Origin of the sequence: Terrimonas ginsenosidimutans (assembly GCF_022012415.1) — a bacterium.
In the GTDB taxonomy this organism is placed as follows: domain Bacteria; phylum Bacteroidota; class Bacteroidia; order Chitinophagales; family Chitinophagaceae; genus Terrimonas_A; species Terrimonas_A ginsenosidimutans.
This window is the reverse complement of record NZ_JAKLTR010000006.1, coordinates 1-57,671: the sequence shown is the minus strand read 5'-3', so window position 1 is coordinate 57,671 and position 57,671 is coordinate 1. Positions and strand designations below refer to the sequence as shown.

Below are 57,671 nucleotides of genomic sequence, written 5' to 3'. Positions count from 1 at the left end.
AGATTTCCTTTTTTCAATTCACTTACAGCAAAGTCGGCTGCTCTTGCCGTCAATGCCATATAAGTGAGCGAAGGGTTTACGCAGGACGCGGATGTCATGCATGCACCATCTGTAACGAAAACGTTCTTTGCGTCCCAAACCTGGTTATGGCCATTCAGCACGGATGTTTTTGGATCGCGGCCCATGCGTGCGGTGCCCATTTCATGAATACCCATGCCCACCTGGTAGCCTGAGTCGAATGTATATACATTCTTCACGCCAGCGGCTTCAAGCATTTCTTTGGCATCTTCCATCATATCTTTCCGCATCTTCTTTTCGTTCTCTTTGATCTCAACATCCATGTTCAGGACAGGCAAACCCCATTTGTCTTTGGTGTTCTTATCAAGAGAGATCTTGTTTTCATGATAAGGAAGCATTTCTCCAAAGCCGGTAATGCCCATGCTCCATTTACCTGGTTCAGATAAAGCGTCTTTGAAATCGCCGCCTATCGAAAGCTCGGCTACTTCATTGCCCCATCCTGAGCGGCTTCCCGCGCCCTGGTATCCAAAACCACGGACATAATCGCGTTTATCATCATAAATATTTCTGAACCTTGGCACATAGATCCCGGTTGGTCTGTAGCCGTAGAAATATTTGTCCTCGTACCCTTCCATGGTTCCGCCGGCACCGCAACGGAAGTGGTGATCCATCACATTATGTCCAAGCTCACCGCTGCTGCTGCCGAGGCCTTCGCTCCATACATCCGTGGCGGAGTTCATCAGCACCCAGGTTGAGTTAAAGGCAGAGGCGTTCAGGAATACGATCTTCGATTTGTATTCGTATGTTTTGTTTGTTTCAGCGTCCAGCACTTCCACGCCGGTTGCCTTTTTCGTGTCTTTATCGTACAATACTTTTGTTACAATAGAGAATGGGCGCAGCGTAAGGTTGCCCGTTGCCATCGCGGCAGGCAGCGTTGCAGACTGAGTGCTGAAATAGGCGCCGTAAGGGCAACCTCTCCAGCAACGGTTGCGATACTGGCAATTAGTGCGTTTCTGTTCCGGTTTTGGTTCCGTAATATTTGCAGAACGCCCGATGAACATATGGCGTGAGCCTTTGTAATGTTGCTTCAGTCGTGCCGCCACATCTTTCTCCACGATATTCATTTCCATGGCAGGAAGGAATTCTCCATCTGGTAATGCTTCAACACCTTCGCGGCTTCCCTGCACCCCTGCAAATTTCTCTGCATAGCTGTACCAGGGAGCGATATCATTATAACGGATCGGCCAGTCAACGCCAAACCCGTCCTTTGCATTTGCTTCAAAATCCCACTTATTAAAACGATAACTTTGACGCCCCCAGGTAAGTGAACGGCCTCCTACATGGTATCCGCGGAACCATGCAAATGGTTTGGTTTCGGTGTATGGACAGTCTTTATCTTTCGCCCAGTAATCAAGTACAATTTCATTCAGCGGATAGTCCCTTTGCAATACCGGATAATCCTTCAGCATCTGCTGTGTGGGTCTCAGTCCGCGGTGAGGAAACTCCCATGCCGCTTTATTCGCGTTCACATAGTCCTTCACGTGCTCGATATTACGGCCGCGTTCCAGCATCAAAACCTTCAGACCTTTTTCCGTCAGTTCTTTCGCTGCCCAGCCTCCGCTGATCCCGGAGCCCACGACGATCGCGTCATAAGTGTTGTCTGCCATAGAGTAATTTTGTTTGTATCATTAAAATGTGGAATCAATGTCAGGGATGGTAAGTTTAATAGTTTAAAGGTTTTAAAGTTTAATAGTTCAAAGCCTGAGCACCATTAATAGGGGTGAATGACTTTTTAACTATTGAACATTTAAACTTTTAAACTTCTCTCGCTCACACATCACAAATACTTATCGCCTTCTTCAGCGCCGCCACCTTCTCCTTGTCCGTTTTGCCGGTCGGAATGTATTCCTGCGCAACGTAACCCTTATAGCCTGTTTCGACGATCGCTCTCATAATAGCGGGGTAGAAGAGTTCCTGTGACTCGTCAATTTCATGACGACCCGGAACACCGGCTGTGTGATAATGTCCGAAATACTGGTGATTATCCTTTATCGTACGGATCACATCACCTTCATTGATCTGCATGTGATAGATATCGTAGAGCAGTTTGAAGTTAGGTGAGCCGAGTTGTTTGCAAAGCTCAACGCCCCATGCACTTTTATCAGCCATATAATCTTTGTGGTCGACTTTGCTGTTGAACAATTCCATCTGGATGATCACGCCATGTTTCTTCGCAAGCGGCATGATCTGCTTCAAACCAGTTACGCAATTCTTTAAACCTGTTGCATCATCCATGCCTTTTCGGTTTCCACTGAAGCAGATCAGGTTCTTATAACCAGCCTGTGCAACGAGCGGGATGGCTTCAGTGAATTCAGCTATGAGTTGGGGATGAAGATCCGGGCGGTTCCAGCCTTCCGTCAGGCTGATCCTTCCGGCGGTGTAACACATCGAACAGGTGATGCCATGTTTCTGCAGGACCGGCCAGTCTTTTGGGGCGATCAGGTCGATGGCATTCAGTCCGAGTTTTTTTACAAGAACGCAAAGCTCTTCCAGGGGAAGATAGCTGTACGTCCATTGACAGACAGAATGATTGATCTTACCTTTCAGTTTGGTATTTTCTTCCATATCTGAAGAAGCTAATGCGTTAATTGAAGGAAATGCTGTAGCGGCGAGTGAAGCAGCGGCCACTTGTTTCAGCATCTTTCTACGGGATGAACTGTTTTCCATAATTACAGGATGACAGAATTGATTAAACTGTTGCTTTTATTTCTTTCTCTTGCTTGAAAAGAACGGCGAATACAAGGAATACCACTGCGGCAATCGCAGAAGGGATCAGCCAGATCATTTTATAATCGTGCGATCCGTCAGCCAGTGTGTATTTGTCAGTGATCATACCAGCTACTTCAAAGCCGATCAGCATGCCGACACCATAGGTGGCAAGTGTGATCAACCCCTGTGCGGCGCTTTTGTACTTTTCGCCTGCTTTGGAATCTGTATAGATATAACCCGAAACAAAAAAGAAATCATAGCAGATCCCATGTAAAGCAATACCAATGATCAGCATAAAACTAAGCTCACCGGCATTTCCATAAGCAAACAGTGCATAACGGACTGCCCAGGCAAGCATACCCACCAGGATGGTTTTCTTGAAACCGTATTTCTTAAAGAACAATGGAAGCAACAACAGGAAGATCACTTCTGAAGCCTGACCGATGGTCATTTTCCCGGTAGGATTACTCACGCCGGAATTACTCAGGAATGAATTTGCATTCTGATAATAGAATGCAAGAGGGATACAGATCAGGATCGACGAAATAAAGAAGATAGCGAAGTTCTTGTCCTTTAATAATTTCAACGCATCCAGACCAATTATCTTTCCAAGCGATACTTTTTCTCCTTTTCCTTTCGGTGGTGTCTTAGGCAGTGTAAAGCTGAACAGGCCCAATGCAAGAGACGCAATGGATGACATCAGGAATGTATTTCTCAACAATCCTTCTGCACGGCTTTGCTCAGAATCCCAATGGAATACAAAACTGATGATCAGGCCTGCAACGATCCAGCCGATCGTCCCGAACACACGGATCAGGGAGAACTCTTTTTCCGGATCTTTCATCTGGTTGAATGATACCGAGTTGACCAACGCGATCGTTGGCATATACAATATCATATAAGATAATACATAAGGGTAAAAAACTTCTATTGAGGCCGCATTATACATCTGATACATCAACACCGCTCCTGCAAGGTGCAATACGCCCAGGATCTTTTCAGCATTCACAAAACGGTCAGCGATCAGACCAATGATAAATGGAGCAATGATCGCTCCCCATGATTGGGTAGAAAATACACTGGCACTCTGACCGCCCGATGCCTGAAGATTATCATTGAGAAAAGTACCGAGAGTTACAAACCATCCTCCCCAGATAAAGAATTCCAGAAACATCATCAGGGATAACTGAACACGAGTGGTTGATTTCATATAGAGCCTTTCGTTTTATCAATTTAATATGCCTACAAAAGCTAAATGTACTATTTTTAAACACACTTTACATTTGCATGACGAGAAATTTAATGTGGGGGGTACACGGTGATAATTGTGGAAGTGACACTTAATCTTCGTTGAGCGTTGTCCGTTGACCGTTAACCGTAATATCCGGTTAACGGTCAACGGACAACGGTCAACGATCCTGCTTTTCTAACTAAAAACTAATGACTCAAAATATGCTGAATCGAAAATTAAGAATGGGTATGATCGGTGGTGGACCAGGCGCTTTTATAGGCGCTGTGCATCGTATTGCCGCTTTTATGGATGGACAAATTGAATTGGTTTGCGGTGCTTTCAGCAGTGATCCGGAAAAGTCAAAGCAGGCAGGCGAACAGTTGAATCTTCCACTGACCCGGGTATATGGATCTTACAAGGAAATGATCCGTGCCGAAAAGGCTTTGCCGCCAGACCAGCAGATGGAGTTTGTAAGTATCGTCACTCCGAATCACGTTCACTTTGAACCCGCAAAGCTTGCATTGGAAAATGGGTTTCATGTGGTGCTGGATAAGCCAATGACATTTGACCTTAAGGAAGCACAATTACTGAAGGAAATAGCTGCAAAAAGCGGCCTGTATTTCTGTCTTACCCATACCTATACAGGTTTTCCTATGGTGAAAGAAGCGCGTCAGCAGGTGCTGAGTGGCAAATTCGGTAAGATCCGCAAAGTGTACGTAGAGTACCCTCAGGGGTGGCTTAGTTCCTTTATCGAAGCGGACAATAATAAACAGGCTTCCTGGAGAACAGATCCCAAGCAAAGTGGTATCGCAGGAGCCATGGGAGACATCGGCACCCACGCATTCAACCTGGCCGAATATGTAAGCGGCCTTCAGGTAACAAAACTTTGCGCGGATATCAATATCGTGGTTGATGGTCGCAAACTTGATGATGATGGCGCCGTATTATTAAAATTTGATAACGGAGCAAGCGGTGTGTTAATGGCAACACAGATCGCTACCGGCGAAGAGAATAACGTTAAGATCCGCGTTTATGGCGAAAAAGGAAGCCTCGAATGGAAGCAGGATGATTGCAACAGCCTGCTTGTAAAATGGCCTGACAAACCAATGGAGATCTTCAGGGCAGGAGCCGCTTATACATCCAGTTTCTCCAGGCATAACACCCGCATTCCTCCGGGTCATCCCGAAGGATATCTTGAAGCATTCGCCAACCACTATCGTAATTTCGCGCTGACAGTGAAAACAAGCCTGAATGGGGGAAAACCAACGCCTGAAATGCTCGATTTCCCCGGAACAGAAGACGGTGTTCGCGGAATGAACTTCGTGGAAAAAGTCATCGCAAGCGGAAAAAGTGATGCGAAATGGATAGAATTTGATAAGTAAAAAGTAAAAAACACTAGTTATTAACCTTCCTGTAAACAAAAGAATCTGCGCTCTATCAGCCGCATTTTTTAATTTTTACTTTTGAATTTTAATTAAAAAAAACACATGACAACAATACAAGGTCCCGGTATTTTTCTTGCGCAGTTCCTCGGTGATAAAGCACCATTCAATGATCTGCGCTCGATCTGTAACTGGGCAAACAGCCTGGGCTTTAAAGGCGCACAGATCCCTACCTGGGATCCAAGATGCATCGACCTTCAAAAGGCTGCGGAAAGTAAAACCTACGCAGAGGAAATCAAAGGTATTGTGAATGAGTGCGGAATGGAAGTGACAGAGCTTTCCACGCATTTGCAGGGCCAGCTCGTGGCAGTTCATCCCGCTTACGACGATCTCTTTGATGCATTCGCACCTGATGCTGTAAAAAAGAATCCGAAGGCCAGGCAGGAATGGGCCGTACAGCAGTTGAAATACGGAGCAAAAGCTTCTCAGAATATGGGGTTGACCGCGCATCCGACATTCAGCGGGGCGCTCTTATGGCATACCTTTCATCCATGGCCGCAACGTCCTGCCGGCCTGGTAGAAGAAGGGTTTAAAGAACTTGGTCGCCGCTGGCTCCCTATCCTTAACTATTTTGATGAGTGCGGTGTGGACGTATGTTATGAGATCCATCCGGGTGAAGACCTCTTCGATGGAGTAACCTACGAAATGTTCCTCGAGGAAGTGAACAATCACCCGCGTGCCTGTCTTTTATATGATCCTTCTCACTTTGTGCTGCAGCAACTGGACTATATCCAGTATATCGATTTCTACCATGAACGGATCAAAGCCTTTCACGTAAAAGACGCTGAGTTCCATTCCACTGGAAAGCAGGGCACGTTTGGCGGCTATCAGAGCTGGCTGAAAAGAGCCGGCCGCTACCGTTCCCCGGGCGATGGCCAGGTGGATTTCAAACAGGTGTTCAGTAAACTCACCGAATACGACTACAAGGGCTGGGCCGTGATGGAATGGGAGTGCTGCATCAAGCATCCGGAAGACGGGGCAAAAGAAGGTGCAAAATTTATCCAGGACCATATCATCCGTGTTACGGAAAAAGCATTTGATGATTTTGCCGGTGTGAAAACAGATGACGTATTTAACAGGAAAATACTCGGATTGAGTTAATTTTAGCGCCGTATCCACATAATGACGAATAAAACACAACAAAAAATGAGAAAATTTATCTTGGCCGCCACTGTATTAGCAACATTGGCAGCTTGTGGGGGAGGGGAGACGAAAACAGGCTCTGGCCCGGAAACTAAACCAACTGAAAGCTCAACTGACACACCTGCAGCAAGCGATGATCTCTCTTCAAATCCTGACTATAAAAAAGGACTGGAACTGATCGCGCAAAGCGACTGCTTCACCTGCCATAAAGTAGATGAGGCTTATACTGGTCCAACCTATCGCCAGGTGGCTGACAAATATGCTGCACAGGCCCCCGGCGTGATTCCTGAGCTTGCAAAGAAGATCATCGATGGCGGCACGGGTGTTTGGGGCTCAGCTCCGATGATCCCGCACCCTTCTATCTCGCAGGAAGATGCTGAGGCAATGGTTAAATACATTCTTTTACTCAAAAAATAATCGTTCATGATCAAAGCAACCCTGGTAGCTTCTTCAGTTGCCTTATTAGTAGCTTGCAATAATAACGCAGAAACAAAAGGAGAATTGACGAACAAAGACACTACACAAACAGCCGCCGGCTCATTCAATATTCTCACAGAAGAGGAGAAAAAGGATGGCTGGGAATTATTGTTTGACGGTACTACCGTAAAAGGCTGGCATACGTATGGCTTTCCTGGCACCATCGGTTCCGCCTGGAAAGTTGATGACAACTCACTTCACCTTGATGCTTCCGTTAAAAAAGGCTGGAAGATCGAAGGCGGCGGTGATGTGGTAACTGACCAGGAATTTACCAATTTCCACCTGCAGCTCGATTGGAAAATTGATACAGGTGGCAATAGCGGTATCATCTTCTATGTAAATGAAGACACTACAAAGTATGAAGATACCTACAACACAGGCCCTGAGATGCAGGTACTCGATAATGAGAAACATGCAGATGCAAAGATCCCCAAACACCGCGCTGGTGACCTGTATGACCTGATCTCTTCCTCTTCTGAGCCTGTAAAGCCAGCGCTGGAATGGAACCATGCTGAGATCAAAAGCATCAATGGTAAACTGGATCTTTACCTGAACGGCGTGAATGTTGTTTCCACCACAATGTGGGATGATAACTGGAAGAAACTCCTCGAAGGAAGCAAGTTCAAAACAATGCCTGGTTTCGGTACATTCAAAACAGGGAGAATTGCTTTGCAGGACCATGGCAATAATGTGTGGTACAGGAATATTAAGATCAGAAAGTATTAAGCATATTCGATAAGATTGATAAAGGTGTTGAGGTAGATCTCAACACCTTTTTTCATGGCTGCTATCAGGTTAACTGGTTTACCAGCTTGAAATAACTTTGATATCAGTGAGAAATATGTGTATTGGCGATTCTGCGTGTTTTTTCTTCGTCGGCACGCATTTGTTCGATATAGGGTTGTAAGATATGGTCTGGTAGTGGACATCTTCGTAGTGACTCTTTCGCACGCTCAGTCTTTTCTTCGAAATAAATATCGTCAGAGATTTTGCGCGCAAAACTGCCCTCGGGGTCATGAGCTATTATTATGGTGGTATTTCCCTGCCGTATAATTTTCGGGACGTTTTTCTTTTTCATGAATAAAAGTTTATTGATTAATATTTTTCTTTTTTATCAAAAAAGCGTCGAAAGATTTTCCTTTCTCAAATAGGTACCAATTATTTTTTATCCTGCCTTCAATTGAAATAAAACCCCGGTGCTGATCGAAAATTCTGGCGATCCATATCTGGAATAATCTTGTCCGCGCAGGGGTACTTCCTTCTAAAAAAACTAATGCTTCGCGTCTTTCGTTTAGAAACTCTATTATTGCTTCTGTCACGGACAATAGAATTTTGTTTGTGTCTTTATTATCCGTGACCGATGATGTATCTATTTTATTTCCACTTAATGCTTTTCCAAGTTCCAGATTAAATATTAACGGAATTCGTTGCACCAGATTAAATTGGATCAGTTTTCTAATCAGCCCCTTAGGACCATAACTGAAAAACTGATACAATGTATGATCCTCGATCTTCACATATTCATATACCTCTTTCTTCATCACGTAAAAAGACCCTAAATCCGCCACTAAACCTTCAGAAAAAAACGAGCAATTGCTGTTTTTTCCTGCACTAAATAAAAAAAGAGAATACCGTCTGGTATTCTCTTAAACTATTTTCTATTGATGTTAAATATTGCTTAGTCGATCTTCGTGATCTTCAACACGTTCGTCGGCAAGTGCAGATGCACCGGCGTACTACCCGTATTCACGATCGTATCCCCGGCTTTCACAAAGCCTCTTTCCTTCAGGATCTCGATCTGGTCAAAGATGATATCATCCAGGCTTTCTTCTTCGTCATAATAGAATGCCCTTACTCCCCAGCTCAGGCTCAGCTGGTTTACCAGCGACCTTTTCTTGGTGAAGATATACAATGGAGATTTCGGCCTGTAGCTGCTCAGCATAAAGCCGGTATAACCACTCTCCGTCATACCCACCAATGCATTCGCAGCAATATCGCTTGCGATCTTACAGGCATTATAACAGATCGCATCGCTCAGGAATGAAGGTGAATGCGCCAGCGCTTTCAGATCTTCTTCACGGTCATAACGGTACTCTGTATGCTCCACCTCCACGATGATCTTGCGCATTGTCTGCACTACAAGAGCCGGGTGATTGCCGGTTGCAGTCTCCCCACTCAGCATCACCGCATCAGCACCTTCCAGCACCGCATTCGCAACGTCAGTGATCTCGCTGCGGTTCGGTTTCACACGGTCGATCATGCTTTCCATCATCTGTGTGGCAACGATCACCGGCTTACCACGGTGGATACATTTGCGGATGATATCACGTTGTGCCATCGGTACTTTTTCAACCGGAAGCTCAACACCGAGATCACCACGGGCAACCATCACCGCGTCTGATTCAACAATGATATTACGGAGATCAACCAGTGCTGATGGCATTTCGATCTTTGCCATCACTTTGATTGAACTGTTTGCTTCTTTTACAAGTTTTTTCAGGTCAACGATATCTTCTGCTCTTCTTACAAAGGAAAGGGCAACCCAGTCAAGTTCATGTTTAATAATGAACGCAAAATCCTCAAAATCCTTTGGTGTCATCGCAGGGAGAGAGATGGCTGTATCAGGAAGGTTCACACCTTTCTTTGGTAACAGATTTCCACCATACGTCACCTGTACTTTTACATCGCCGCCAGCAGTGATATCAACAACCACTACTTCCAGTTTGCCGTCGTCGATCATGATCTTCTCACCAACTTTCACATCATTATGAAGGTTAGGATAGGAGATATAGATCTTTTCCTTTGTTCCAACTACTTTCTCTTTAGAAGTGAACGTCAGGATATCACCCGGTTCAATCTTCAACGAGCCATTCTCGATCTCACCTACACGGAGCTTAGGGCCCTGCAGGTCGCCAAGAATAGAGATATTGTAAGGCTCGGTCTTGTTGATCTTACGGATATGGGAAATGATCTCTGCTTTATTCTCATGAGTTCCATGAGAGAAGTTCAAACGGAATACATTCACGCCTGCCTTCACCAGTTCCAGTAATTTGTCGTAAGTGTCACATGCCGGGCCAACAGTTGCTACAATCTTTGTGCGGTGAAAGGTGTGTGCCAGTCCCGCATCCTTATCCATTTGTTTGTGAAAATACTTTTCTGCTTTTTTAGACATTGTATTGCTTCTTTGTGCTTAATTAAAGAGTAGTGACAGGAAATTGATCTAGGAAGCCAGGATCTTCTGGATCTTGATCCATTCAGTTCCGATCTTATGTTTCTCCTTTACAGCCTTTTCCAGTGGCGTATAATGGATCTTATTATTGATCACACCAACCATTACATTTCTTCTGCCAAGTAAAAGGCTTTCCACTGCATAATAACCCATGTGGCTCGCTACTACACGATCTTCACAGGTAGGAGCCCCGCCACGTTGAATATGACCAAGTACGGTAACCCTTACATCTGCATTGGGCATGCGCTGGCGGATCACTTTCGCCACTTCGTTTCCACCACCAAATTCTTCACCTTCGGCTACCACGATCAGGTTAACAAGTTTCTTTCTTTTTTCTTTTTCGGTAAGACCGTGGATGATCGCTTCTATATCCGTTTTTGTTTCAGGTATCAGGATATTCTCCGCACCAGTAGCAATCCCACTGTGCAAAGCAATATAACCGGCATCACGACCCATCACTTCCACGATGAATACGCGGTCATGCGCATCCATTGTATCGCGGATCTTGTCAATTGCCTGAACAGCGGTATTCACAGCCGTATCAAAACCGATGGTAACATCCGTGCCCGCCATATCTTTATCGATCGTTCCCGGAAGACCGACGCAGGGAATATCAAATTCGGCGCTGAATTTCTGTGCACCGCGGAAACTGCCATCACCACCAATGATCACCAACCCGTCAATGCCTCTTTTCTGCAGATTCGCGTAAGCTTTTTTACGCCCCTCGTGTTCAAAAAATTCTTTTGAGCGGGCTGTTTTCAGAATCGTTCCACCCCGCTGTATGATGTTAGCCACTGAGCGTGACTCCATTTTAATGATATCATCTTCCACCATGCCCTGGTATCCGCGCATGATGCCAAAAACTTCCAATCCGTGAAAAAGGCCGGTCCGTACAACCGCCCTGATCGCCGCGTTCATTCCTGGTGAATCTCCCCCCGATGTCAAAACCCCGATCTTAGTAACTTTGTGTGCCATTGAGTCTTAAATAACTTTTATTTATGTAATGCCTGGTTTCCGGGATCTATGAAAACGTTTTCCCAGCGCCTCAAAAATAAGGTTTTGTTCCCATTGTGTGTTGCTTCGACACATAATAGCTGGCACGAATAACTGTTAGTTAATATGGAGAGACAACAGCCGCCGGACTGCGGACCACAAACATGGCCGGTGATCGAGTATTATTTACCGCTCCATACAGTTTTTGTTACATGATCTATGCCGTTCCGTTCTTCGATCTTCAGTGAACTCCTGCAGTACGCGTTCCGTGGTCCGCGGTCATTTTTCAACTATCTTTAATCAGTTAATGAATCAGTATGAAAAGATTATTTCTAATGCTGCTTACAGCAAGCCCGTTGATTCTTATGGCACAAATAAAATATCCTCAGACAAAGAAACTCTCCGTTACCGATAATTATCATGGAACCAGTGTAGAAGACCCTTACCGCTGGCTGGAAGATGATAATGCAAATGCGACAAAAGAATGGGTAAAAGAAGAAAATAAAGTGACGTTCGATTATTTCAGCACCATTCCTATCCGCGACCGTGTTAGAAGCAGGTTAGAAAAGTTATGGGATTATCCAAAATATTCTTCTCCGTTTAAAAAAGCAGGTTATTTCTATTTTTTTAAGAATGACGGCCTGCAAAATCAACCCGTTCTTTATCGTCAGCGGGGAATAAGAGACGAGCCGGAAGAATTTCTGAACCCGAACACGCTCAGCAAAGATGGGATCGCCGCACTAGGCTCATTCAGCTTCAGCAAATCAGGAAAATATTTTGCCTATTCTATTTCTGTGGCAGGTAGTGACTGGCAGATCGTTTATGTTATGGAAACTGAAACGAAGAAGATCCTGAAAGAAACCATTCAATGGGTGAAATTCAGCTCATTCAGCTGGAACGGCGAAGAAGGTTTCTACTACAGCGGATACGATAAACCAAACGAAGAAACCAAACTCAGCAAGCAAAATCAGTTTCACAAAGTTTTTTATCACAGGCTTGGTACGGACCAGGCACAGGATAAACTCGTCTTTGAGGATAAGAAACACCCTCTCCGCTATCATAGCGCCGCACTTACAGAAGACCTCCGTTTTCTCCTTATATATGGTGCAGAGGGAACAAGTGGTACCGAGATCTGGTTCAAAGATCTTAAAGACCCCGCCCAGAAGTCCTTCAGGATCCTGATCGAAGGCTTCAAAACCGATGCAGAAGTGGTAGATAATAACGGTGATCGATTACTTGTCAGAACAAATGATGGTGCACCTAATTTCAGGCTGGTATCAATAGATCCTAAAAAGCCGGCAAAACAGAATTGGACAACTGTTATTCCGGAAAAGCCAGAAGCATTGCAAGGCGTAGGCACCGGCGGAGGCTTTTTGTTTACCGACTATCTTAAAGACGCCGCAACAAGCATTTGGCAATACAGTTATGATGGAACAATGGTCCGCCAGATAGCTCTGCCGGGGATCGGTACCGCAAGCGGATTTGGCAGCGAGAAGGCAGATAAGGACTTTTTCTATAGTTATAGCTCTTTTGCGACGCCACCTGCTGTTTACCGTTTTGATATTGCCACCGGTAAATCCACCCTGTTCCGCGAAACAAAAGTGAATATGCTCACCAGCGATTTCGTTACAGAACAGGTTTTCTTTAATGTGGATGAACAAACAAAGGTTCCCGTGTTTCTTACCTATAAAAAAGGCCTGAAGAAAGATGGTAATAATCCGGTGTTGCTATACGGGTACGGAGGCTTTAATGTTCCTGTAACCCCTGGCTTCAGTATCAGTAATGCATTCTTTATTGAACAGGGCGGTATATATGCTGTGGTGAATCTTCGGGGAGGAAGTGAATATGGTGAAGCATGGCACAAAGCAGGGATGCTTGATAAAAAACAAAACGTATTTAATGACTTTATCGGTGCAGCAGAGTACTTGATCAAAGAAGGATATACCCAACCGGCAAAGATCGCTATGCGCGGAGGGAGTAACGGTGGCTTGCTTGTGGGAGCTGTCATGACTCAACGTCCGGACCTGATGAAAGTGGCATTACCAGCAGTAGGCGTGATGGATATGCTCCGCTTTCACAAATTCACGGTAGGCTGGGGTTGGGTGGTTGAATACGGAAGCTCTGACAGCGCTGCACAGTTCCCTTTTCTGTATAAATATTCACCCTATCACAATTTAAAACAGGGGACAGACTATCCTGCGACACTGGTTACAACGGCTGATCATGACGATCGTGTGGTGCCTGCGCATTCATTTAAATTTGCTGCCCGTTTGCAGGAATATAATAAGGGAACCAATCCCGTGCTGATCCGTATCGATACAGATGCAGGACATGGGGCCGGAAAACCCACCAGCAAATCCATTGATGAAGCTTCCGATACCTGGAGCTTCGTGATGCATAATCTTGGAATGCCTTTCATAGAGCCACCAACCGGTGAAAAGAAAACAACTCCTTCTTCTACCGGATCAGGAAGTCCTGTAAAAGGAACAGAAAGTGACCAGAACGCTGGTAACGCAAAACCCAAACCAGGAGCCAGCCCCGCTACCAATTCACCCTCAGCTCCTGTTGGAACAAAGCAGAACCCTTCGGCTGATAAAGATTCAGAAATGAGAAAGAAAAAGATAGAGTTGATGAACAAGAAAAAAGGGGAGCAGTAAATAAATTTCGCGATCATAGAACGGATAATGTTTGACAGATAATTTTGCAGGATGAAGATTTTAATAACAGGCGCTAACGGGTTTGTAGGCTACTACCTCGTGAAGGAATTATTGACAACAGGGCATTTTATAATTGCTACAGGTAAGTCTGAAAGCCGCCTGGACTTCACCGCGAACAATTTTAGCTATGAACCGATGGATTTTACTGATCCGTTCAGTGTACATGATGTTTTTGAAAAACATCAGCCCGAAGTAGTGATCCATGCAGGAGCCATGGGAAAACCCGATGAAGTAGAATCAGAACAATGGCAGGCTTATCTGGTAAATGTGGAAGGATCGGTCACCTTATTAACGAATGCCGAAGAGTGCAACAGCTTCTTTATCTATATATCCACCGATTTTGTATTCAGTGGCAAAAAAGGTGAGTATACAGAAGAAGATACGGCAGAGCCTGTAAACTATTACGGCAAAACAAAACTAGAAGCGGAAGACTCCGTTAAAGAATATGAGGGCGACTGGGCTATTGTAAGAACCGTTCTTGTTTACGGTCAACCGGCTTCCGGCAGATCAAATATTCTTACGATCGTAAAAGATAAACTGGAGAAAGGCGAAACCTATAATGTGGTGGATGATCAGTGGAGAACGCCTACATACGTGGAAGATCTTGCGAAGGGGATAAGGCTGATCGCAGACAGACGTGCAAAAGGGATCTTTCATCTGGCCGGGAAAGATAAACTCACCCCTTTTCAGATGGCAAAAGAAACCGCCGCTTACCTGGGTTTGGATGCCGGGTTGATCAGGCGTGTTACTGCAGCTGACTTTACGCAGCCAGCCATACGTCCCGTAAATACCACTTTCGTGATAGATAAAGCAAAAGCAGAGCTTGGGTATGAGCCTGTGTCTTTCCGGGAAGGACTTCAAAAGATGTTTTCCCGCTGAACCTTCAGCAAAAAATATCAGTCATGCGGCTTTGCATAATTTTGCTCTCCCGCTGAGATCGTAACCTCCAACTGGTTTTCCTTTGGCGGAACCGGGCAATTGTATTTACCTGTCACATATGCGCAGTAAGGATTATAGGCTTTGTTGAAATCGACAGTTACCATATCATTTTTAACATCCGTAATACTCAGATCGATATAACGGCCCGCCGCATAAGTTGATTCTCCTGAAGTAAGATCTGTGAATGGCAGGAACAGGTGATTTTTGTACTCTTCGGAAGTCATTAAACCCTGCGACTGGTATACCGGTAGCTGTACCGTTGTATCATGGATTGAAAACTCAAGAATAGCGTACTGGCGGAATGTTTTCCTGACCGTCCCTGAAGTTTCCATGGTAAACCATTTGCTGTTGGGCGTTTTCTTAACTTTTGCCGCTACTCTGTAGGCTTCATCCGGCGGAAAAAAACGAAAGTATTTCTTGTCCTGCTCCACCACCACCTCATGCTTCTTTACATAATCGGCAACATACTGTCGGATGGAATCATCGTACGGCTTCTGAGCCCCGGCTACGGAGGCCAGGATCAGGCAAATGCCCGCTAATAGAGTTTTCATGCCGTGAAAGTACAGCTTCAGGCTTAATCAGCCCTCAGTGATTTTACAGTGATATGTTGCGGTGCGAAGCTGTAAGAAAGGCATGACGGTTGCGTGTCTACATACAGGAAACGGATCTTTTTTCCGGCAATGGCAAGGGCAGGTGGGAGGCGGATATAAACTGAGTTCGTGCAGTTCAGCAACGTCGCTAAAGGGACAGTTGTTTCGCATAAATACGGCTTCTTTTTACCGACTTCGCCCGGCAGCTCAACAAGGTAAGAATCCGGCAAACAACCGCTTTTTTCAATCACGATACCACTGATATACTCATCTTTGTCCCGGCCGCAGCCAGCCAGGAGCAGTGTAAAAGAAAGGAAAAGGATAAGGTAGCGCATGCTTTTTTCCGGTTGACAGTTCGCTCCCGGGAAACGTTGCGTCGGTTTCCTGATCACTTTGGAATACTGATGGACATATTTTTTCCTTTGCCCTGCGAAGGGGCAGCTGCGCCAATCAGCTAAAAGAGGTGTTCACATACAGCTTAATGCACGGCTCCGGCCCTGGTTTCCATTAGATCCGTCAATGACTAAAATTTACCCGGCGCACTGCTAAGCTTGCTGGAACCTTGAAGGCAATGACCTTGCCTTTGATACAGGCGGAAGTATTCCTGCTTTCCCTTACTGTCTTATTTTGCTTTTAGATAGATTTCCGCCATCATGCAACGGGCACTGCCACCGCCATTCGTTTCAATGGTATTGATCGCAGAATGCACGATCCGGTTAAAAGAGCGAAGCCTTTCAATTTGCTCTTCCGACAACGACTCATATGCCTGTGTGGACATTACCAGAAGTTTTTCACCATCACGACTCTCTACCTGCAGCATATTGCCGGCAAAATGGTTCATTTGCTTGAGAGATATCGGGATGATCTCTTTGCCCGATCTAAGGATAGTGTCACTGACATGCTGCTGCTCCGTTGGCGAGGCAATGCTCTCCAGGCATATGACCACATAGCCGTCAGCCACACACATCATTACATTGGTATGATAGATCTCCTGTCCGTTACCATCCGTTGAAGTGAACAGAACCGGCGTGTAGTTCATCTTTCTGCAAAACTCACCCAATACTTTTTCATTCGTCCGCGGGGAGATACAGGCATAAGCGATCTGCCGGTCACGATCGAGTACCATGCTTCCGGTGCCTTCAAGGAAAATATCTTCGTTTTCGAAACCGGTCAGGTCGATCGTTTGGCCGATCTGAAATTTTTCCGCAACAATATCCAGCACATGAGGCTTGCGCTCCGCCCTTCTGTTTGCCGCGAACATGGGATAAAGCATCACCGTCCCATTGCTGTGAAAGGATACCCAGTTATTGGGGAAAATAGAATCAGGCGTATGAGGTTCCGCAGTGTCTTGCACCACGGTAACATCTACTCCGTTGCTGCGCAGTACGGATACAAACGTATCAAACTCAGCAAGCGCTTTCTCCTGCACCTGGCTGGTTTCATCAGTAGCAGATTGAAAAGCATTATTGACCGCGGTTTGCTCATTATAAACAAAGCTCACAGGCCTGATCATTAGTATATGCGATGTGGTTTGCATGGTGAACGTGTTTAGATCACGCAGTAATTTGTTTGGATAGTCAAATCTGTTAAAGCTCTTCTCTCATCAATGGCATGCTCATACAATGGAACCCACCGCGGGCACGGGATAACTCTGCTGAAGGCATGGTGATCAGTGTATTTTGCATATCGGCTGGTTTGATCTCTCCCAGCTCCAGCTGAGCGACCAGGTCATGCGCATGAATAACATTAAAACCGGCTTCGCGGAATGCTTCCACTGTTTTGTCGTTCCTGTCATATCCAAGCACAACACCCTCTTTCAATGCCAGCAAATTGCAGGAATCTGTCCATTGTTCACGTGCATCATAAGGAAATTCATTGTTGCCGGAATAAATGAACCTGACCTTTTCTTCTGATTTAAGATCATGTTTGCTGATATCCGCCAGCAGTTCTTCAAGGTTATCGAAGTAGGCAGGTTGTGAAGGATCCTTCTTTCTGAATTGAGTGATCTTGATCTTATCTTCCTTTTTGCTTCCTTCCAGTACACGTTGCACATCATCTGCATCTTCCATCTTGATCGTCTTCTTGGAAAAAGTGCCCAGCAATACCCATACGTTTCTTTTCACCTGGGTAAAGATGGTATCAATATGCATGTAGTCTCTTTTCTTCGGGATTTTTATCACCGTGATCTTTTTGACCACGTTCTTTTCAAAAAGAAGATTGATGCATTGATGCGCCGCCTCCATCGTCGTTCTTTCACTGATGCCGATCAACAGGTGATCTTTTGTTACTACCATGATATCCCCGCCTTCAAGCGTTACTTTCTTATCATCGCCATCTTTAGGAAGAAGGAAATAATGTGACGTGTTGGGAAGCTCGATGATCTTGTCACGATAGGAAGCAAACATCGGGTGGTTATAGAATAAATATTTCACCAGCAGGGCTTCGCGTGTACGCGCTTTACGTGCCGGTTTATTCAGCAGGATATAGTCATTGATCACAATCCCGATATCACGCGTAAAGATGAAATTAGGGATAGGAGGGAATAACATCTCCTTATCATTTGATGTGCCGCTGATAAACACTTTTGCCAGTTGCGGTCCGTCAAGGGCCAGCAATTTATCCTGCAGTTCATAAGAGCAGTTCTCGATCGCGCAAACGGAGGCAACGAGTTTTAGTTTGATCTCATGTTGTTCGAGGATCTCACCCAGCAACCACTGCAGTTCCACTACCTTATCTGAGCGGTAAAAATCTTTATGATCAGGTTTATAAAAATTGAAATCATTAGCGGGCGCGTCCACTTCGCCAAGCCGGCCCTTGATCTTTTCCGGATCAAGGAAATAAAGAAGCAGTTTGATATAGAAATCATATTCTTTACGGCGGATGGTATCCAGGTGCACGATGTCTTCAAACAACCAATCCTGTGCTTTTGATGGAACTACTTTACCAAGACCGCTATCCGGGCTGTGCACCAGCAAGCGTTTTAAAGTACCTATTTCGGAGGTTACGTGAATCTGATCATTCATAAGTTAGAGAAAAGAGGAAGAGAACAGTGATTTACACCGATTCTCTACGTTAAACAATTGAATGTTGCCGGGTATTTATTGATCCTAACAACTGTTCGGTAAAGCTAAGCGGAAAAAAGCAAATAGAAAAAAGCAAGGATCAGAGCGGATAATCGACAACGTGGGGTATAAAAAAAACGGAAAGAAGATCATCTTCTTTCCGTTCCGTAAATTCATTTTACCAGGTTTATTGATGCGCCGCAAGTATCGGAACGGTGCTGTTGAACGCCAGTTTCTTTGTGTGGCTGACGTTAAAGCTGAATAAACTATTGATAAAAGTGTGATTTTTTGGAATAATGATGATGAGATCGATATTTCGGTCGCGCGAAAACTGCTCGATCGCCTCATAAAAATCGTTCATGCCGATAAAGTAGAATTCAGGGTTGAATTCGGCGAACATCTTAAGCATTTTACTCCTTTCCGCCAGGTATTCTTCGGTCAGAGAAACATAATGTTCATTATCTACGTTCACGATATGAAGACTGGCATTGAATATTTCCAGCACCGTCTTGATCGCCAGTACCGGGGTAGTTGCGTCAACATCTTTGAAATCAGAGGTCAAAGCAATATTTGAAATTCCTGTATATTTTGCATCCGGAGGAACGATCATCACTGGGCAAACATTGGCATCAGCCATTTTCAGGGTATTGCTTCCTATGAAGATCTGTCTCCATTCTTCTTTCTCGGAAATACCCATGATGATGAGTTCAGCCGTTTTCTGGTAAGCCAGCCTGCCCAGGTTATCAATCAGATCATCTCCCTGTTCTTTTTCCATTTCGATGTTTTGAACCCCTTTCTGTTCCATTTCCGCTTTCAGGCTTTCCAGGTATTGAGCAGCTGTTGCCGCTTCATCAGATTCTTTGAACATATGATACAGGATCACACGGGCATCGGCCTTACCCGACAGCATGTCCGCTGCATACCGGGCGGCATTAAGAGAGGTCTCAGAGAAGTCAACTGGAATAATTACATCTTTCATGTGCATAGTTAGTTTAGGCTGTCTCCAAAGAAACAGAAAAAAGAACTGATTACAAAGAAGAATCGGACACCTGTGAACAAAAACAACCTGACAGGTCATCACTATCAACTTACGCGTATACCGTTCATTCCGCAACAGAGCGCAGATCACCTGCTCCATTATGATCGGTCTGTACAGAGAGGAGGAAGACCCCGGGCTGATTTTGCTTAACCCTAAACTCCGTTACCGTCCGCCCCGCCTCCTGTAAAACTTTGAACCGGCAGGAACGTAAAGAATTAAAAAGCCTCCTGTGTCTCCCTTCGTTTCAAGGTGAGGAGATTGAACGGTGACCATTGGATCAAAATATGTATTTTGTCGGTCTAATCGAGTACTGCAATATTTTACTATATGAAAAAGCTGTTTGCAATTGCCATGTTCCTTATCAGCAGTAATATGATCTTTTCCCAGGAAGTGATCGCTCTTTATGATAAAGTTCCCGGTAGTAAACCTGCCGTCAAAGCTGAAAGTTCAGAGACGACAAATGGTATACTCCGGATCAAAAACGTGTCACAACCGACACTGGCAGTCTATAAACCTGAACAAGGCAAGGCCAACGGCACCGCAGTGGTGATCTGCCCCGGCGGCGGTTATTCCATTCTTGCCGCCAGCCATGAAGGAGCTGATATTGCAAAATTATTCACCAGCTGGGGCATTACAGCTTTTGTACTGAAGTATCGCCTGCCTGATGATGCGATCATGCAGAATAAAACCATCGGCCCCCTGCAGGACGCGCAAAGGGCCCTTCAACTGATCAGGCAACGGGCAGGAGAGTGGGGCGTCAACCCCTCCACCGTAGGCATCATGGGCTTTTCGGCAGGGGGACATTTGGCTGCAACAGCTTCCACCCAATTCGCCAAACCCGTGATCGAAGCAGGTGCAACAGAGGTACGCCCGGATTTCTCCATCCTTATCTATCCGGTTATCAGTTTTGCCGATACCCTTATGCACAAAGGCAGCCGGGATAACCTTCTCGGTGCTGATACCTCTGCCGCACGCATTATGCTGTATTCTGCAGACCGACAGGTCGGACCGCAAACACCACCTGCTTTTCTCGTACACGCAGGTGATGATAAAGCCGTGCCTGTCGGCAACAGCCTTGCATACTATACTGCATTGCAGAAAAACAAGGTCATTGCGGAAATGCATATCTATCAGCAGGGGGGGCATGGGTTCGGATTGAACAACAAGACCACAAAAGACCAATGGCAGGAAAGACTCCGCAACTGGCTGCAGGCGAATAACTGGTTGCCGGCTTCTGCTCAGTAACAACTTAACGCTCTGTTTGTGCCCTTTAAGACAGATCGCTTTATCTCCGGGCCTGATTCCATCTAACAAGCTTATCTGCCCTGCGTAAGGCACCCTCTAAATCTCCCCTGAAGGGCTACCGTGTACTCACATTTTTCCTTTTATATGACCGAATAATTTTTTGATAGCTTGATGGCGTAGGGGAACGCGGCGGGCACGGCGATACGCGACGTGCGCGGCGAATACAAAGTCTGCTATGGCTGTTTTCGCTGCGTACGTCGCGTATCGCCGTGTCCGCCGCGTTCCCCTACGCAGCAGACATGACAGTTAGCTACCTTGTTCTACCTTAAACAATGTCTTAAAATCTTCGTCATCTGTACTCCATCAGCGAATGAATATGCAGATCAATAGGTGAACACCAGATCTGAGAATCGGCGGGAATCTATGACCCTGTAAAAACCGGGCTTTTCAGGATAGTGAAACTACGATCCGTTTATAGGTTGAACACTATTGCGCGGGAACCGGCCGCGCTCTATTTTAGAGCCTGAATCCAAACCCAGAAAAATGAAACTCATACTTCTCAGCTCACTGCTGTCAGTTTTTGTTTTTTCAACTGAACCGTCAATCTATGACTTCAAGGTTGAAGCTCTCCAGAAAGAAAATGCCAGGATCAATTTTGAAGACTTTAAAGGAAAGAAGATCCTGATCGTTAACACAGCATCCAAATCTCCCTACACCTTCCAGATGGAAGAACTGGAAAAGCTTTACCGCGCATACAAAGACAAACTGGTAGTTGTCGGCTTTCCGGCAGGAAGCGATTTCGGAAACCAGGAACTGAAGACCAACCGTGAGATCCGCGACTTCTGCACCTTCACTTACGATATCACCTTTCCGATGGCGGAAAAAGTAACCACCATGGGAGAATTGCGCCACCCGATATTCTCCTATCTCATTTCAGAAGCACAGAAAATGTATGTTTCTGAACCGGTGATCAAATGGAATTTCACCAAATTCCTGATCGATGAAAATGGTAAACTGATCAAAGTCTTCCCGGCAGACGTTACGCCGCTAAGCACAGAAGTCACCAGCTACCTGAATAATACCAGGAACTGGCAATAAATACCGATCACTGTCCATCGAATAATAAAAACCAGGATTATTCAACAGAGCGGACTTCGCTCAGATTGTCGAAAAAATCGTAACTTACCTCCTCACCAAATAAAAAGGAGGTATTCATGCAATCAGATAAATCATGGACGCCTTCGGTTATTATCGCGTAACCGGGCTTCTCCTAAAATATTCTGCTGGCGAAGAGCCAGGAGCCATCAGGTTTTCCCTGGTGGCTTTTTTAATTACAAAAGGACTGATTCTTGCAGGGTACCCAAAGAATGGACTGGCTTTGGAGATCTCTGATCCAGCGCCTGAGATAATATGTGTGATCAGGGTTTTCAGGGAAATAAATTTTTGACAGGATTATTCAGTTGATTTACAGGAATTATGCAAAAGAAAGGTTTACGATTCAGATGGTTCAGACGTTTACTTAGGATCCTGATCGTTGTGATCGGACTATTTATCATTGCCTGCCTCATCTTTGATCATTTTGTCCAGTTCAGGAAATCGGATGATGAACTCCGGGAAATCTTTGCACAAAGGAAAATTGATGGACAGATCAATTACTATAATAGCCACGGCCGCCAGATCAGGTATGCCAGCGTTGGGAACGACAGTCTGCCCACCTTGCTCATGTTACACGGTTCTCCTGGCTCAATGAGCTACTACAGTGGCCGTTATGCCGATACTGTTATCCAGAATCACTTCAAGGTCTTTACAGTGGACAGGCCAGGATACGGCTATTCCGGCCTTGGTGACCCCGTTGCGGCGATCAGGGAACAGGCTGAAATGATCCGCCCCATCCTGGACAGCCTTCACAAAGCACGCCATCCGATCATCATCGCCGGCGGTTCTTACGGCTCTTCTGTCGCCTGCAGGCTCGCCATGGATCACCCGGAACTGGTCGATGGACTCGTACTCACCGGTCCATCTCTGGGGCCCGGCCTCGAAAAGATCTACTGGTTCAGCCCAATTGTCGAACACTGGTCCATCCGCTGGTTTATCCCGCGCATCTTCCGCTCTGCCAACACAGAAAAGATGCATCACAAGGAAGAACTGGAGAAAATGCTGCCCTACTGGAAAGACATCCGCATTCCCGTCATTTACATGCAGGGCGAAAAAGACGAACTCATTGATACATCAAATGCCGGTTTTGCAACGCAACACCTGATCAATGCACCTTATCTCGATATTCGGTTCATCAAAGGCCGCGAACACCGCCTTGCCCAATATGAGTGGCCGGCTATCAGGGGGAGTATCATGGAAGTTTATGAAATGATCACGCAGGATAGCTCCAGGATTCTCACCGGTAAATAAGTGACGGAACGGATCTGGTCCTGCTCTCATCTTCTTTCCGGACGGAGACCATTGACCTTATACAGAATAAGCCGCTTGATCCGCCAGAGCTTCACCTGTGGACTGCAATTACCCTGCACACGATTATTTTCTGTTATGGTTTCTTCCGGTCTGTGCTTTGAATATTTCATATGATGTATTATTTCAGTTGAATATTTTGCTCCACTAGCGCTGCATACAGACGATCACCATCCGGCTGCTCCTTTCTTCGCCCGGACAATAAAATGGAAACAGCAGGCCTGTCAGTGGTGGGATAAATAGGCGAAACCTTTCCCTGAAAAGCGGCTGTCAGGATCGACTGGCCCGTTCCGCCCATTGTCTCCCATAAAAGGAAAGATCAGCAATAGCGACGCGGGATACTCACTGATACGTCTCCTTCACTTGAACCAAAACTAAGCACCCGGGCCGGTGAGATCAGGTGAAAAACACGTCAGAAAATTGTTTTTTCCTCATGGTTATTTCATGGAGTTTTATCTCAAATGATCCATCAACAGAAATCATCTATTTTTATCACTCTGTAAAATCAAGTTTATGTTGTCATCTGAGGAAGTAAAAAAGAATGCTGGTGTATTTGCTGCGGATCTCGTGAAGAATGGAATGAATTTCGGACTGGGTACCGGCTCCACCGTTTACTGGCTGATCCGGGAGCTGGGTGTTCGTGTTTCGCAGGGTTTGGAGATCCGGGCTGTACCTACTTCCGCCCAAACCGTCAGCCTGGCGCTCGAAGCAGGTATTCCCCTTACTGATCTTGACCAGGTGGCGCAACTGCCAATAGCGATAGATGGTGCTGATGAGATCGATCCTCAGGGTCAGCTGATCAAAGGCGGCGGCGGAGCACTCTTGCAGGAAAAGATCGTCGCAGCTGCCGCTGAAAAAATGATAGTGATCGCTGATGGATCGAAATACGTTTCCCAACTGGGCAGATTCCCGCTTCCGGTAGAAGTGATCCGCTTCGGTTACAAACAGGTAATGCGACGCCTCCTGGACGCGGGTATCTGCCGCTCCGTAAAGCTGAGAGAGAAGAATGGAACTCCATTCATTACTGATCATCAGCATTATATTCTCGATTGCCAGTTTGATCATATCGATGATGCCCCGGCAATAAATACTTTCATCAGGAACATTACCGGCGTGGTGGAAACCGGGCTGTTTGTCCGGATGGCGTCCAGTGCGATCATCGGCCATAGTGATGGACGGGTAGAGACGATCAATTTCAGATAACCCTGGGACAACCTGGTCTGAAACCGCCGTTAAGGAGATCGTTTAATAGTTTAAAAGTTTAATAGTTTAATAGTTTTGAGGTTCGAACCCTTGAGTCTCTAGACAGTGACATTTAAACTCTTAAACTCTTAAACTTTTAAACTATTAAACTCTTAAACTTTTAAACCCTTAAACTTCTACACCTCTCTACCCCGGCCTACTTCACCTCCTTATCCAGCGTCATCTCGAAGAAACGAAACCATTCATTGTTCCGCTTCATTTCACCGATTTCCGCCCACTGCCCCTTTTCGTTGATCCAGATGACATACTGCATATTCTCGTTGGGATACCAGTATAGCTTGTTGTCTTTTATTTCCGCTTTGAATTTGCTGCCTTGTCCTGTAGATAACCACGACTGAAAATTATAATTTGAAGCTTCTTTGTTCCAGCTGATAATGGCTAATGCATTGTGAATGCTTCGTCCCTCCGCAGTGCCGTTCCCTTCAATCAGCATTAATGTCTGATCAAGCTTGAACTGTACTTTTTCCGTCTGATCAAACGAATGTTTGCCATCCGCTCTCGTGATCGAGCCTTTACCTTTCCAATTACCTTCCAGGAAGGCCAGCAACTTCATCTTCTCCTGGATTCCCTTATCCGTTTCTGTATTTTGTGCACGTATTGATACTGTCAATACCAAACAAAGCAATAAGCTGAAGATCTTTTTAAGGCGCATAGTAATGGTTTAATGTTTCAGGAAATTAAACCATTTATTAGAAAAGGGAAAAAGTTTGATGGGGGAAAGTTGCAAAGTTGCAAAGTTTAAAAGTTTAATAGTTTAAGAGTTTAAAAGTTGAACTGTTAAGCGTTTAGGCGTTTCCTGGGATTTATATAGTCAACTATTAAACTATTAAACTATTAAACTTTTAAACTCTTAATCCATTGGACTCTTAAACTTTAAAACCTTCAGCGCATTAAAAAAACCGGCCGAAGCCGGTTTGAATCAGGTTAACCTCAACTAAATATCAACCGTAAACTGCTGTAAATAATGTGATCAGGCCTGTGATGAGAAATACAGTAGTGATTACAAGTGTTGCCTGTACGTTCTCGTTCTTCAATAATGTGTTGATTTTTTTCATACACAAAAGTTTTTAGTTTCGATAAAAAGGGGTTCAGGTCATTCCAAAGGACACCGGTTCCGAAACAATAAAAGTCTTCTGTGATTTTACAAAGGAGTGGAGATATTGCAAACGTACATAATAAAGTGCCTGTTGTCAAGTGTTTGCAGAGATTTTATGAATGTATCAACATCGTATATTTACGATAGGTCTGTAATAAACTTACTTACAGTTATTTATTGATTAAAATAAATTGATTGGCCTTATAGGGGTAGGAAAAAGGTTGAAAGTTTAATAGTTCAAAAGCTTAAAAGGGGCAATCTCCCGATCCGGCCAACGACCGAACTTTTAAACTATGAACCATTAAACTTTCAGACGACTGAGCTTCTGCTTTCTACTCCTACCTGATCCGATAGGTCAGCCCCATTCGCACAAACTGCGCGCGCGCTTTCAGAAACTCGTTATCTCCGTAATAGTTTTTGTATCCCTGCACATAACCTGTTGTAAGCCCCCACCTGTTAAGAGATGCGGTCACCTGTATGCGGACGCGCTGGTCGCCCTGTTTGCTCAGATCATTTACTTTATTATAAGTATCACCGTTCATGGTAAGCCGCACATCAATCTTTTCTTTTCTGCTGACAGCGCTTGCTATCTCGAATCCAGTGGTGATATCGATCTTTAATTTTTTATCCAATGCCCTGAACCCGATAAAAGGAGTGATGCAGATGTACTGGCTGGTTGACTCAGCAGATCCTTCAGCTGGTATTAACGCACTCGCGAAAATAGAAGGGGAAAGATAAGTGACAGTCGACTTGCTCTGCAATGATTGAAAAGCAACTTCACCACCAACTATCAGTTTCGTTTTTGAAACATACTGAACATTCGAATTCACTTCATACGAAAATCCTGACCGGCTGTTCTCATCAGGAGAAAAATTTGTACGCAGAATAGCAGGCTGTGTATTCTCAATAGAAAAAGCCTGATCTCCACGATAACTGAACAATCCGGAATTTAGTCCGACTGAAAATGTCGTACGCTGTGCATTAGCTATACCAGCTAAACAAAGCAAAGGCAATGCAATTAGTAAGTGTTTTGATTTCATAAAGGCAGGTGACAAGCGCATCAGGTTGATCGTTGCATCGGAGTAAAGTTTGAAGAGCTGAGAGGAAGGATGAGGAGCGATGGTCGATGACAAAGCATTAACATATCGCGGCCTTATAACATCGCGCCCCGACAATCGCCCATCTATCAGCGATATGGGGAAATAAAACACCACCTCCACACCATTCCACATTTTCAATCTACTGATTTCTAATAATCTGGCAGGCTTGGTATGAAAATTGAAAAATTACTGTCAGATCAAAAACATCGATTATGAAAAAGGCAATTATCGTTATAACTACTGCAGTATTGTTTGTCTCCTGTCGTAGTAAAGAAGAAAAAACAGCAGCTGCATCCACAACACAACCTCAACCGGTGGTGGTAGAGAAAGTGAAGTATGTGCCTGTGCAGACCAACACGGCCGCACCTGCAAATAATAGTAATAATAAGCAGGGATGGAGTAAGGCTGCAAAAGGTACCGTACTTGGAGCAGGTGGTGGCGCCCTGGTTGGTGCAACAGTAAGTAACAATAAAGCTGCAGGCGCAGTAGTAGGTGGCGCGATCGGCGCAGGTACAGGTTACCTGATCGGACGTGGGGAAGATAAAAAAGATGGCCGCGTGACGCCTAAAAAGAAACAGTAATATTCTTGACACACATATATATCGGCTGACCGGGAACATTCCTGGTCAGCTTTTTTTATTTCCGCCGGCCATTCATGCTTTTGATCAATTCACCCGCTTTCAATACACCGCTGTTTGAAAATGTCTCAATTTGTTAGGGAAAAGAAAAAAAGGTAAAAAAATAATGCTACCTGTTTGTTCGTACGAAAAAATTCCTACCTTAGATATATGAAAGAAAAGCTGGAAGATGGTAAAAAGCCTGAACCGACAAAGTCTGAGCTTGAAATACTACAGGTATTGTGGGAGCATGGTCCCTCTACCGTAAGATTTGTGAACGATCAGCTGAATGATCAGCGGGAGGTGAACTATACATCCACGCTTAAGCTGATGCAGATAATGTTTGAAAAAAGAATTCTGGTGAGGGACGAGACCAGCATGAAACATATTTACAGCGTGGCGGAAGAAGAACAGAAGACCAAAGCCTTTCTGTTAGATAAGTTCGTTGATTCGATGTATAAAGGATCTGCCAGTAAGTTGATCATGCAGTTGCTCGGTAATAAGAAAGCCTCAAAAGAAGAGATGGATGCTGTACGCAACATTCTCCGGAAAATTGAAAATGAAGGAAAAAAATAGTTAGCCATTAATAAACTGCTTCATGGATCTCCTGTCAATCATATCTGATAATATTATCCGTGCATTGAGTAATACCTTTCTTTACTCATTATGGCAGGGACTGATACTGGCGGCTGTTGCGGGACTCGTCATCATGCTGACGAGAAGATCCACTCCCGGCAAACGTTATAATTTACTGGTGGGCCTGCTGATATCATTTACCGTAGTGATCATCACCACGTTCGTTATCCAGTACCAGCGCGTGGTTATTGCGAGACAACAGGTCGCTACAGTATGTCCTGAATTTCCTCCCGCCGGTGAAGCTATCAACCTAACCGGATCTGCCGGTCAGGACCCAGGCAAGTTCTCCTTCCTGGAATATATCAATACACACGCGGAAATGATCGTTCTTGTCTGGTTCCTGATCGTATGTGCCCGTTGTGTTCAACTGTTTACCGGATTACACGGATTACAAAGGCTTCGCCGCGAATCGGTAAAGCCATCGGAAGAGTGGGAGGAAATGCTTCGCAGGCTTACCCAAACATTAGGTATCACACAACAGGTTCGGCTCGCGGAATCCGCTATTGCAAAAGTACCAATGGTGATAGGTCATTTCAAACCGGTGATTCTTATTCCCGCGGCACTGCTGGCCGCTATGCAACCCGCAGAAATAGAAGCAGTGCTGGTGCACGAACTCGCTCATATCCGCCGGAGGGATTACCTCGTAAATATGCTGCAGCATCTCATGGAGATCGTATTCTTTTTTAACCCTGCAGTGTTATGGGTTTCTTCCCTGATCAAAACAGAAAGAGAGAACTGCTGCGATGATATCACTCTTGGAAAAACGAATGATAAAACGGCCTATATACGCGCACTCATCTGCTGCCAGGAATTTCAATCACAAACACCCTCGATGGCTGTTGGCCTGGCAGGAAGAAAAAATCTGCTCGGCCGTGTTAACCGGATGGTGTCGCACAGCAACCATTCTTTATCGATCATCGAAAAATCCATGCTGACCCTATGCCTCGTAACAGCAGGCATTATGCTGGCCGCTTTCGCAGAGCGTGAAGAACAGAAGGCGCCTCCGCATGTGAAAGTGGCTAAGGCACCCTCTGCCGATACATTACCTGTAAGAAAGAATGTGACGGCTGAAGACCTGAATACATTCAGGATCTACCAGCCTGCAGAGGTAGGCGAGGGAACATCAGTTTACATCGGAAATGTAGCTGAAAAAGTGGGTTTCAAAACATATATCCTCAAGAAAGAAGCTCAGCTTTATCAGCTCAATTATATCAGAGATACGCTCGTTTCACTACAGGTCAATGGAAAAGCGGTGACCCCTGCGGAATGGCCAATGTATGCGGATAGTGTGCATGAACTGGCCCGGCAGCAGGAAAGAAAACTGGATGATACCTTCGTGCATCAAACGGAATACGCAACAGAAGATGATAACGATATCTTCAGCAGGGCGGAAAAGACACTTTCCAACGGACTGAACAGAACAAAGAATGCAATTGATGCAGCCGGCATGGAGCTTGGCAGATCCCTGCGCATAATGCAGGCGACCGAAGATTCGCTGCGGGCAATGGAAAGATTAATAGAGCCCAATTCCTCACCTGGTGCATACCGGATCACTTCGGATGAACAGATCTCACGGCAGGATGAAGAGCGCGCCCGTAAAAGACAAAGCCAGCCCGGCTCGGGGGATGCAGGTCAATACTCAAAAACATCCGACACTTACACAGAATATAAATCCACCCACACAGAACGCAACAGTTATAAAACGCCCTACCAGCCGGAGAAAGCGCCAGTGTCCCGCCGGGAGAACTGGATCACTGTAGATGAACTGATCTCGCACCTGGTCAGAGAAGGATTGGTGAATGAGGCAGATGAGGTAAAATCCTTCATGCTGACCCCCCAGCAAATGATCATGAATGGTAAGCCGGTACCCACAGCAGTTCATCAGATGATACTCGATAAATACGTAAAAGCTGACAGGAAAAAAAAGTGGACAATGTATTACAACTTTGACACTTCAACGATCAAATCCATTAGCCCGGATGGCATAAATGCCAGTTGAGTTAGCATACACCCATTTATATAAAACCTTACCAATAACTTGTCGGTAAACTATAATTTACCGGGGAGACTTATCAACCTATAATTTGTTTTTCATGAAAAAGTTTTTCATGGCCTGTATGGCCATAGGGCTGAGCCTTGCCTGTACTTTCGCGTATGCTCAAAACAGTTATAAACTGGCGGGAAAAGTGCAGTCGGCAGAGGGAAAAGCGATTGAATCCGTTACCGCAGTGCTGAAACGTGGCACTGATTCAGCAATTGTCAAAACTGCGATCACTGACGCCGCAGGGGCATTCACCTTTGAAAACCTCGTGAAAGGTTCATATCTGATCCAGCTGACGGGCGTGGGCTACCAATCTGTTGATACGGTCATTTCCCTGTCGTCAGGCGATGTAGTGTTGAATGAAATGGTATTACAGAAACAGGAAAAAACAATGGAGGGTGTTGTTGTTACTGCACGGAAACCATTTGTAGAGCAAAAGATCGACCGGACCGTGGTGAATCCCGATGCATTGATCTCCAACGCCGGCACAACAGTGCTGGATGTACTGGAAAAATCACCAGGGATCATGGTTGATCAGAATGGAACGATCTCTCTGCGCGGTAAACAGGGCGTTACGGTTTTTATAGATGATAAGCCTACCTATCTTTCAGCGGCGGATCTGCAAAATTATCTTCGTGGATTACCATCTTCTGCCATTGAAACGATTGAGATCATGACGAACCCGCCCGCAAGATATGATGCCGCAGGCACCGGCGGCGTGATCAATATCCGCACAAAAAAGAGTAAGATGAAAGGCTTCAATGGAAATCTGTCTGCCAGCTATAACCAGGGAAAATATGCAAGAAGTAACAATAGCCTGAATCTGAACATGCGTCAGAATAAGTTCAACTTCTTTGCAAATCTTTCTTACAATAAAATGAACTCATTCAATGATCTTGATATTAACCGAAGATATAAGAACGCTGATGGCAGCACGCTTTCATTCTTTAACCAGAATACATACATCAGGAGGATGGGAGACAGTTACACCGGGAAGATCGGTATGGACTATTACCAGGATCCGAAAACAACCTGGGGTGTAGTTTTCACCGGCCAGTCGAACCGCGGCAAGGTGAACAACGAAAATGTAAGCCGCCTCCTGGATCCTTCGCAGCAACTGGATTCTTCCATCAGGGCACTGAACAGGGAAAGAACAAAGTTTGAAAATAAAGGCGTTAATCTTAACTACCGCCGTCAGATCGATAAGTCCGGCCATGAACTCACCGTTGATCTCGATTACCTCAACTACAAGACCGGCAACAACCAGCTTTTCGACAACGCCAGCTATCGTGCGGATGGCAGCCTGAAACTACAGGATTTTCTGACAGGGAATCTGCCGGCAAACATTGATATCTATTCAGCAAAAACGGATTACTCAAAGCCATTCAAAGGCGGTTATAGTTTCTCAGCGGGATTAAAAACAAGTTTCACAAAAACTGATAACCTCGCGGAGTATTTCTATACAGTCAATAATGTAACCTCGCCCGATTATGATAAAAGCAACCATTTCATCTATAAAGAAAACATCAACGCGGCTTATGTAAACCTCAGCAAGGATTTTAAGCGCCTTTCTGTTCAGCTGGGTCTGCGTTTTGAAAATACCAATGCCACCGGCAATCAGCTGGGTAATGCCGTAAAACCGGATTCTTCATTCAAACGTGATTACAACAGCCTGTTTCCTACAGCCTATCTCCAGTACAGGGTTGACAGCGCGGGCGATCATATCCTTGGCCTGAATTACGGCCGCCGGATCAACCGCCCGGTATACCGTGACCTCAATCCTTTCATTTCACCATTGGACAAGTTTACCTTCTATGTCGGTAATCCATTCCTGAAGCCAGCGTTCGTCGACAACTACGAACTATCCTACACCTTCAAACAGCGGATCACCGCCACGCTTTCGTATTCAAGAACGCATGACGAAATGGGGGAGACCATCGAGATCGTGAACGGGACCTATTTCAGTCGCCCGGGTAACCTTTCTACCGTAGAAATGATGGGCATATCAGTAAATGCAGGTCACGATTTTGGGAAATGGCTTACCGTCAATCTTTACAACGAAGTAACCCAGATCCATACCCGCAGTAATTTCTACACCGGTTTTCTTAATACAAAAGGAACTTTCTGGTATGTTGGTCCCAACTTCCAGTTCAAATTTGGTAAAGACTGGAGTGCGGAATTAAGCGGTATGTACCGGACCGATATCACCAATGGCCAGTTCATCTCCAAGGGATATGGTCGTGTCAACACAGGCGTGCAGAAGAAGATCTCACCGGCCGCCACGCTCCGCTTAAGCATTAATGATATTTTTTATACACAGGCCAATAATGGCATTATTAACAACCTCGCCAATACCGATGCGCATTGGTTCAACAGATTCGACACCCGCCAGTTCGTACTCACTTTCAGCTGGCGCTTCGGAAAAACCATCAATGACCAGCGCAAACACAACGCGAATGGGGCAGAGGCGGAGCAGGGTAGAGTAAGACAGTAATGAAATCAATCTTCTGGTAGTAAAGCTAAACGCTAATTCCGCGAATTGGTGCCTTTGAATTGATTTTACCGTTCCTCTTCGGGCTGACACCGCTAAGTAGTTCAATTACAAATCCGAAGACACCAATTCGCGAAATTCGCGTCTCCTGATTTGTGTTATTCACAAGTTGCTCACATCTTTTGCCCATTTCTGTGTATAATATCGCCTATTCGCGTCCCCGGCTTTCGCTATATTCGCCGCCTGACTTTAAACTGGAAATACAGTGAGATTAAAGAGCTTAGAAATCAAGGGGTTCAAGAGTTTTGCGGATAAGACGGTCGTAAACTTTGACGACAACATCACGGGGATCGTAGGGCCAAATGGCTGCGGTAAGTCCAATATCGTGGATAGCATCCGTTGGGTGATCGGTGAACAAAAGATCAGCCACCTGCGTTCCGAGAACCTGGATTCTCTGGTATTCAACGGGTCAAAGACCAGAAGCGCAAGCGGCCTCGCCGAGGTAAGCCTGACCTTCGAGAATACAAAAAACCTTCTTCCTACCGAATTCAGCACCGTCACCATCACCCGCAAATTTTATAAAAGCGGGGAAAGCGAATACCGTTTGAACGATGTACAGTGCCGTCTGAAAGATATCCAGAACCTCTTCATGGATACGGGTGTAAGCACAGACAGCTACGCGATCATCGAGCTCGGTATGGTGGATGACCTCATCAAAGACAAGGACAATAGCCGCCGCCGGATGCTTGAACAGGCCGCCGGTATCAGCATCTATAAAACACGGAAAAAAGAAGCCCGCCAGAAGCTTGACGCGACTGAGCAGGATCTGAACCGTATCGAAGACCTTTTATTCGAGATCAACAACCAGCTTAAAGCCCTCGAAAGCCAGGCCCGTAAAGCAGAGAAATACCACGAGATCAAAAAAGACTATCGTGAGATCAGCATCGAACTCGCTAAAGCGGCCCTTGAAGGATTCAACCTGACCTACAAAGACCTGAACGAAAAACACGAAATAGAGACCGACAAACGTGTGCGCATGGAAGCCGAGATCGCTACCGAAGAAGCAGCACTCGAGCAGGAGAAAGTTGGTTTCATCGAAAAAGAAAGAGCACTGCAAAGCATGCAGTATGCCTATAACGAACTCGTACAACAGGTAAGAACACGTGAGAACGAAAAGAACCTCGCCGCTCAACGCCTCGAATACCTTCGCGAACGTGAAACCAGCCTGAAACAATTCCTCCAGAAAGCAGAAGGGCAGCTGAAAGGCATCGATGAAAGCATCGGCTTTACCAAACTGCAACTGGAAGAAGAAGTAAAAGGTCTCGATGGCCTATCGGAGAACTTACAGCAGTTACAGAATGAAGCAGCTGTTAAACGTGACGTGCTGGATGAAACCCGCCGCACGCTCGACAGCCTCCGCCAGGAATACCAGCAGGTACAACGCAGCCAGTTCGACGCGGAAAAGAAAGTAGCGGTAGCAGATACTTCTGTTCAGAACCTGCAACGCGCCATCAACCAGATCGAGGAAGAACGCATTCAGCGTGAATCTCAGCGTCAGCAACTGGATGAAGAGCGCCTTCAAAAAGAAAAAGAACTCGAGATCAAAAAAGTTGACCTCGACCAATTGCAACAACACCAGGAGAACACCAAGGAACAGATTCTGCAAACGCAGGGGATCCTGGATGAACTCCGGAACGAACTCGCTGAAGAGACGCGTAAACTCGATGCAAAGAAGAACGAACACGACCTGCTGAAAAGCATGATCGATAGCATGGAAGGTTACCCCGATAGCGTGAAGTTCCTGCACAATAACAATAACTGGAACCACACATCGCCGATCCTTTCAGATATTCTCTATGTAAAAGAAGAATACCGCACAGCTTTGGAAAACGTGCTGGAACCTTACCTCAGCTATTATGTAGTGAATAACCTGCAGGAAGGTCTGCAGGCTGTTCGCCTGCTGGATGAGAACAAGAAGGGTAAAGCCAACTTCTTCCTGCTCGATAAGATCAATGAGAATACCAATGTTGCCGCTTCTCAAAAACTTGAGGGCGGGATCCATGCCCTGAGCGTGATCGAAGTAGAAGATAAATACCGCAAGCTGGCCGAACACCTGCTCGGTAATGTATTTGTTGCGGAGAACGAATCAGTGGTGGACAACAGCAACGGGTTTGTGATCATCGAAAAATCAGGTAAATACGTTAAAGGAAAATATTCTCTCACAGGTGGTAGCGTAGGTATGATCGAAGGAAAGAAGATCGGACGCGCAAAGAACCTCGAGAAACTGCAGGATGTGATCGCCTCACAGGAATCGATCGTCGAGAAACTGCGCAGCGATATCCAGACGCGTCACAATGAAGTGATCGCTTACAGCGAAGATCTTCGGGAAGCTGCCCTCCGCGAAACAGAACGCGAGATCCAGCAGCTGACCAACCAGGTTTTTGCATTGCAGAATAAACTGGAAAACCTCCAGTCAATGCAAGGCAACAGCCAGAACAGGCTTGAAGACCTCACCAGCCAGATGCAGCAGACCTATGATTCTGTAGAAAGCGTTCGCCGCCAGCTTGCAGAATTCAATGAGGAATTGCAGCAGAAAACAGCCCGTTTGGAAGAAGCGAATGAAAGCTTCAGAGCGGCTGAATCTGGTTACAACGAAGCTACACAGCAATTCAACGAATTCAACCTGAATGTAACCAAGCAGCAGAGCAAGATCAATGCACTGAAGCAGGAGCTGGAATTCAAAAGCAATCAATTGCAGGATCTCCATCAGCAGGTAGATAATAACACAACCAGCCTCGCAGATACAACCGCTAATATCGATCAGTCTGCCAGCACACTGAAAGATGTTGACGAAGGCTTGCTGGAACTGATCCGCAAACGTGAGGCTGATCAACAGGTATTGAACGAAGCTGACCAGGCTTATTACAATATCCGTAACACCCTCAGCGAAAAAGAAAGCGAACTGCGTCAAAAAGTGAAAGAGAAAGATCAGGTGGAGCATTTGCTTGCCGCGATCAAAGACAAACTGAATGAACTGAAACTGCAGTTGGCCGGTACTAAGGAAAGACTGAATGTTGAATTCCGTATTCAACTGGAAGATATCCTCGACCAGGCGCGTAACACAGAAACGCCGCTGGAAGATCTGCAGGAAAAAGCTGACCGGATGAAAAAACGCCTGGAAAACCTTGGCGAAGTGAACCCGACAGCCATCGAAGCGTTCACCGAGATGAAAAAGCGTTACGAGTTCATTGTTGAACAAAAGAATGACCTTGTAACCGCTAAAGACAGTCTCCTTAAAACGATCGAAGAAGTAGAAGCAACAGCGAACCAGAAATTCCTGGAGACGTTCAACTCCGTTAAGGAACACTTCATCCGCGTATTTAAAACGCTGTTCACCGAGGATGATCATTGTGATCTGATCCTGGAGAATCCGGATAATCTTGCTGAGACCGGCATTGAAGTGATCGCCCGCCCTAAAGGCAAGCGCCCGACTTCATTGACACAGCTCAGCGGTGGTGAGAGAACACTGACCGCAACAGCCCTGCTGTTCGCGATCTACCTGATCAAACCCGCTCCGTTCTGTATCCTCGATGAGGTGGACGCCCCGCTGGATGACGCTAACGTGGGCAAATTCACCAACATGATCCGCCAGTTCAGCGACAACTCACAGTTCATCATCGTTACACACAACAAAACAACGATGAGCACCGTGGACGTGATCTATGGTGTGACGATGCAGGAACCGGGAGTGAGCAAGCTGGTGAGTGTGGACTTCCGAAACCTGAATGCGAACGCGAATTAACCACTGACGCGAATGCGGCACGAATGGCCGCGAATGATCGCGAATAGAGTCTTATAAAAGCAGAGGCCTTACTGATGAAGTAAGGCCTCTGCTTTTTGAGTTTTTTTAGGGGGATGAATGTCGGTTTATTGGGAGCGTACGATTGAAATCCAATGTCGCTTAGTTAAGTAGCCCTGGCGTACCTCAATACATGTCAACTTAAGGTTTGCCTGTTGTATAAGTAACGCGGCGATACGCGGCGATACGCGGCGGACGCAGCGAAAACAGCCATAGAACATCTTGTATTTTCGCTGCGCTCTCCGCGTATCGCCGCGTCCGCCGCGTTCCTTCGGGGCTGCTAACTAAACGACATTGGATTGAAATCGTGCCCTGCAAATTGCACGCTTTTCTTCAACCCAATAAACCTCACTCCCAAAAAACGGCAGCAAGCTTTGCGATAAAAAAGATGTATCGAAGGGGCTACACCTAAAAAAAGAAACCTCCGCAAATCTGCGAAGGCTTCCTCTATAAGACTCTATTCGTGTTTATTCGCGGCCATTCGCGCTGAATTCGCGTAAGCTCTCCTCGATCACTTTGATCTTATCCTCCGCATCTGCTTTTTTCTTCCGCTCTACATCCACCACTTCAGGTTTTGCATTGGCCACAAACTTCTCATTGCTCAGTTTCTTTTCCACTGATAGCAGGAAACCTTTCAGGTAGTCCAGGTCTTTCTGCAATTGCTCACGCTGAGCGGTTATATCAAGCTCGGTTGTGGTCTCGATAAAGAATTTATCTTTCTGCACAACAACAGTGATCGTGTTATTGACCGGCGTAGACGTATAGCTGACTGCTTCCGCATTCACCTGTTTCGCCAGGATCGTTTCGATAGAAGCGTACAGATCAGCCTGCTCAGTCAGGATATGCAGCTTAACCGTTTCTTTTGGCTTGAGCTGAGCCTTGTTACGCGCATCGCGAAGCGAAGTGATGACTTCCTGAAGCAATACTGCCGTTTGAAGAATTTTATTATCAGGTGTTATTCCTGTCTCTAACAATTTTACAGTAAGATCATCTTTCTGCTCCCTCAAGGTATGATAAATCTCTTCTGTAACGAAGGGCATATAGGGGTGAAGGATCTGCATTAATTCTTCAAAGAAGGAAACGGTCTTTTCATATACGTCTGCATCAATTGGCTGCTCAAAACCAGGTTTAACCCATTCGAGATACCATGAACAGAAATCATCCCAGATCAACGAATAAATGGTTTTCAACGACTCACTCAACCGAAAATCTTTGAACTGTTGATCGAGTTGTTGCTTTACCTGACTTAATCGATTTTCCATCCAGCTTACAGCAAAGTTTGCTTTACCGTTGTCAAGATCTTTCTGCTGACGACCTTCCCACATTTTCACAAGCTTCAATGCATTCCAAAACTTTTTGATGAAGTTAATGCCTTGCTCATTGCTGCTTTCATCCCACATCAGATCATTACCTGCAGGTGAAGCGATCATGATACCGAAACGGACAGCATCTGCACCATATTGATCAATAAGTGCAAGAAGATCGGGTGAGTTTCCTAATTGTTTACTCATCTTCCTGCCCTGTTTATCCCTTACGATACCCGTAAAGTAAACCTCGCTGAACGGCTTCTCCTGCTTGTATTCAAATCCTGCCATGATCATACGCGCTACCCAGAAGAAAATGATCTCCGGTGCAGTTACCAGCGTATTGGTAGGGTAGTAGTATTTGATGTCTTCATTACCCGGATGGCTATACCCTTTGAATACTTCAAAAGGCCAGAGCCAGCTGCTGAACCAGGTATCCAAACAATCTTCATCCTGTTTGATATCTGTCATTTTCAGATCAGGCTGCGTCTTCTTCAGTTCTTCCCATGCTTTCTCCTGTGTAGCTGCCACAGCAAAACTTCCATCTGCTGTATACCATGCAGGAATTTGCTGGCCCCACCAAAGCTGGCGGCTGATACACCAGTCCTTGATGTTCTCCATCCAGTGACGGTAGAGATTCTTGAATTTCGGAGGGAAGAACTTGATCTCCTCTTCCATTACCGCTTTCAATGCAGGACTGTAGATCTTTTTCATTTCGATCCACCATTGCAGGGAAAGTTTGGGTTCCACGACAACATCGGGATTGCGTTCGCTATAACCAACCTCGCTGGTATAGTCTTCTGTTTTTACCAATGCACCGGCTTCTTCCAGCATCGGGATGATCTTTTTGCGGGCAGCAAAACGATCTTCACCAACGAGGATCTGTGCATCGGCGCTTAATGTGCCATCATCATTCAAAATATCAACCACCTCGAGATTATGTTTCTGGCCGAGTTGATTATCATTCATATCATGCGCAGGCGTAACTTTCAACGCGCCCGTTCCGAAATCCATCGTCACATACTCATCCGTAATGATCGGGATACGACGGTTTACCAATGGAACGATGGCGAACTTGCCATGTAATTCTTTGTAACGCTCATCATCCGGGTGAACGCAGATGGCGGTATCGCCCATGATCGTTTCGGGACGAACCGTTGCGATGGTTACAAATTTGTCCGTTCCTTCAATAGCATAACGGAGATGGTACAGTTTCTGAAGGGTTTCCTTACGGATCACTTCTTCATCACTCAGGGCTGTTTTTGCTTTCACATCCCAGTTGATCATCCGCTTGGCGCGATAGATGAATCCTTTATTGTAGAGATCGATGAATACATTGATCACGGACTGGTAATAATCCGGGTCCATGGTGAACGTAGTACGGTCCCAATCAAGGCTGCAGCCCATTTTTTTCAATTGCTGCAGGATGATGCCGCCGTATTTGTCTTTCCATTCCCAGGCATATTTCAGGAATTCATCGCGACTGAGGGATGACTTGGCAATGCCTCGTTCGCGCAGCATTTGCACCACTTTTGCTTCGGTGGCGATGGAGGCGTGGTCGGTACCCGGAACCCAGCAGGCATTCTTGCCCTGCATACGGGCGCGGCGGACCAGGATGTCCTGGATCGTATTATTGAGACAGTGCCCCATGTGGAGCACACCGGTAACGTTAGGAGGGGGGATGACCACGGTATACGGCTCGCGGGAGTCGGGTTTGCTGTTAAAATAGCGCTTGTCCAGCCAGTGCTGGTACCATTTACTTTCTGCGGCCTGGTGGTCGAAATTTTTGCTCAGTTCCATAAGGGGGCAAATTTACGGAAAGTCTGCGTAGGAGTATCGCAAAGTGCGCTAAGGAATCGCAAAGAGCGCCAAGAGCTTTTCTATGGCCAGGATGTCTCGCACGGGTACTTGAGCGGGTTTTCTTTGCGTTCCTGGCGATTCCTTAGCGCACTTTGCGATACTCCTACGCCGGTCTTCAAATCCATAATCAGGGGTAACATTTTTCGGAAGTCTACCACCGATTCAATATCTTCAAACTGTATCAAACATAACTTATGAAACGATCCCCCACCTCCTGGTACAGCCCCGCCCTGAACAAAGAAATGCCCATCGCCACCTACGGCGATTACGGCTTTGCCCTGCTCCTCGTTCCTACTGCCGCCGCCGACTACCTCGAATACGAGCGTTTCCAGATGCTCGACGCTCTTGCTCCCTTCATCAATGGCGGAAAAGTGAAAGTCTATTCCATCGACAGCATCAACCGCGAAAGCTGGATGAACGACCAGGTGGACCCCTGGTACAAATCAGTCCGCCACCAGCAATGGAATGATTATGTCTATAACGAAGTAGTGCCCTTCATCCGCAATACCAGCAGCTGGCAAACACCCATTATCACCTGTGGAGCTTCCTTCGGCGCCCTGCACAGCATGAACCTGTTCCTGAAACGTCCTGATATCATCAACGGCGTGATCGCCATGAGCGGCGTCTACAACCTGATGGAATATACTAAAGGTCACTACGATGATAACGTGTATTTCAACAGCCCCGCCCATTACATCACCAACATGAATGACCATCATCTCCTGGAGCAGATCCGCAGCAGCCGTCATATCCACCTCCTCAGCGGCCGTGGCGCCCACGAAGATCCCGATGCCGCAGGCCATTTCGCCAAACAACTCTACGATAAAAACATCTGGTACGAACTCGATATCTGGGGACATGAATGGCCGCACGACTGGCAAACATGGAGAGCGATGCTGCCGCATTACCTGGGGACAAGGTTTTAGAAAAGTAAAAAGTAAAAATTAAAAAGTAAAAAATCGACTCTGCGGTAAAGCAATGTGCATACGTGTCCGCGGACTCTATTTTTTACTTTTTAATTAGCTCCTCGAGCAGCCTGCTAAACCCTTTCCCCTCGATCATTTTCGCGCCCATGCTTTCGAGGTATTGAGTGTAGACCTGGCAATCGATGAGTTCGACGTCTTCGGCTTTGAGGTGTGCTACATATTTTGCGAACGCGTAGCGGGAGGCATTGCTGACTTTGCTGAACATGCTTTCACCAAAGAAGACTTTTCCAAGACGGATGCCGTATAAGCCGCCGGCAAGTTCTCCGTCTTTCCAAACTTCTGCGCTGTGGGCGTAGCCGAGTTCATGCATTTTTGTATAGGCTTTTTCCACTTCATCCGTGATCCAGGTCCCATCCTGGTCATTGCGTTCGATTTGCTGGCAATGACGGATCACTTCAGGAAATGCCTTGTTGATCGTGAATTCGAATTCGTCTCTTTTCAGTAAGGTCTTTACGGTCTTGCTCACTTTGAACTCTTCCGGAAAAAGAACAAAACGGGGATCAGGAAACCACCAGAGGATATGATCTCCTTCATACCAGGGAAAAATGCCTTGTCTGTAAGCGATCAGTAAACGTTCGGGGGAAAGGTCGCCGCCCAATGCGAGCAGGCCGTCAGGTTCAGCTAAATGAGTAGGCGGGAAGTCGAGTATGTTGTCGTCAAGGGCGAACAGCATAAGAGAAAGTAAAAATTAAAAATTCAAAAGTAAAAAATGGATCTTCTGTGTTAGTCAGACTCCTCAATGTTAAGTAGCTTTTTTAATTTTTAATTTCGACTTTTTACTTTGTTCGCTCACGCGAGTTCTTCCACCGTGGCACCAATGCCGCGTTCGGTGATAGCATCGCACATTGGTTTGAGTTCATCGTAGGAGCCCTGCTTTACGCCGTACTTGCCTTTGAAGTGAATGAAGAGAGAACATTGTTCGGCTTGTTCGTGGGTATGACCGCATACCTCAACGAGTGTTTCGATCACCCATTCGAAAGTATTCACTTCATCGTTCCATACGATGAGGTTGCAACCCTGATCTTCGAGCGTGAGTGTATCGGTTTCGTGTACGGTACCGGTCTCCAATTCGTGTTTAGCCATTGTTCAAGCCTTTGCCCACAAAAATAGACCATAAAGTTTTTTTTCTGAAATGGTTGAGGGGGAATGTGTAAAATTTGTATAACCTGTTGATTTGGAGAGTTTGAGGAACGCGGCGAACGCAGCGAACCGCAGCGGACGCGGCGCTAACAGCCATGTAAGTATTGTATTTCGCCGCGCTCGTTGCGGTTCGCTGCGTTCGCCGCGTTCCCTTTACACCCTGCCTGATTAAAGGACACCATCTCTATTCAGGATCAACGAACAAAACCCTCCCGTTTTTTGTTTTACAACCATACCGGCTTCCAATTCAACTGCTCCATACTGTATTCATGTTTTAACTACAATCTTAACCCGAATCGCTGTGTAATATTATTGACATTATTTACATTTGCAGATTAGCAAATCAAGAAAAAATCGTATGAGTCTTTTTACTGAATATCTTAAGGAAATCCAAGAAAGAAAAGGCCAGGGACTTCATCCCAAACCTATCGATGGTGCTGACTTACTGAGTGTGATCATTGAGCAGATCAAAGATCTGAACAACGAGCACAGGCCGGAATCTGTCAATTTCTTTATTTATAACGTCTTGCCCGGAACCACGAGCGCTGCGGGCGTAAAAGCGAAGTTCTTAAAGGAGATCATCCTTGGAGCTTACAAAGTAGAAGAGATCACACCGGCTTTCGCCTTCGAACTGCTGTCGCACATGAAAGGCGGACCTTCCATTGAAGTCCTGCTTGATCTTGCGCTCGGTGAAGATGCCGGCATCGCGAAACAAGCCGCAGATGTCCTGAAAACACAGGTATTTCTCTATGATGCCGATACCGATCGCCTGAAAGAGGCTTTCAAAAATGAAAATGCAATAGCAAAAGAAATACTCGAAAGTTACGCCCAGGCTGAGTTTTTTACCAAACTGCCGGACGTGCCCGAAGAGATCAAAATAGTTACTTTCATCGCTGGAGAGGGTGATATTTCAACTGACCTGCTTTCTCCCGGCAACCAGGCGCACTCAAGGTCTGACCGTGAACTGCATGGTAAATGCATGATCACACCACAGGCACAGGCCGAGATCAAAGAACTGCAGGCACAACATCCCGATAAAAGCGTGATGCTGGTCGCGGAAAAAGGCACCATGGGCGTAGGTTCTTCCAGGATGTCCGGTGTAAATAACGTGGCACTCTGGACGGGCAAACAGGCAAGTCCTTATGTTCCGTTTGTGAACATTGCACCGATCGTAGGTGGTACCAATGGCATTTCTCCCATCTTCCTTACCACAGTAGACGTTACCGGCGGTATCGGTATTGACCTGAAAAACTGGGTGAAGAAAACGGACGAGAATGGTAATGTTATCCGTAATGAAAAAGGCGAGCCTGTTCTCGAAGAAGTATATTCTGTAGCTACCGGCACCGTTCTTACGATCAATACAAAAACCAAGAAATTATATAATGGCGATCAGGAGCTGATCGATATCTCTAAAGCACTGACTCCTCAGAAAAAAGAATTTATCAAAGCCGGTGGATCTTATGCGATCGTATTCGGTAAAAAGATCCAGACAGTTGCAGCGAAGATCCTGGGTGTTGAAGCACCGATGGTCTTTGCTCCTTCAAAAGAGATCATCAGCGAAGGCTTCGGTCTTACAGCGGTGGAAAAGATCTTCAACAGGAATGCGGTTGGTGTAGCACCGGGTAAAGTGTTGCTGGCAGGCTCGGATGTTCGCGTGGAAGTGAACATCGTAGGTTCACAGGACACAACCGGTCTGATGACAGCCCAGGAGCTGGAGTCTATGGCAGCCACGGTGATCTCTCCGATCGTTGACGGCGCCTATCAATCCGGTTGTCATACCGCCTCTGTATGGGATAAAAAAGCACAGGCAAATATTCCAAAGCTGATGAAGTTCATGAATGAATTCGGGCTGATCACCGCGCGTGATCCAAAAGCCGGGTATCATTCCATGACCGATGTAATTCATAAAGTACTGAATGATATCACGGTTGACGAATGGGCCATCATCATCGGTGGTGACTCTCATACCAGGATGTCAAAAGGTGTCGCTTTCGGAGCTGACTCCGGTACAGTTGCCCTTGCACTGGCGACCGGTGAAGCTTCCATGCCGATCCCGGAATCAGTGAAAGTGACCTTCAAAGGAGAAATGAAGGGGCATATGGATTTCCGAGACGTAGTACATGCTACGCAGGCGCAGATGCTTCAGCAGTTCGGCGGTGAGAACGTATTCCAGGGCCGGATCATTGAAGTGCATATCGGCACGCTTCCGGCAGATCAGGCTTTCACATTTACTGACTGGACAGCCGAAATGAAAGCAAAAGCTTCCATCTGCATCTCTGACGATGACACCCTGATCGAATCACTGGAAATCGCGAAACGCAGGATCCAGATCATGATCGACAAAGGCATGGATAACACAAGGCAGGTATTGCAGGGATTGATCAATAAAGCTGATAAAAGGATCACGGAAATCAAGTCAGGTGAAAAGCCTGCTTTAACGCCTGATGCAAATGCACGTTATCATGCGGAAGTGGTGATCGACCTTGATCTGATCGATGAACCAATGATCGCAGACCCTGACGTTAACAATGCCGATGTTTCCAAACGATATACACACGACACTATCCGTGGACTGTCTTTTTATGGAGGCGGTAAAAAAGTAGATCTTGGTTTCGTAGGTTCCTGCATGGTGCATAAAGGTGATCTGAAGATCGTTTCGCAGATGCTGAAGAACCTCGAAGGTCAGCAAGGTAAAGTAGAGTTTCATGCACCATTGGTGGTAGCAGCTCCAACTTACAACATCATCGATGAGCTGAAGGCAGAGGGAGATTGGGATGTGTTGCAAAAGTATTCTGGCTTTGAGTTCGACGACATGCTGCCGAAGAGCGCTGCGCGTACCGAATACGAGAACATGATGTACCTCGAGCGTCCGGGTTGTAACCTGTGTATGGGCAACCAGGAAAAAGCAGCGAAGGGAGATACCGTAATGGCTACCTCAACTCGTTTGTTCCAGGGAAGGGTAGTGGAAGATTCTGACCGGAAAAAAGGAGAGTCTCTGCTTGCGTCTACGCCGGTGGTTGTTCTTTCTGCGATCCTGGGAAGAATTCCTAATATGGATGAATACAAAGCAGCGGTTGAAGGTATTGACCTGACCAAGTTTGCTCCTCCGTTGAAAAACCTGACTTCAGGTGCAACAAAGGACGCTGTTTCCTATTAGTGATTGGCGATAAGGAATAGGTCTACATTTTAGAATAGTATTTGTAAGGGCTGACCGGTGGGTCGGCCCTTTTTTGGGGCATGGCGTAGGTTCCCGCGGATTTCGCAGATCAAGGCGCAGATACGCAGATTCATTTTTTTTGGACCATCTGCGCCATTTGCGGATCAATCTGCGAAATTCCATCTAATAAACTACAAGGCTGGCGTAGGCCCCTCTAAATCTCCCCCTTCAGGCTAATCGTTACCCAAATTTTTCGACGGGCTTCTGCTTCCTTCAGATAGTTTATTTCCGCAAGATTTCAATCGTGGGGGGAAGAATGGCCGGATACACCTGGTCAGGATATTCGATCATAATGAATGCCTGCCAGCAACCTTCAATTTGTCCGCCCACGATTGAAATCGTGGGCTGTAGCACAACCCTAATGGATGGTGCAATTAAACCTGGCAGCTATCAGGTTGATTAATATCCCCGTTGCAGCATTTGCGATAGCCCACGGTTTCAACCGTGGGGAAATGAATGGCCGGACATATCCATAGGTCTCTTCATTTCCCTCTATCAGTCCGCCCACGATTGAAATCGTGAGCTACAGTATGAGACAGTAAATTCTTCAACTCCTCCGAAAGTTTGGGTAACGATTAGCCCTATATCGAATTTGTATTTCTCTTTTTGGAATGAAACTTCTTTTATAGGCGGCGTAAAGTCTCCCCTGAAGGGGGAGATTTAGAGGGGGCCTTACGCAAGTCCAAATAATCGAACCGTTAGCCAACTTCGCCTAAAAGCAGTGAAACCTCCCCCAAAGAAAGATCACACACTTTCTTCCATTGCCATCATATCAATGATCTTCCCGGCGCCTGTTCTGATCATTCCACCTCCATTTTTCAGAGTAACGATCTCCCATTCAATCCCGATGGACAAAACATATGTCAACCGTGCCATGGCCGGTTTCACCGCCGGTGCCGGAAGTGTCAGCTCAAAGCCCTGACTTTCCCGCGGCTGATTGGAAGGTATCCAGTCTGTTGTTGCCATCGCAGGCATAACACTGAAACATTCCTTTTTATTTGCTTCATTGTACAGCTGATCCGCCACCAGGTTTAGTGATATGAGCACTCTGTACTGCGGAACCGGCCAGGGCAGGAATACACTGACGCCCTGTATCAAGTCCGGTAATTGTATCAATGCAATGCCTTTCACCGGATCGATCGAATACTGCAGCGGATGCCGGATAATACTATCAAACGTGTTTTTCCTGTTTAGGTCAAAGCCGGCGAAATAAGAGGGATGCTGCGAGATCAGCACGTTCCGCTGCCCGCGTGCGCTCACTGGATCCAGTTTCTGGATCTTTCGCGAGAGTGAAGTAAGTTTAGGAGTGAAGTTGAAGGTAGCCAGATGCCTGATGTCTCTAAGGCAGTGGCGAATTGCCCCGGCTGCATACGAAGACAGCATAAATTCGCTGATATTCTCCTGCACACGTGGCTGGAGTTCCTTCACCTTTTTGCCGGACCGCGAGCGTCTTGCTCTTACCCTGATCTCATCAGAGTCTTTCATGCGATAAGCACTGAACAGTCCAACTGTTCCCGTGAATTGTAATCCATTTTCAAGCTTTCCCATATTGATAAGGTTTGTTGTTTACAGTCTGCCTGAGTACGGATGAATTACAGCATTGATACTGTTCAACTATAGCGATGTTATGCCAGACTTATCACCTATAGCCAGCATAGAATCAACTAAATTGTATACATCAAATAGTATGCACAGAATTATCAGATAATTAAACCGTATCTAATTAAGGACGTGTTATATACCTGTTATATACTTCTTATATACTGGTTATATACGGGATAGTGGCATATATACAGTATCTGATTAATATAGATATACCAGATTTCTGGTACCTGCATGGTAGGTGAACTGTATTGTATCTGACTAATTATCAGCCCGTTGATAGTGCAGTAAGTACTAAAGGAACGGCCTAAGACTGACAGGGCCCGGTAAGGCTGGTCGATGTCAGGCAAAATAGACCGGAAAGGAATGCAGATTTTTCCGCGGGTCTTTGTGTGGTTATCGGATACGGTCATATCCTGAAGGAGCGGAGGGTAGAATGGATATATGCCGGTCTGTTGCCAATTGTTACTGAAATTGCTAAATTCACTTCTGCTTCAGAACCTTATCCACCCACTTCCCTTTTTATTTATGGATCAGTTTCTTTAGTGTGAGCATATGCTGTCGCAAAGTTTGTGAGTGGGGTGCACGAAGTGTGTTCTGCGATCAGTTAACATCAATGTCGTTCAGTTAAAAGATCCCCCCCTTACAGTAGCTAGATGGCGGATGACAGATGGCTGCATTTGGATGGAAGCTGTTACTGTTAATTGAAAATGACACTTCACGAAGCGATAGAAAAACTTTTGCGACAAGCCGGAGAACCACTATCAACCCCCCAAATTGCCGATGCCCTGAATAAGAATGGCTGGTATCAGAAAAAGATGGCCCGGTAATTCAGGCATTTCAAATTCAGGGCCGGACAAGAAACTATACAAATATCTTTGACCGTGATGGCGCGACAGTTTCATTGATCGGACGAACAATCACAAAAACAAAAACTGAACTAACGGCAATGCCGGGTACTTTTAAGCAACCTGCAAAAACGAATTCAACAGATCTCAAAACTTCATTCGAGCCAATTTCAAACGCCGACACGATGATTTTGATCTTAGGGACATTGCCTGGCGACAAGTCTCTTGAACTTGCGGAATATTACGGACATTCAAGAAACAGATTCTGGAAGATCATTTCTACAATTACCGGCAATGATTTGCCACTGACGTATGAGGACAAGAAAACACTCTTACTTAGAACTAAAATTGGGGTTTGGGATGTGGCTCATCAGGCAACCAGAAAAGGTAGTCTGGACAGTGCGATCGAAGGCGAAGAACCAAATGACCTCGATGGTTTTATTGACCGGCATAAGAATTTGAAAGTTATCGGATTCAACGGTATGAAATCACAGGCTTTATTCGATAAATATTTCGATAGGAAAAATGGCATAAAGTATATTTATTTACCAAGTTCAAGCCCCGCTAACGCAGGTATTGACTTTGATAACATTTGCATACATTGGCGACAATTATTGACCGAATAGTTGAAGCAGGGCTGATAGTATATACTGCTGGCAGCGGATTTTCCCCGATCGCCAGTTGCAGTAAGTTCTGAACCTTTATCAAAACTGAATGTCATTATCAAGGCTGTTAATATTACTTTATGTGATCGTATTTATCAACTCGTCTTGTCGGCAAAAGGCAAGTGTCGAAGGGGTCTGGAAGCCATTCAAAGTAAAGATCTGGGATAGCTACCGCGATCACTTCGCCCTGATAGACCTGTATTCAAAAAGCTTCACCTATTCAGACTCTGTCATGCAGAAAAGGGAGATGAGACCGGTCCATGAGATTGACTCGATTATGGACAATATGCTAACGTGCTACTTGTCGCTTAATAAACAGGGGCATTTCGAAATGAACGACCATGCATTTTTCACACAGGTTATTTCAGACTCTGCCTGGCAGGGACTGAAAACCGGTACCTGGGTGAAGACAAACTCTTTACTGGAGTTAACCCAAGAAAGCAGTTTGAAGAAATGTTTCAAAATTATAGATCAGTCAGAGGAGACCTTAACGCTCGGTGAACTTTATCAGTGCAGCGACCGTCCAATAACAGAGATCTTCCTCCGGCGGCAAAATACTTCTGCCAACATGTAGTCTGCTGAAAAGCCTAAGCGACAGATGTAATAAACAAAGAGCCGTCTGATTTTAACCCTTGCATTCCCTGTGATTTTTTAGTCGGCTGCAGATTGGAGTTTGAAGAGGTTATTTTAAGTTAAACGCTGAGTAGGAATATCGAATTGATATCAATTCCCCGTGTTCATTGGTAGATGGAACGATTCCCATGTTAATACATATACTTCGAGCATGAAAATTCAATCTATCGTCATCTTAATAATTTCAATTGTTTTTATGTCTTGCAGTGAACCAGGAAAAGATGAGCCTCGGGAAGTGGAGTATAAGGATGTTACCTTAGTTGAGATCGAGGATGATATCGAACCTCCGCCTCCCGGTCTGGATACCCATTTCAAAAGCGTACAAGAATGGTTATGTAGCATCTGCGACGCTGAGAAGCCGGACAAGTCTATAAGTATATTCAAGATCGGATTGTTTGAGTCGTCAGATGGGAACATGCTTTACCTGGCGGGGGTGAACAAATACGAAAACGGCGACACTTCTCATACGCGTGTTGATTTCGAGCCCTCTAATATGTATTGCAGGCTTCCGGAAAGTGGGTACAAGGATCTGAACCGGGAACAATTGCTCGTCAGACTGACGGGTGAGTTAAAGGCATTTACAGGGACGGAGAAGTTCAGGAATTCTTTTCTTGCGACATCCAATACAATTATTTTCGAATCAAATGGGCAGGTGATCTGGGCGAATAAATAGATCTTTCAGGAGAAAATATAGGTCATTTTGAGAATTAGTTTGCAATGGATGGCTTGATATTATGTGATATCAGCTAAGTAAAACGTTCTTTTAGCCTCGTTAGGTGAATAACTGTTAGCTTTTGTACCTGAATTCATCAGAATATTTTTCGTCACTAGCGGCAATCGGAGTTCAGAATGATACCTGTCGGCTGATTTGATCTCCCTCTTATTTTTCAGATAAAAATGGATATTTATCAAATAAGCCAATATTGGACTGATCACGAAGAAGAGCTTTGTAAGTTTGACTCATTACAATTGAAAGACCCACGTCTTTTAAGATCTACCATTGATTTTCTGATCAATTGTGGTCTACCTCGAAATTGTGCTCCCGGTCTTTCCTTTGAAACGTACAATGATGTCGCTGTTCCCACATCCAACACCGTTTTCAATATAGACATTGATGGGCTGGATTCGTACTTCATGATTGGGAGTAATGGCTGTGGTGATCCTGTGTGTGTAGACTTAGACCATGATAACGAAATTGTCTACCTGAATCATGACAACTACTTCGACAGGATCTTTATAAATAGTTCAATTCACCAGTTGGCTGAATGTATTATCAGGTACAGGAATTTTTATCTTTCCTTAGACTCGAGATTCGAGAACAATATTTTTGCAAAACGGAAATTTTCAGATGATGAGTTTTATAAAGTATCTGGTGATTTTAAAACGATCGATGCGAAATGCCTGGAAGAAGACGCCTGCTGGAAATCAGAGTTGGAATACCTGGTTTGGGAAAGGGATAATGAATAGGACTTCCGAGGATAGTATGACTTTTTCAGCAATCCTGACTGATAAATAACTCAAAGCAATCTGCGCACCTGGCGATCAGGCCACAGACAGCAAATAAACAATGACAGAAGATCTAAAAATTTCGATCGAAACACTCTACCGTACGTTTTCAGTCTATCCTTTCAGAAATGAAATGGAAGTTTGCCAGTGCTGTTTTTCTGAAGCTGACAAAGAGAAACTATATTCAAAGCATTTAAAAGACCTGGAAACAGACGACCTCTCCGGATTTGCATTCAAAGCGATGACGACCTGGGGTGGGGTAGATGACTTCAAGCATTTCTTACCAAGAATATTTGAACTTTTAGCAGCAGATGATTTTACCGGTGATGCTTTTGTCGTGTTGGAAAAACTGGAATATGGTAAATGGAAAGAATGGCCGGAAATTGAAAAAGATGCGATCATTGGATTTCTTTGGGTCTGGTGGGAAGATATGGTCAGGAGTAAACCTTATTTTGACAAAGAGGCTTTTACCGGAATATATAAGTTAACGGATGACATTGATCGTTTGCTCGATATTTGGACCATAGACTTGAATGACCATAGCTTTTCAAATTTTGTTGACTTTGTGTACAGCTATTTTAGTGATCTCAAAGGAAAACGAGCGGAGTTCAAAGATTTAGACAATGCCGAAATTGATAAAATAATAAATTGGACAAAGGCAAACTCCGGATATTTTGAAACCGGCTTTTTTTATTTTTTGGATAAGGATAATGAATTGGCAGAGAAAGCGTCAATTGCTCAATTTATATTCGAACATAGCGGAGTTAGAGGAAACTAAGTTGCCACGGTAAAGAATATCAAGACTACTTATTTTTGAAAATAGAATTTGACCGGCAATAAGAAGTGTATGTACATCCTGCAAACCATAAAGGGACAATTTTAAAATGACATTTGTTTATTTATGGTAGGGACGAATGGTACAAGAAGACCTGCTGATTACTGGCTAGCGAAGAAAAAAATTTCCTTGAACCTATGACTTTCTGGGCGAATTATATTTTGATTTACGGATTTTCTCCAGTGAGTAATTTGGGTGATCAATGACCAGCGAATGTATGTTCCGATTAGTTCAAAACGGACATTTATGATTAACTAACGACAAATGAAATGATGAACAAAAAATTGATAAGCGTTTCAGGGAGAATTTTGGTGAACAAAGAGGTGGACAATGTATTTGATTTTTTTGCGAATCCTGGTAACGACAAACTCTGGCGGGCAGAAATAAACAACAGCATATTAGACGGGCCATTACAACCAGGGGTGATCATATCCGAATATTCCAATCTATCAAAAAAAGCATCCAATAATTTACTGAAGCTACAATGTGTTCAGTTTGAAAAAAATAATAATGCAGTTTTTGAAACGACCGGCAGTGAAAGGTTTTATCTGAAAAGTCAGCGAATGGTGAGAACTGTGTCCAAAAGTTCGACCGAGCTAACGTATAAACTTGAGTTTGATAAGAGCATTGTTAAATTCGCGACCGGTTTTAGTTTGCCGGGTTTTCTCATTTCCTTTAAAGCAGGAAGTGATTTGAAAAAGTACTTGCGGAAATTGAAAACGAGAATTGAAAGTACTTGATCAAGGCTTTTCCAATTTAGTAGCATTCGTATTGAGTCCCAGACAGGCTGCACAGAATAGAAAGCATTGCAGATAGATACTGTGATGGCCCTCGAGGCTTTATCTGGTTATGTGTTAGCTATTATACAAAATGATGCGGGATAGTGCAGCTGAATCTCCCGTTATCTGCAGTATCACTGACTTTTTTATCACTGACGTTATGATCATCTACCAGCGAGATATTAGGACGAGGCTTCTTAGTTTACAGTTTACTTTTTTCATTTTGGCGGCAATATGTTTTTGGGCTTTCAAATTCCAGTATGACACGGTGGGATGGCTTGTTGTCGTAATTTTTATCACCTTGAGCATAGTTGTTACCAGAGACTTTCGTGTAAAAACGGACTCGTTCTCAATATCAAAATATTATTTCTTCGGCTTAGTCAAAATAACATGGAGTTTTCGTAGAGGAGAAGCTATTAACGCATTTTCTTTTGACCCTGATTTTGGGCAAGATGGAGAAGCTCCGTCGTTGGAGGATCCTAACATGGAGCTGGGTTGTTTGTATTTGGTCTTTGTGACTTTATCCCCGCCTAAAATTGCCAAAAGGGAATTTAAGATCGAAAAACTGAATGAATTAGGGCAGCGTTCACAAAGCGTGAATATGTGTTTGTTCAAAACTGAATTCAATCATCTCCAAACATTCCTTAGGCAAGAGTAAAATGCTCTGTGCAAAAAAGGGCTTTGGGTGATGAAGGTAGATGAACTAATTGATTTATTCCATCGGTACGCCGGGCGCCAATGCATTTGTTTTCGGGGTAGTCAGAATTGAGGTTGCTGCCACTTCTTCTGCCCCTCATGATCGAAATTTCAATAAGGAGCACGGTTAGATATTGGTATACATAATAACTACGAAACCCCAACAGGCAGCTTGAAAAAAGCTGAAGGAGTGATGTGTAAAGTATGTTTGTTGGCTAAAAAAAATGGAGACCGTTGATCAAGGATACATCAATTTAGTTTTATGGAAATGTATGAACTAACAAACGAACAAAGAAAATACTTTGGCCTTGATCCAATCAAGAGCGAGTGGGATAGAGTTCTTTTCAGTGGTGATACATACCGGCCCGAAAGTGTTTTGTATTATGAAAAGGATACCATTAAAAGGCATATTGTATCGACTGGAAATGAATATTTCGAGAAACAGTATGATGAACCCACCATGGAGCGGTCGATTCTTTTGCCCAACACTGACAAGGGGAAGCAAAAGAAATTGAGTGCTTCCGTATTAGAACAACGTCAGCCAACCGGGGTGTATTTGAGTGTTAAGGGTGGTGATTTGACGATAGGTAATTACAATACCCAAACGACGTTCTATTCTAGCAGCTGGGATAACGAGCAACAATCAGAAAAAGATATACCCGAAATTGTAGAGGAGTTTATCCGTAATTCACCGGAAGATCATTTTAGTAAGATAGAAGAGTTTAAACAACTGGAAAGGCGTAACATAAAATTCAGGTCGGGAGATTACTTCTGCTTTAAACTGGACAGGGTGAATTACGGTTTTGGACGGGTGCTTCTTGATGTGAATAAAATCAGGAAGAAGAAATTGTTAATCGATTTTCATGGGTTGGGTTTATTAATGGGACCTCCCGTTATAATCGAATTGTTTGCTTTCAGATCCTATAGCAAGCATATCGATATAAATATACTGGATGAACAGGCCAGATTGCCGTCGGATGTAATGATGGACAATTTGCTTCTATATGGGGAGTTTGAAATAATTGCGCACAGGGATTTAAAAGATGAGGAATTTGATTTCCCCATTTCGTATGGCCGCAGTATTGATCAGCGGAACGTGGTATTTCTGCAGTGGGGTTTGATCCATAAAGAGCTGCCCCTGGATAAATTCAATAAGTATTTGACGGGGGAGAAGCAATTTGATAACAATCCATACGGTTACTATTCTATCGGGTTCAGGCCACATTACTACAGCATTGAAGTGTTAAAAGCGATTCATAATAATGGTATATACAGTTTTGATAACCCGGGCCATTATAAGAGTAAATGGGATCTGCGCAATCCCCGGAACAAAGAGATCAGAAACGAGTTATTCCGGGTTTTTGGACTTGACCCCAATAGGAACTATTTTGAAAATTCAATGTTGACCGGAACTCAATTGCCAGGTGAATTGATCAGGCAGTTAAAGTAGATAAAGGAGCGGGAGTAAGGGCGGGTGAGTAAGGAGAGGGCTGACGAAAGTATGACGTGTGTCCTGTAGGCTTGAGGACGATCGCTGAACGCGGGTGTTTCTTTGTTGATCCCGGACATGTCGGAGATTAATCGCCATGAGGACCAGGACAGTCGAAATAAACATAAACATGAATAATCTATGACGGATAAACTTACAACAATCAAGCCTTTTCTTTCTGTAAATGACGGAAAGAAAGCTGTAGCATTCTATATCGCTGCATTTGGAGCAGTGGAAGCAAAAAGATTTGAAATGCCAGAGCAAAAAATCTCCTCGGTGATCCAGGTCGAAGGCGCGGAATTTTATGTAGCTGACGAAGAGCCGCAGAATGGAAATCTGAGTCCGGATCCCACCTCTCACAGTCCGGTAAGGATAATTTTACAAACTGAAAACGCGGATAAACTATTTGAAAGCGCACTCAGGTTTGGAGCCACGGAGATCTGCCCGATGACAACGGAAGAAGACTGGCGTATAGGTAAACTGAAAGATCCGTTTGGGCATGTTTGGGAGATCGGGTTTACGTTATGACATCGCAGGTCAGGTGTACAGGGATTTTTACAGGGAAAGATCCAATGTTGCGAAAATATAGGGTTTAGCCTTTTATCAATGGCCGGCATTCGAATAAGGCTTGTTTGGGTTGCACAGGCGTTTTGGTTTGATAAAAAATCAAAGGTCTGCGACTGCGGGTACTGCTGGTTGGGGGAAGGTCCCAATCTGTGAAATTGGAATGGTCGCTTTTCCAAAATGGAATTTATGAGGAAGATATTTTTAATTAATTTTTCTTTGATGGAGAGAATCGCAGATAAAAAGAATGGAATAACTACGGAGGATGCAGCGGGTTTTTTAACCGGAGTGGAGCTCTTTTTTCTGGCACTGGTCGGTGAATTTATAATTATCAGGCTATTACCCATTAGCGTAAGCCTTTGGTTTCTACTTGGTGTAATGATGGTGCTGTGGTATATCACACATTATCGAATGCGTAAAACCTTCCGAAAAAGATATCTGGAACTCGATATCAGAAAGGATTATAAAGGGCTCAGCCCTGGCAGAAAAAGGAGGTATCTGATGCTGAGTATATTGATCTTTCTGGGAATATTTTTATTCTTTTTTGCGATGAGTGTGATGTTAATAGGAGGATATTTAAAATGATGTTGTATCGGGAGCTTTTTTTTGGGGGGGATAACTTGATTCCAGGAGGATGGTCGGCTGCCTTAGATAGAGTGGGTGAGATACAAAGAGAAACTAGTGACGGGTTAGGGTATTATTGGAATCCTTACAATGGGAGAAATTATTCTATCATTAAAACCTAAGCTGACTTTAAAACAAATACACACATAAGAATGTTGACTTTTATTGACAATTTGTACTATCGATTTTATAGGTTTATTCTGAGCCTGGGTGAAGAATCCATACCAAGATACAATGCCGTTTTATTATTATCCATTCTTTCAATTTTGAACTTTATTACAGTTGTTGGTTTAATAATAATAGTTACAAGAAAAATCATTATTGTTGATTTGCCGAAAGGTTACTTATATATAATAGGACTGTTGATTGTTGCACTTAATAGCTATAGAGTTTTTGGAAATAATCGGTACAAAAACATTGAAGATGGATTTAAGAATGAGAGTAAAGGAGCCAGAACAAGAAACAATCTGTTAGCAGTTACATATATTGTTTTAACAATACTGCTTTTTGTTGTATCGTTAGTATGCTTAAATAGTAATCCTATAGTAAAAAAATAACAAAATTTGACTATAGCATTGTAAAAGTAAAAGCCCGGCATACGCCGGGCTTTTACTTTTACAATGCTGCGATATTTTTATCAAAGAAGTCCTTGAACTTTTATTGGTTAGCATCTTGTCGATAAGCTTAAAGATGGTCTGCTTATCGTCTTCATCTAGCTGCTGTATCAACCTCATCTGCTCGACAGCGGTCTTGTCTTCAATCACCACTTTCTTTGGAATCTTCCCATCAGAGTTAATGATCTGATCAGTGGTCAGGTTAAAGAGCTGCACCATTTTTTGCAGCTCCTCGATGGTGAGGCTGCGGGTTCCCTTCTCAATCTTGGAGTAAGCGGACTTATCAACACCGATATCTGCGGCGACGTCGATATGCAGCAATGCCTTCACTTTTTTCTTTCAATTGAAAATAAAAGCTATTACTTTTAGGGCTGTAGCAGTTCTTTGAGTGAAACACCCAAACCGGTTCCCCAAAAATGGATGGGGCGTTAAAAATGGGTTGACAGTTATTATCCGTTTGGGTTGACGATGGCTGGAATATCAAGTAAGGCGTTAAACTGTGGAGGTGCTGAGAATAAGTATAAATACAACGGCAAGGAAGAGCAACGACAGGAGTTTAGTGATGGTAGTGGATTGGAATGGCTGGATTATTGCGCGCGCGCGTATGATAACCAGATTGGCAGTTGGACTGCTATCGACCCGATGGCTGAAAAGACATTAAACCTCAGTACATACAATTACGGTAATAATAATCCTGTATTAATGGTCGATGAGTTCGGAAAGTATGCGGTGACAGTTCACTATAAGACCACCTATGATCAACTAATTAAAGCGTGGTATACGCACGAGATAGCTGATTTAATAGCTCACTATGCAAGTATGTATGCTGACCACCCAACTAACACGGTACTTCAATCCGATCACTTAGCCCATCCACATCCTAGAAACTTATTCCCGCCAACTGACTATAGAAGAGGGATCGACTACTCTAAAACTGCCGAATCGCAAGACGAAAAAAACAGTAAATGGCATTCTATGATGAGTGACCAGGAGGCCGAGGATGGTATGACTGAGTTGCAGGCCATGGAAAAAGGGTTGGAGTTCGGCTGGGATAATATTTTTGATTCAAATGGAGGGTATGACTTGGGGAAACCAGGTCAAGGGCTGCATGCTTTACAAGATGCAATAGCTCATAGAGGTATAAAAACCAGTGACCATTTAGGTTGGAACTGGTCAAGCGCCAAAAAACTTGTGAACGATTTATATGGTTCCACATATGAAGCAGCAGGACTTACACGATCTGCTTTGATAGTGCTGGATGTTCTCAATGGTAAAAGCGGCAATCTTAAAAGCGGAGAAGTATTAGATTTTAGGGAGATGTCAAATGAGCAATTAAGGCAATTCTTAAATGCTTTGTGGAAATTGGGTTTCACAGGGACGGCAAATAATGGAGGCTAGTTTATGAAAGCGTTGATTATTATTTTAAGAGTTTTTGTAGGAATCGCATTAAGCGCGGTTTTATTTCTTTGGTTTGCCGCTCATGCAAGTGGTCATAAAATACCTAATGCGACAGACCGGTCATTTACTAAAACTACTGTTCTGCTTTTATTTCTGCTTTTGATTCTTTTATTTATCAAACGCAGAAAATAAAGTATTCAAACTTTTAAACTAATACGGCTTTATTGTATCAGGCGAATTGCCAGAGGTAGATCACTAGATTTTTTTCGTTCGCCAAATCTCTTGAATAGAGTACGCAGGTATGAGAAGAAACGTAATATAGACATGTGACCAGCTATTCTTCTATAGCAGATTTTCCATGGTCTCGATAACTCATCACCCGTGTATTTCACATAATATCGATCAAGAATGGGAGAGTATAAAATGTACATATACCATTCCGTAATAAAAA

48 protein-coding genes and 1 pseudogene (1 of these 49 running past the window's edge) are annotated in these 57,671 nt (G+C 44.8%); 29 read left to right on the top strand and 20 right to left on the bottom strand.

Going from position 1 to position 57,671, the window contains the following annotated elements; translation table 11 throughout:
• The 3 genes from LZZ85_RS10775 to LZZ85_RS10765 all read right to left on the bottom strand — a co-directional run.
• Nucleotides 1-1,685 carry the 5' portion of a GMC oxidoreductase gene (locus tag LZZ85_RS10775; RefSeq protein WP_237871503.1) on the bottom strand. The gene continues 4 nt to the left of window position 1, outside the view, so the window shows 1,685 of its 1,689 coding nt (coding positions 1-1,685); the start codon lies at nt 1,683-1,685; its stop codon lies off the left edge, out of view.
• Between the two features lie 163 nt (nt 1,686-1,848).
• Entirely contained in the window at nt 1,849-2,745 is an 897-nt protein-coding gene (locus tag LZZ85_RS10770; protein ID WP_237871501.1) for a hydroxypyruvate isomerase family protein, read from the bottom strand.
• A gap of 22 nt (nt 2,746-2,767) precedes the next feature.
• Nucleotides 2,768-3,997, bottom strand: a complete 1,230-nt coding sequence (locus tag LZZ85_RS10765; protein ID WP_237871499.1) for a nucleoside permease — start codon at nt 3,995-3,997, stop codon at nt 2,768-2,770.
• 242 nt (nt 3,998-4,239) lie between these two features.
• Between LZZ85_RS10765 and LZZ85_RS10760 the strand changes: the two genes are divergently transcribed.
• From LZZ85_RS10760 to LZZ85_RS10745, 4 genes are all read left to right on the top strand, one after another.
• Nucleotides 4,240-5,400, top strand: coding sequence for a Gfo/Idh/MocA family protein (locus tag LZZ85_RS10760; protein ID WP_237871498.1), 1,161 nt, complete (start codon nt 4,240-4,242; stop codon nt 5,398-5,400).
• A gap of 105 nt (nt 5,401-5,505) precedes the next feature.
• The gene (locus LZZ85_RS10755) at nt 5,506-6,561 is read left to right on the top strand and encodes a sugar phosphate isomerase/epimerase family protein (RefSeq protein ID WP_237871496.1); all 1,056 of its coding nucleotides are present in this window, start codon (nt 5,506-5,508) and stop codon (nt 6,559-6,561) included.
• Nucleotides 6,562-6,606: 45 nt separating this feature from the next.
• Nucleotides 6,607-7,020 (top strand): c-type cytochrome, encoded by a 414-nt coding sequence (locus LZZ85_RS10750; protein ID WP_237871495.1) that lies wholly within the window; start codon nt 6,607-6,609, stop codon nt 7,018-7,020.
• Nucleotides 7,021-7,026: 6 nt separating this feature from the next.
• Nucleotides 7,027-7,806: a 3-keto-disaccharide hydrolase gene (locus LZZ85_RS10745; RefSeq protein ID WP_237871494.1), complete on the top strand. Its 780-nt coding sequence runs from the start codon at nt 7,027-7,029 to the stop codon at nt 7,804-7,806.
• 103 nt (nt 7,807-7,909) lie between these two features.
• Here LZZ85_RS10745 and LZZ85_RS10740 read toward each other — a convergent pair whose 3' ends face one another.
• The 4 genes from LZZ85_RS10740 to pfkA all read right to left on the bottom strand — a co-directional run bounded on the left by LZZ85_RS10740 (nt 7,910) and on the right by pfkA (nt 11,284).
• Nucleotides 7,910-8,158 carry a hypothetical protein gene (locus LZZ85_RS10740; protein ID WP_237871493.1) on the bottom strand — a complete coding sequence of 83 codons (249 nt, stop codon included), beginning with the start codon at nt 8,156-8,158 and terminating at the stop codon, nt 7,910-7,912.
• A 10-nt stretch (nt 8,159-8,168) separates the two neighbouring features.
• Nucleotides 8,169-8,621 (bottom strand): DUF6934 family protein, encoded by a 453-nt coding sequence (locus tag LZZ85_RS10735; RefSeq protein ID WP_237871492.1) that lies wholly within the window; start codon nt 8,619-8,621, stop codon nt 8,169-8,171.
• A gap of 137 nt (nt 8,622-8,758) precedes the next feature.
• Nucleotides 8,759-10,252, bottom strand: a complete 1,494-nt coding sequence (pyk, locus tag LZZ85_RS10730) for a pyruvate kinase (protein WP_237871491.1) — start codon at nt 10,250-10,252, stop codon at nt 8,759-8,761.
• Nucleotides 10,253-10,300: 48 nt separating this feature from the next.
• Nucleotides 10,301-11,284, bottom strand: a complete 984-nt coding sequence (gene pfkA, locus LZZ85_RS10725; RefSeq protein WP_237871489.1) for a 6-phosphofructokinase — start codon at nt 11,282-11,284, stop codon at nt 10,301-10,303.
• A gap of 335 nt (nt 11,285-11,619) precedes the next feature.
• Between pfkA and LZZ85_RS10720 the strand changes: the two genes are divergently transcribed.
• Together LZZ85_RS10720 and LZZ85_RS10715 are read left to right on the top strand one after the other, a co-directional pair.
• Nucleotides 11,620-13,959, top strand: coding sequence for a prolyl oligopeptidase family serine peptidase (locus tag LZZ85_RS10720; RefSeq protein WP_237871487.1), 2,340 nt, complete (start codon nt 11,620-11,622; stop codon nt 13,957-13,959).
• 51 nt (nt 13,960-14,010) lie between these two features.
• Nucleotides 14,011-14,898: an SDR family oxidoreductase gene (locus LZZ85_RS10715; RefSeq protein WP_237871485.1), complete on the top strand. Its 888-nt coding sequence runs from the start codon at nt 14,011-14,013 to the stop codon at nt 14,896-14,898.
• A 17-nt stretch (nt 14,899-14,915) separates the two neighbouring features.
• Here the strand turns inward: LZZ85_RS10715 and LZZ85_RS10710 are convergent, their stop codons facing one another.
• The 5 genes from LZZ85_RS10710 to LZZ85_RS10690 all read right to left on the bottom strand — a co-directional run bounded on the left by LZZ85_RS10710 (nt 14,916) and on the right by LZZ85_RS10690 (nt 19,589).
• On the bottom strand, nt 14,916-15,509 hold the full coding sequence (locus LZZ85_RS10710; RefSeq protein WP_237871483.1) for a DUF1684 domain-containing protein: 594 nt from the start codon (nt 15,507-15,509) through the stop codon (nt 14,916-14,918).
• Between the two features lie 23 nt (nt 15,510-15,532).
• A complete protein-coding gene (locus LZZ85_RS10705) occupies nt 15,533-15,883 on the bottom strand; it encodes a hypothetical protein (RefSeq protein WP_237871481.1) in 351 nt (116 codons plus the stop codon).
• Nucleotides 15,884-16,170: 287 nt separating this feature from the next.
• Nucleotides 16,171-17,085 carry a citrulline utilization hydrolase CtlX gene (ctlX, locus tag LZZ85_RS10700; RefSeq protein ID WP_237871478.1) on the bottom strand — a complete coding sequence of 305 codons (915 nt, stop codon included), beginning with the start codon at nt 17,083-17,085 and terminating at the stop codon, nt 16,171-16,173.
• 49 nt (nt 17,086-17,134) lie between these two features.
• A complete protein-coding gene (locus tag LZZ85_RS10695) occupies nt 17,135-18,571 on the bottom strand; it encodes an arginine deiminase family protein (RefSeq protein ID WP_237871476.1) in 1,437 nt (478 codons plus the stop codon).
• Nucleotides 18,572-18,797: 226 nt separating this feature from the next.
• Nucleotides 18,798-19,589 carry a universal stress protein gene (locus LZZ85_RS10690; RefSeq protein WP_237871474.1) on the bottom strand — a complete coding sequence of 264 codons (792 nt, stop codon included), beginning with the start codon at nt 19,587-19,589 and terminating at the stop codon, nt 18,798-18,800.
• Between the two features lie 387 nt (nt 19,590-19,976).
• Here LZZ85_RS10690 and LZZ85_RS10685 point away from each other — a divergent pair, with 387 nt between their 5' ends.
• The 3 genes from LZZ85_RS10685 to LZZ85_RS10675 all read left to right on the top strand — a co-directional run bounded on the left by LZZ85_RS10685 (nt 19,977) and on the right by LZZ85_RS10675 (nt 23,300).
• Nucleotides 19,977-20,894: an alpha/beta hydrolase gene (locus tag LZZ85_RS10685; RefSeq protein ID WP_237871473.1), complete on the top strand. Its 918-nt coding sequence runs from the start codon at nt 19,977-19,979 to the stop codon at nt 20,892-20,894.
• Nucleotides 20,895-21,437: 543 nt separating this feature from the next.
• Nucleotides 21,438-21,992: a glutathione peroxidase gene (locus LZZ85_RS10680; protein WP_237871471.1), complete on the top strand. Its 555-nt coding sequence runs from the start codon at nt 21,438-21,440 to the stop codon at nt 21,990-21,992.
• Nucleotides 21,993-22,370: 378 nt separating this feature from the next.
• Nucleotides 22,371-23,300 (top strand): alpha/beta fold hydrolase, encoded by a 930-nt coding sequence (locus LZZ85_RS10675; protein WP_237871469.1) that lies wholly within the window; start codon nt 22,371-22,373, stop codon nt 23,298-23,300.
• A gap of 26 nt (nt 23,301-23,326) precedes the next feature.
• Here the strand turns inward: LZZ85_RS10675 and LZZ85_RS10670 are convergent, their stop codons facing one another.
• Nucleotides 23,327-23,470 carry a hypothetical protein gene (locus tag LZZ85_RS10670; protein ID WP_237871467.1) on the bottom strand — a complete coding sequence of 48 codons (144 nt, stop codon included), beginning with the start codon at nt 23,468-23,470 and terminating at the stop codon, nt 23,327-23,329.
• Between the two features lie 400 nt (nt 23,471-23,870).
• Between LZZ85_RS10670 and rpiA the strand changes: the two genes are divergently transcribed.
• Nucleotides 23,871-24,560: a ribose-5-phosphate isomerase RpiA gene (gene rpiA / locus LZZ85_RS10665; protein WP_237871465.1), complete on the top strand. Its 690-nt coding sequence runs from the start codon at nt 23,871-23,873 to the stop codon at nt 24,558-24,560.
• A gap of 196 nt (nt 24,561-24,756) precedes the next feature.
• Here rpiA and LZZ85_RS10660 read toward each other — a convergent pair whose 3' ends face one another.
• Together LZZ85_RS10660 and LZZ85_RS10655 are read right to left on the bottom strand one after the other, a co-directional pair.
• Nucleotides 24,757-25,272, bottom strand: coding sequence for a hypothetical protein (locus LZZ85_RS10660; protein ID WP_237871463.1), 516 nt, complete (start codon nt 25,270-25,272; stop codon nt 24,757-24,759).
• Nucleotides 25,273-26,054: 782 nt separating this feature from the next.
• Entirely contained in the window at nt 26,055-26,954 is a 900-nt protein-coding gene (locus tag LZZ85_RS10655; protein ID WP_237871461.1) for a hypothetical protein, read from the bottom strand.
• A 74-nt stretch (nt 26,955-27,028) separates the two neighbouring features.
• Here LZZ85_RS10655 and LZZ85_RS10650 point away from each other — a divergent pair, with 74 nt between their 5' ends.
• The 5 genes from LZZ85_RS10650 (at nt 27,029) to smc (ending at nt 36,403) form a co-directional block, all read left to right on the top strand.
• Nucleotides 27,029-27,397 (top strand): YMGG-like glycine zipper-containing protein, encoded by a 369-nt coding sequence (locus LZZ85_RS10650; protein WP_237871459.1) that lies wholly within the window; start codon nt 27,029-27,031, stop codon nt 27,395-27,397.
• Between the two features lie 207 nt (nt 27,398-27,604).
• The gene (locus tag LZZ85_RS10645) at nt 27,605-28,009 is read left to right on the top strand and encodes a BlaI/MecI/CopY family transcriptional regulator (protein WP_237871457.1); all 405 of its coding nucleotides are present in this window, start codon (nt 27,605-27,607) and stop codon (nt 28,007-28,009) included.
• A gap of 22 nt (nt 28,010-28,031) precedes the next feature.
• Nucleotides 28,032-30,068, top strand: a complete 2,037-nt coding sequence (locus LZZ85_RS10640; RefSeq protein WP_237871456.1) for a M56 family metallopeptidase — start codon at nt 28,032-28,034, stop codon at nt 30,066-30,068.
• 94 nt (nt 30,069-30,162) lie between these two features.
• On the top strand, nt 30,163-32,604 hold the full coding sequence (locus tag LZZ85_RS10635; RefSeq protein WP_237871454.1) for a TonB-dependent receptor: 2,442 nt from the start codon (nt 30,163-30,165) through the stop codon (nt 32,602-32,604).
• A gap of 262 nt (nt 32,605-32,866) precedes the next feature.
• The gene (smc, locus tag LZZ85_RS10630) at nt 32,867-36,403 is read left to right on the top strand and encodes a chromosome segregation protein SMC (protein WP_237871452.1); all 3,537 of its coding nucleotides are present in this window, start codon (nt 32,867-32,869) and stop codon (nt 36,401-36,403) included.
• 524 nt (nt 36,404-36,927) lie between these two features.
• On the opposite strand, the gene LZZ85_RS10625 is transcribed toward smc, so the two are convergent.
• Complete coding sequence (locus LZZ85_RS10625; RefSeq protein WP_237871450.1) at nt 36,928-39,564, bottom strand: valine--tRNA ligase; 2,637 nt, start codon at nt 39,562-39,564, stop codon at nt 36,928-36,930.
• A gap of 254 nt (nt 39,565-39,818) precedes the next feature.
• Between LZZ85_RS10625 and LZZ85_RS10620 the strand changes: the two genes are divergently transcribed.
• On the top strand, nt 39,819-40,550 hold the full coding sequence (locus LZZ85_RS10620) for an esterase family protein (RefSeq protein WP_237871448.1): 732 nt from the start codon (nt 39,819-39,821) through the stop codon (nt 40,548-40,550).
• Between the two features lie 82 nt (nt 40,551-40,632).
• Here the strand turns inward: LZZ85_RS10620 and aat are convergent, their stop codons facing one another.
• Entirely contained in the window at nt 40,633-41,283 is a 651-nt protein-coding gene (gene aat, locus LZZ85_RS10615; protein WP_237871446.1) for a leucyl/phenylalanyl-tRNA--protein transferase, read from the bottom strand.
• Nucleotides 41,284-41,399: 116 nt separating this feature from the next.
• Nucleotides 41,400-41,693 (bottom strand): ATP-dependent Clp protease adaptor ClpS, encoded by a 294-nt coding sequence (locus LZZ85_RS10610; protein ID WP_237871444.1) that lies wholly within the window; start codon nt 41,691-41,693, stop codon nt 41,400-41,402.
• Nucleotides 41,694-42,108: 415 nt separating this feature from the next.
• Between LZZ85_RS10610 and LZZ85_RS10605 the strand changes: the two genes are divergently transcribed.
• The gene (locus LZZ85_RS10605) at nt 42,109-44,907 is read left to right on the top strand and encodes a bifunctional aconitate hydratase 2/2-methylisocitrate dehydratase (RefSeq protein WP_237871442.1); all 2,799 of its coding nucleotides are present in this window, start codon (nt 42,109-42,111) and stop codon (nt 44,905-44,907) included.
• An 804-nt stretch (nt 44,908-45,711) separates the two neighbouring features.
• On the opposite strand, the gene LZZ85_RS10600 is transcribed toward LZZ85_RS10605, so the two are convergent.
• A complete protein-coding gene (locus tag LZZ85_RS10600) occupies nt 45,712-46,515 on the bottom strand; it encodes a hypothetical protein (RefSeq protein ID WP_237871440.1) in 804 nt (267 codons plus the stop codon).
• Nucleotides 46,516-47,518: 1,003 nt separating this feature from the next.
• Here LZZ85_RS10600 and LZZ85_RS10595 point away from each other — a divergent pair.
• The 10 genes from LZZ85_RS10595 (at nt 47,519) to LZZ85_RS10550 (ending at nt 55,169) form a co-directional block, all read left to right on the top strand.
• Entirely contained in the window at nt 47,519-48,043 is a 525-nt protein-coding gene (locus tag LZZ85_RS10595; protein ID WP_237871438.1) for a DNA-deoxyinosine glycosylase, read from the top strand.
• An 88-nt stretch (nt 48,044-48,131) separates the two neighbouring features.
• Nucleotides 48,132-48,656: a hypothetical protein gene (locus tag LZZ85_RS10590; RefSeq protein ID WP_237871436.1), complete on the top strand. Its 525-nt coding sequence runs from the start codon at nt 48,132-48,134 to the stop codon at nt 48,654-48,656.
• Nucleotides 48,657-48,911: 255 nt separating this feature from the next.
• Nucleotides 48,912-49,388: a hypothetical protein gene (locus LZZ85_RS10585; RefSeq protein ID WP_237871434.1), complete on the top strand. Its 477-nt coding sequence runs from the start codon at nt 48,912-48,914 to the stop codon at nt 49,386-49,388.
• A gap of 224 nt (nt 49,389-49,612) precedes the next feature.
• A complete protein-coding gene (locus tag LZZ85_RS10580; protein ID WP_237871432.1) occupies nt 49,613-50,182 on the top strand; it encodes a hypothetical protein in 570 nt (189 codons plus the stop codon).
• 100 nt (nt 50,183-50,282) lie between these two features.
• Nucleotides 50,283-50,999, top strand: coding sequence for a hypothetical protein (locus tag LZZ85_RS10575; protein WP_237871430.1), 717 nt, complete (start codon nt 50,283-50,285; stop codon nt 50,997-50,999).
• A gap of 326 nt (nt 51,000-51,325) precedes the next feature.
• Nucleotides 51,326-51,796, top strand: a complete 471-nt coding sequence (locus LZZ85_RS10570; protein ID WP_237871428.1) for an SRPBCC family protein — start codon at nt 51,326-51,328, stop codon at nt 51,794-51,796.
• 199 nt (nt 51,797-51,995) lie between these two features.
• On the top strand, nt 51,996-52,493 hold the full coding sequence (locus LZZ85_RS10565; protein WP_237871426.1) for a hypothetical protein: 498 nt from the start codon (nt 51,996-51,998) through the stop codon (nt 52,491-52,493).
• Nucleotides 52,494-52,793: 300 nt separating this feature from the next.
• The gene (locus tag LZZ85_RS10560) at nt 52,794-53,981 is read left to right on the top strand and encodes an immunity 26/phosphotriesterase HocA family protein (RefSeq protein WP_237871424.1); all 1,188 of its coding nucleotides are present in this window, start codon (nt 52,794-52,796) and stop codon (nt 53,979-53,981) included.
• 180 nt (nt 53,982-54,161) lie between these two features.
• Entirely contained in the window at nt 54,162-54,548 is a 387-nt protein-coding gene (locus LZZ85_RS10555; protein WP_237871422.1) for a VOC family protein, read from the top strand.
• 225 nt (nt 54,549-54,773) lie between these two features.
• A complete protein-coding gene (locus LZZ85_RS10550; protein WP_237871420.1) occupies nt 54,774-55,169 on the top strand; it encodes a hypothetical protein in 396 nt (131 codons plus the stop codon).
• A gap of 566 nt (nt 55,170-55,735) precedes the next feature.
• Here the strand turns inward: LZZ85_RS10550 and LZZ85_RS10545 are convergent.
• The gene (locus LZZ85_RS10545) at nt 55,736-56,152 is read right to left on the bottom strand and encodes a helix-turn-helix domain-containing protein (protein WP_237871418.1); all 417 of its coding nucleotides are present in this window, start codon (nt 56,150-56,152) and stop codon (nt 55,736-55,738) included.
• Between the two features lie 129 nt (nt 56,153-56,281).
• On the opposite strand from LZZ85_RS10545, the pseudogene LZZ85_RS10540 reads away from it, so the two are divergent.
• Nucleotides 56,282-57,220, top strand: a pseudogene (locus LZZ85_RS10540) (RHS repeat-associated core domain-containing protein); the annotation flags it as partial.
• 3 nt (nt 57,221-57,223) lie between these two features.
• On the top strand, nt 57,224-57,412 hold the full coding sequence (locus tag LZZ85_RS10535; RefSeq protein WP_237871414.1) for a hypothetical protein: 189 nt from the start codon (nt 57,224-57,226) through the stop codon (nt 57,410-57,412).
• Nucleotides 57,413-57,671 lie beyond the last annotated feature (259 nt).

What these genes read in the sequence shown, in the direction of transcription:
- LZZ85_RS10560 (WP_237871424.1), top strand. Translation starts at nt 52,794, where the DNA reads ATGGAAATGTATGAACTAACAAACGAACAAAGAAAATACTTTGGCCTT.
- LZZ85_RS10600 (WP_237871440.1), bottom strand. Translation starts at nt 46,515, where the DNA reads ATGGGAAAGCTTGAAAATGGATTACAATTCACGGGAACAGTTGGACTG.
- LZZ85_RS10715 (WP_237871485.1), top strand. Translation starts at nt 14,011, where the DNA reads ATGAAGATTTTAATAACAGGCGCTAACGGGTTTGTAGGCTACTACCTC.
- LZZ85_RS10695 (WP_237871476.1), bottom strand. Translation starts at nt 18,571, where the DNA reads ATGAATGATCAGATTCACGTAACCTCCGAAATAGGTACTTTAAAACGC.
- LZZ85_RS10565 (WP_237871426.1), top strand. Translation starts at nt 51,996, where the DNA reads ATGATCATCTACCAGCGAGATATTAGGACGAGGCTTCTTAGTTTACAG.
- LZZ85_RS10610 (WP_237871444.1), bottom strand. Translation starts at nt 41,693, where the DNA reads ATGGCTAAACACGAATTGGAGACCGGTACCGTACACGAAACCGATACA.
- LZZ85_RS10660 (WP_237871463.1), bottom strand. Translation starts at nt 25,272, where the DNA reads ATGCGCCTTAAAAAGATCTTCAGCTTATTGCTTTGTTTGGTATTGACA.
- LZZ85_RS10705 (WP_237871481.1), bottom strand. Translation starts at nt 15,883, where the DNA reads ATGCGCTACCTTATCCTTTTCCTTTCTTTTACACTGCTCCTGGCTGGC.
- LZZ85_RS10550 (WP_237871420.1), top strand. Translation starts at nt 54,774, where the DNA reads ATGAGGAAGATATTTTTAATTAATTTTTCTTTGATGGAGAGAATCGCA.
- LZZ85_RS10590 (WP_237871436.1), top strand. Translation starts at nt 48,132, where the DNA reads ATGTCATTATCAAGGCTGTTAATATTACTTTATGTGATCGTATTTATC.
- LZZ85_RS10750 (WP_237871495.1), top strand. Translation starts at nt 6,607, where the DNA reads ATGAGAAAATTTATCTTGGCCGCCACTGTATTAGCAACATTGGCAGCT.
- LZZ85_RS10760 (WP_237871498.1), top strand. Translation starts at nt 4,240, where the DNA reads ATGCTGAATCGAAAATTAAGAATGGGTATGATCGGTGGTGGACCAGGC.
- LZZ85_RS10770 (WP_237871501.1), bottom strand. Translation starts at nt 2,745, where the DNA reads ATGGAAAACAGTTCATCCCGTAGAAAGATGCTGAAACAAGTGGCCGCT.
- LZZ85_RS10745 (WP_237871494.1), top strand. Translation starts at nt 7,027, where the DNA reads ATGATCAAAGCAACCCTGGTAGCTTCTTCAGTTGCCTTATTAGTAGCT.
- pyk (WP_237871491.1), bottom strand. Translation starts at nt 10,252, where the DNA reads ATGTCTAAAAAAGCAGAAAAGTATTTTCACAAACAAATGGATAAGGAT.
- LZZ85_RS10645 (WP_237871457.1), top strand. Translation starts at nt 27,605, where the DNA reads ATGAAAGAAAAGCTGGAAGATGGTAAAAAGCCTGAACCGACAAAGTCT.
- LZZ85_RS10735 (WP_237871492.1), bottom strand. Translation starts at nt 8,621, where the DNA reads ATGAAGAAAGAGGTATATGAATATGTGAAGATCGAGGATCATACATTG.
- LZZ85_RS10605 (WP_237871442.1), top strand. Translation starts at nt 42,109, where the DNA reads ATGAGTCTTTTTACTGAATATCTTAAGGAAATCCAAGAAAGAAAAGGC.
- LZZ85_RS10620 (WP_237871448.1), top strand. Translation starts at nt 39,819, where the DNA reads ATGAAACGATCCCCCACCTCCTGGTACAGCCCCGCCCTGAACAAAGAA.
- pfkA (WP_237871489.1), bottom strand. Translation starts at nt 11,284, where the DNA reads ATGGCACACAAAGTTACTAAGATCGGGGTTTTGACATCGGGGGGAGAT.
- LZZ85_RS10755 (WP_237871496.1), top strand. Translation starts at nt 5,506, where the DNA reads ATGACAACAATACAAGGTCCCGGTATTTTTCTTGCGCAGTTCCTCGGT.
- LZZ85_RS10535 (WP_237871414.1), top strand. Translation starts at nt 57,224, where the DNA reads ATGAAAGCGTTGATTATTATTTTAAGAGTTTTTGTAGGAATCGCATTA.
- LZZ85_RS10720 (WP_237871487.1), top strand. Translation starts at nt 11,620, where the DNA reads ATGAAAAGATTATTTCTAATGCTGCTTACAGCAAGCCCGTTGATTCTT.
- LZZ85_RS10690 (WP_237871474.1), bottom strand. Translation starts at nt 19,589, where the DNA reads ATGAAAGATGTAATTATTCCAGTTGACTTCTCTGAGACCTCTCTTAAT.
- LZZ85_RS10575 (WP_237871430.1), top strand. Translation starts at nt 50,283, where the DNA reads ATGACAGAAGATCTAAAAATTTCGATCGAAACACTCTACCGTACGTTT.
- ctlX (WP_237871478.1), bottom strand. Translation starts at nt 17,085, where the DNA reads ATGCAAACCACATCGCATATACTAATGATCAGGCCTGTGAGCTTTGTT.
- LZZ85_RS10675 (WP_237871469.1), top strand. Translation starts at nt 22,371, where the DNA reads ATGCAAAAGAAAGGTTTACGATTCAGATGGTTCAGACGTTTACTTAGG.
- LZZ85_RS10685 (WP_237871473.1), top strand. Translation starts at nt 19,977, where the DNA reads ATGAAAAAGCTGTTTGCAATTGCCATGTTCCTTATCAGCAGTAATATG.
- LZZ85_RS10710 (WP_237871483.1), bottom strand. Translation starts at nt 15,509, where the DNA reads ATGAAAACTCTATTAGCGGGCATTTGCCTGATCCTGGCCTCCGTAGCC.
- LZZ85_RS10650 (WP_237871459.1), top strand. Translation starts at nt 27,029, where the DNA reads ATGAAAAAGGCAATTATCGTTATAACTACTGCAGTATTGTTTGTCTCC.
- LZZ85_RS10765 (WP_237871499.1), bottom strand. Translation starts at nt 3,997, where the DNA reads ATGAAATCAACCACTCGTGTTCAGTTATCCCTGATGATGTTTCTGGAA.
- LZZ85_RS10595 (WP_237871438.1), top strand. Translation starts at nt 47,519, where the DNA reads ATGCCGGGTACTTTTAAGCAACCTGCAAAAACGAATTCAACAGATCTC.
- LZZ85_RS10555 (WP_237871422.1), top strand. Translation starts at nt 54,162, where the DNA reads ATGACGGATAAACTTACAACAATCAAGCCTTTTCTTTCTGTAAATGAC.
- LZZ85_RS10580 (WP_237871432.1), top strand. Translation starts at nt 49,613, where the DNA reads ATGGATATTTATCAAATAAGCCAATATTGGACTGATCACGAAGAAGAG.
- LZZ85_RS10585 (WP_237871434.1), top strand. Translation starts at nt 48,912, where the DNA reads ATGTCTTGCAGTGAACCAGGAAAAGATGAGCCTCGGGAAGTGGAGTAT.
- LZZ85_RS10680 (WP_237871471.1), top strand. Translation starts at nt 21,438, where the DNA reads ATGAAACTCATACTTCTCAGCTCACTGCTGTCAGTTTTTGTTTTTTCA.
- LZZ85_RS10635 (WP_237871454.1), top strand. Translation starts at nt 30,163, where the DNA reads ATGAAAAAGTTTTTCATGGCCTGTATGGCCATAGGGCTGAGCCTTGCC.
- LZZ85_RS10640 (WP_237871456.1), top strand. Translation starts at nt 28,032, where the DNA reads ATGGATCTCCTGTCAATCATATCTGATAATATTATCCGTGCATTGAGT.
- LZZ85_RS10625 (WP_237871450.1), bottom strand. Translation starts at nt 39,564, where the DNA reads ATGGAACTGAGCAAAAATTTCGACCACCAGGCCGCAGAAAGTAAATGG.
- LZZ85_RS10740 (WP_237871493.1), bottom strand. Translation starts at nt 8,158, where the DNA reads ATGAAAAAGAAAAACGTCCCGAAAATTATACGGCAGGGAAATACCACC.
- LZZ85_RS10670 (WP_237871467.1), bottom strand. Translation starts at nt 23,470, where the DNA reads ATGAAATATTCAAAGCACAGACCGGAAGAAACCATAACAGAAAATAAT.
- aat (WP_237871446.1), bottom strand. Translation starts at nt 41,283, where the DNA reads ATGCTGTTCGCCCTTGACGACAACATACTCGACTTCCCGCCTACTCAT.
- LZZ85_RS10570 (WP_237871428.1), top strand. Translation starts at nt 51,326, where the DNA reads ATGATGAACAAAAAATTGATAAGCGTTTCAGGGAGAATTTTGGTGAAC.
- rpiA (WP_237871465.1), top strand. Translation starts at nt 23,871, where the DNA reads ATGTTGTCATCTGAGGAAGTAAAAAAGAATGCTGGTGTATTTGCTGCG.